The organism is Pseudomonas sp. SJZ078 (assembly GCF_007828255.1).
GTDB lineage: Bacteria > Pseudomonadota > Gammaproteobacteria > Pseudomonadales > Pseudomonadaceae > Aquipseudomonas.
Genome location: NZ_VIUG01000039.1, coordinates 1 through 44,850, shown reverse-complemented (window position 1 = coordinate 44,850; position 44,850 = coordinate 1). Strand labels below are relative to the sequence as shown.

The following is a 44,850-nucleotide window of genomic DNA, read 5'->3' as shown; positions in this document are numbered from 1 at the left end:
ATCTAACTCATTGAAACTCAAAGAGTTTTCCGTTTCGACTGCGCCGGAAGTGGGGCGAATTATAGAGACTCAGAATCTGCCGTCAACACCTATTTTCATGTTTCTGTCATATCGGTCAAAAAACCCATAAACAAGAAGGCCGACGCTTGAGCGCCGGCCTTCTTGTTTATCCATTACAGACTGGGAAACGCGAACTGCGAAGCTTCATGGCTGGCGCGTTGTGGCCAGCGTTGGGTAATGGCCTTGCGACGGGTATAGAAACGCACGCCATCCGGACCATAGGCATGCAGGTCGCCAAACAACGAACGCTTCCAACCGCCGAAGCTGTGATACGCCACAGGCACAGGCAGCGGTACGTTGACGCCCACCATCCCCACTTCAATCTCATCGCAGAACAAGCGCGCCGCTTCGCCATCGCGGGTGAAGATGCAGGTGCCGTTGCCATATTCGTGATCGTTGATCAGCTGCATGGCCTCTTCCAGGCTGTTGACCCGGACAATGCACAGCACCGGACCAAAGATTTCTTCTTTATAGATGCGCATCTCTGGCGTTACGCGATCGAACAGGCAACCACCCAGGAAGAAGCCGTCTTCGTGGCCTGTCACGCTCAGGCCGCGGCCGTCGACTACCAGCGAAGCACCGGCCGAAACGCCGTCCTCTATATAGCCGCTGACCTTGTCGCGATGCTGGCCGGTTACCAACGGCCCCATGTCCAGGCCACAGGAAGTACCGGCACCGATTTTCAGCGCCTGGATCTGCGGCACCAGCTTGGCCACCAGCGCATCCGCCACCTGGTCGCCCACACAGACAGCCACCGAAATCGCCATACAACGTTCGCCGCACGAACCATAGGCCGCCCCCATCAACGCATTGACTGCGTTGTCCAGGTCGGCATCCGGCATCAGCACCGCATGGTTCTTCGCCCCGCCCAATGCCTGGACGCGTTTGCCGCGACGAGTCCCCTCGGCGTAGATGTATTCGGCAATCGGCGTCGAGCCGACAAAACTCAACGCCTTCACTTCCGGCGCCTCGATCAGCGCATCCACGGCAACCTTGTCGCCATGTACGACACTCAGTACGCCCTCAGGCAATCCGGCTTCCAGCAGCAATTGTGCAATCAGCAGTGTCGAGCTCGGGTCACGCTCGGATGGCTTGAGAATGAAGCAGTTACCGCAAACGATCGCCAGCGGATACATCCACAGTGGAACCATCGCCGGGAAGTTGAACGGGGTGATACCCGCCACGACGCCCAACGGCTGAAAATCCGACCAGGCATCGATGTTCGGCCCTACGTTGCGGCTGTATTCGCCCTTCAGGACTTCTGGAGCCGCACAGGCGAACTCGACGTTCTCGATACCCCGCTTGAGCTCTCCGGCGGCATCTTCCAGGGTCTTGCCGTGTTCTTCGCTGATCATTTGCGCGATACGCGACTCGTTCTGTTCCAGCAATTGCTTGAAACGAAACATTACCTGGGCGCGCTTGGCCGCCGGTGTCTTGCGCCAGGCCGGGAATGCTGCGGTGGCGGCATCAATGGCTTGTTGAACGGTCGCGCGATCGGCCAGCGACACCTTGTGGATAGCCTGGCCAGTGGATGGATTGAAAACGTCCGCTGTACGCGTGTTGTCGCTTATCAGCTCGCCATTGATCAGATGCGGGATGAGGCTCATGGGGACTCCAGAATTTTTTTATCCACAGACGCCCGCGACCGGACGCCTGTCATTGAAGTTGATAGAGAAGACGTCAGTCGAGCTTGTTCAGCACTTCACCGACCGCGTCGAACAGGCGATCCAGATCCTGTGGCTTGCTGTTGAAGGTTGGCCCGAACTGCAAGGTGTCGCCACCGAAGCGCACATAGAATCCGGCCTTCCACAACGCCATGCCGGCCTCGAACGGACGCACGATCGCATCGCCGTCCCGCGGAGCGATCTGGATGGCGCCGGCCAGGCCGAAGTTGCGGATGTCGATCACATTCTTCGCACCTTTGATCCCATGCAAGGCGTTCTCGAAATGTGGCGCGATTTCGGCCACGCTCTGCACCAGGTTTTCCTTCTGCAGCAGATCCAACGCCGCCAGGCCCGCCGCACACGCCACCGGGTGCGCCGAATAGGTGTAGCCGTGGGGAAACTCCACCGCGTACTCAGGCGTCGGCTGGCTCATGAAGGTCTGGTAGATCTCACTGCTGGCAATGACCGCCCCCATGGGAATCGCACCGTTGGTGACTTGCTTGGCGATGCACATCAGATCAGGCGTCACACCGAAACTCTCTGCACCAAACATCGAACCGGTGCGACCGAAACCGGTGATTACTTCATCGAAGACCAGCAGGATATTGTGCTGGTCGCAGATCTGCCGCAGGCGCTTGAGGTAGCCCTCCGGCGGAACCAGCACACCGGCTGAGCCGGCCAACGGCTCGACGAAGACGGCCGCGATATTGGAAGCGTCGTGCAGCTCGATCAGCTTCAGCAGCTCATCGGCCAGGGCAATGCCGCCCTCTTTCGGCATACCACGAGAATAGGCATTGCTCGCCAACAAGGTGTGGGGCAGGTGATCGACGTCCGCCATCGCCTGGCCGAACAGTTTGCGGTTGCCACTGACACCGCCCAGGCTGGTACCCGCGATGTTCACGCCGTGGTAGCCGCGGGCACGGCCGATCATTTTGGTCTTGGTGGCCTGGCCCTTGAGACGCCAGTAGGCGCGAACCATCTTCACCGCCGTATCGGCGCACTCGGAACCGGAGTCAGTAAAGAACACATGATTGAGACTGCCCGGCGTCAGGCTGGTGATTTTTTCCGCCAGTTGGAACGACAGCGGATGACCATATTGGAATCCTGGAGAGTAATCGAGGGTACCCAATTGTTTGGCGACCGCCTCCTGGATTTCCTTGCGGGTGTGCCCAGCGCCGCAGGTCCAAAGACCCGACAGCGAGTCATAGACCTTGCGCCCGTGTTCATCGATCAGCCAGCTGCCCTCGGCACCGACGATCAGCCGCGGGTCGCGCTGAAAATTACGGTTGGCGGTGTAAGGCATCCAGTGGGCATCGAGTTTGAGCTGACTGGCCAGAGAACTGGTCGCGTGTTCGGGCATGTTCATCGACAAAACCTCGCAAGATTTGAACGGTATCGGGGCAAAAGCCTGGTTGCGACTAAGTTGCCACGACGATAAAGTCGGTGAAATCCAACTTTTCTAACCTTCAGAAAGTAGATTACTAAACTATGAGCGTTCGCCGCCCCGATCCGCTGGCGCAGGTCAGCGACTTTGATATTCGTCTGCTGCGCATCTTCCGTAGCGTAGTGGAATGCGGGGGATTTTCCGCGGCGGAAACGGTGCTGGGTATCGGCCGTTCGGCCATCAGCCAACAGATGAGCGATCTTGAACAGCGCCTGGGCCTGCGTCTGTGTCAGCGTGGGCGTGCGGGATTCTCGCTGACCGAAGAAGGTCGCGAGGTCTATCAGTCGGCCCTGCAACTACTAAGCGCCCTGGAAAGCTTTCGCACCGAGGTCAACGGACTGCATCAACACTTGCGCGGCGAACTGAACATCGGCCTGACCGACAACCTCGTTACCCTTCCCCACATGCGCATCACTCATGCCCTGGCCCAATTGAAGGAGCGCGGGCCCGATGTGCAAATCCAGATTCGCATGATCGCCCCCAACGAAGTCGAGCAAGGGGTTCTCGACGGGCGCCTGCACGTCGGTGTGGTCCCTCAGGCCAGCGCCCTTTCCGGGCTGGAATACCAGCCGCTCTACAGCGAACGTTCATTGTTGTATTGCGCAGTCGGGCATCCACTGTTTTATGTGGACGACCTGCAGCTCGATGAAGCCCGCCTCAACAGCCAGGATGCCATTGCCCCCACCTTTCGCCTGCCGGCCGACATCCAGGCCCACTACCAAGCGCTCAATTGCACCGCCAGCGCATCGGACCGCGAAGGCATGGCGTTCCTGATTCTCACCGGTCGCTATATCGGTTACCTGCCGGATCACTACGCCAACGTCTGGGTCCAGCAAGGCCGGTTACGAGCCTTGAAACCCTCGACGCGATTCTATGACCTGAGCCTGGCCTCGGTAACACGCAAGGGCCGCCGTCCTCATCTGGTGCTGGAGAGTTTTCTCGAGAGCCTGGCGGCAACCCGCTGACACGTTCGCCTTTTGTGGCAACAATACTTGTCGGATCGGTGCCGGTGCGCTATCAACGCATTTGCTTGCCCACAGACCCAGCCCGGAAACGCCCATGACCTTTGAAGTCCCAGCCCACGGTGGCAAGACCACCGGCCGCATTCGTCAGAAGAACGAAGAGACCATCCTCAAGGCTGCCGAAGATGAATTCGCCCGGCACGGATTCAAAGGCACCAGCATGAATACCATCGCGCTGAACGCCGGACTGCCCAAGGCGAACCTGCACTATTACTTCACCAACAAGCTCGGGCTATACGTGGCGGTGCTGAGCAACATCATCGAGCTGTGGGACAGCACCTTCAATACCCTCACCGCCGAGGATGACCCGGCCGAGGCGTTGACCCGCTATATTCGCGCAAAGATGGAGTTTTCCCGTCGCCAACCCCAGGCGTCACGGATCTTCGCCATGGAAGTGATCAGCGGCGGCGAGTGCCTGACCGAATACTTCAACCAGGACTACCGCGCCTGGTTCAACGGCCGCGCGGCGGTGTTCCAGGCGTGGATCGACGCCGGCAAGATGGACCCGATCGACCCGGTGCATCTGATCTTCCTGTTATGGGGCAGCACCCAGCACTACGCCGATTTCGCCACCCAGATCTGCCGCGTGACCGGCCGCAGCAAGCTGAGCAAGCAAGACATGACCGACGCCGGTGACAACCTTATCCGCATCATTCTCAAAGGCTGCGGCCTGACACCCACCCTCTAAGACGCTCATGCCCTTTACTCTCGTCGGCTTTTGCGAATACCGCGAAGAAATTCGCAAAAGCCGCTTCATCACCTTCGCAGCCCCCGTTACCAGCCCCGCCGATGCCCAAGCCTTTATCGAACAACACAGCGACCTGAACGCCACGCACAATTGCTGGGCCTGGAAGCTGGGCGATCAATATCGCAGCAACGACGATGGTGAACCAGGGGGCACCGCCGGGCGCCCGATCCTGGCGGCTATCGAAGCTCAGGCTTGTGATCAGGTCGTGGTGCTGGTGATCCGCTGGTATGGTGGGATTCAGTTGGGTACCGGTGGACTGGCCCGTGCCTATGGCGGTGGTGCGAACAAGTGCCTGCAAAATGCCGAAAAGCTTGAACTGATCAGCCGTGTGCCCCTGCACTGCACCTGCGGGTTCGCGGAACTGGCCCTGGTAAAACTGCGGGTGGCCGAATGCGGCGGCCTGATCCATACGGAAGGGTTTACCGCCAACGGCGTTGAACTGCAATTGGCGGTGGGGGAAGGCCAGATCGATACGCTGCAAAAGAAACTGGCCGATTTGAGCCGCGGACGGATTCTACTGGAGCGTTCAGCTTGATTTGCCCACATCTGCTGTGCGCCTGCTTGTGGATAACCTGAGCACATTCGCCTGTAACCCTTCTGTCATGCGGGTTTGCGAGGGTTGCTCATTTTTTATCCAAATCTTTGTCCAAGCCTGAAATAAACTAGCAAAACAAACGCTTGCAGCGAGTTATCACCTTTAGACAAAAGCCGCCCGGTGCTTATGCCCAAGTTTCCAGTTTGCGCACAATAATTGTGGAGCAAGCTGTGGATAACCCGTTCATGGCTCACTCGACCCCAAGAAGAACATGGCTCCCAGGCGCTTGTTCACTTTTTAACCATTCGTTAACGAGTGATCATGCCTCCAATTTGAACTCGTGTTCTCGCCACGCACGGGTAACAGTTGGACAACACCCCACACTAATTCGAGGAACAGAAAAATCCACACCAGCGCGCTGGCGCCGTGCAGCAGCGCGTAAAACATCCAGGACGCAAACAGGAACCGCCCCGCCGCGTCATACCGTCCGTACAGCGGTCGCGGATCGCGAATCCGCAGCACCGACCATACGCAAACGATCGAGCCCAGCAGATTGGCCATCAACAGGTGCATAGGCGCAAACGGCGGCAGCGCGCCAGGCAGGTCGAGCATCTGGGTCATGCCCAGCAACCAGCCGTGCAGGGCGGCAAAGGTCCATGGCGTGGCAAATGCTGCGGTTACGATCAGGTCGTACCAGGCGCTACCGAGCACCACGCGACGATATTGCGGTGAAGTCCACATAGGCATTGCTCCATATAATCAAGGAGCGAAAAGCCTAAAGCCTGGGGTATGCTCCAAGGTCAAGCTTTCTGGAGATTGCCATGCGAATCGGTGAACTGGCCCAAGCCTGTGCCGTCAGCCGCGACACGCTGCGCTTCTACGAGCAGCTCGGGTTGATTGCGGCGGGACGCAGCGCCAATGGGTATCGCGACTACCCCGAAGACATGGTGCAACTGGTGCTCTATATCAAGACAGCCCAACGCCTGGGCTTTACCCTCGGTGAGATTGGCAGCAGCGTTGCCACCGTGCGGCAGGCCCCCGACCCGGACCTCGCCGTGGCTCATCTGCTGCAAAACAAACTGAACCTGATCGAAACCCGCATGACCGAACTCGACGCGTTGCGTCATGAGCTGAAACAACGGCTCGGACAACGTTGTCCATTAAATCCGTGACCATTTCTTTCAAGGATGCCTTCCATGAATTCGGCAAGAAACGCATTGATCATCGGCGCCTCCCGGGGCTTGGGCCTTGGCCTGGTGAAGACATTGCTGAGCGATGGCTGGAACGTGATCGCCACCGTGCGCAACCTACAGAATGCAGAGGCGTTGAAGGCGCTGGGCCCGGTGCGGATCGAAAAACTCGACATGGACGACCAGCAAGCCGTGATCGCCTTGAGTCAACAGCTCAAGGACGAAACCTTCGACCTGCTGTTCGTCAACGCCGGCGTCAAAGGCCCCGATAACCAGGGTCCCAACGGCGCGACCCTGGCCGAGGTCGGCCAGTTGTTCTTCACCAACGCGGTGGCCCCGATCAACCTGGCCCAGCGTTTCGTCGGGCAGATCCGCGACGGCAGCGGCGTGCTGGCGTTCATGAGCTCGGTGCTGGGCAGCGTGACCATGCCCGACGCCCCGGAACTGGCGCTGTACAAAGCAAGCAAAGCGGCCCTCAACTCCATGACCAACAGTTTCGTCAGCCAACTGGGCGATCAGGCATTGACCGTCCTGTCGCTGCACCCGGGTTGGGTGAAAACAGACATGGGCGGTGAGGGGGCAGACATCGACGTCGAAACCAGTACCCGTGGCCTGATCGATCAGGTCAACGCCTTTGCCGGCCGGGGTGGGCATCACTTCGTCAACTACAAGGGCGAGACGATTCCCTGGTAAAAACCGAACCTTCCCTGTGGGAGCGGGCTTGCTCGCGAAGGCGGTGTTTCAGTCGACATTGATGGTGAATGTCATTCCGCTTTCGCGAGCAAGCCCGCTCCCACAGCTGGTCGATGCTGGGCACTGGATATGTACACCGCGACCTGAGTAAACTCCGCACCTCGCCCCTTGCGGCGACCCTGGATCAGCAGACAGGGCATCACTGAGCTGGCTAACCTGAACCCACTTTCAGAGGAGCCGGCCACCATGCCTGCGACCCGTACCTGGTTAAAGAACCCCCTCGCCATTTTCACTGCCAACGGCCTCGACGCCCGTGGCGGCCTGGTCCTGCAGGACGGCGTAATCGTCGAACTGCTGAGTATCGGCCAATCCCCCACCCAACCCTGTGACCATGTCTTCGATGCCCGTGAGCATGTGATGCTTCCGGGATTGATCAACACCCATCACCACTTCTACCAGACCCTGACCCGTGCCTGGGCACCGGTGGTGAACCAGCCGCTGTTCCCATGGCTGAAAACCCTCTACCCGGTGTGGGCGCGGTTGACGCCGGAAAAACTCGCCCTGGCGACCAAGGTGGCCTTGGCCGAATTGCTCTTGTCGGGCTGCACCACGGCGGCCGATCACCATTACCTGTTTCCCGAAGGTCTGGAAAATGCCATCGATGTGCAGGTGCAAAGTGTGCGCGAACTGGGCATGCGAGCGATGTTGACCCGAGGTTCCATGAGCCTGGGCGAAGCCGACGGCGGCCTGCCGCCGCAGCAGACCGTGCAACAAGGCCAAGTGATTCTCGACGACAGTCAGCGGCTGATCGACCGCTACCACGAACGGGGCGATGGGGCGCGGATCCAGATTGCCCTGGCGCCCTGCTCGCCGTTCTCGGTCACTCCCGAAATCATGCAAGCCAGCGCCGCCCTGGCGGATCAACGGGACGTCCGCCTGCACACACACCTGGCCGAAACCCTCGACGAAGAAGACTTCTGCCTGCAACGCTTCGGCCTGCGCACCGTGGATTACCTGGACAGCGTCGGCTGGCTCGGTCCGCGTACCTGGCTGGCCCACGGCATTCACTTCAATCCCGAGGAGATCGCCCGGCTCGGCGCCGCCGGCACCGGTATCTGCCACTGCCCAAGCTCCAACATGCGCCTGGCCTCGGGTATTTGCCCCACCCTCGAACTGACCGCCGCCGGCGCTCCGCTCGGTCTCGGCGTGGACGGTTCGGCCTCCAACGATGCCTCGAACATGATCCTCGAAACCCGCCAGGCGCTGTACATCCAACGCCTGCGTTATGGCGCGCAAGCGATCACACCGGAGCAGGTACTCGGTTGGGCAACCCGGGGGTCGGCAAAGCTGCTTGGGCGTAGCGACATCGGCGAACTGGCCGTCGGCAAGCAGGCAGATCTGGCGTTGTTCAAGCTCGACGAACTGCGCTTCTGCGGCAGTCACGATCCGGTCTCGGCGCTGCTGCTGTGCGGCGCGGATCGAGCGGATCGGGTGATGGTCGGCGGGCAATGGCGGGTGATCGACGGTCAGGTCGAAGGCCTGGATTTGAAAGGCTTGATCGCCGATCACAGCCAGGCGGCGCGGGAGCTGATCGCCGGAAACTGACCACATAGAAAATTAATGTGGGAGCGGGCTTGCTCGCGAAGACAGTGTTTCAGTCGACATCAAAGGTGAATGACACTCCGCTTTCGCGAGCAAGCCCGCTCCCACATCTGGCTCTGCGCAGCACCTAAAGGCCGAGCAGCGACAACATGATAAACGTCGCAAACAGCACGAAGTGGGTCATGCCTTCAATGGCATTGGTTTCGCCGTCGTTGAGATTGATCGCGCTGACAATCAGGGTGATGAAGATCATCACCGTCTGCACCGGGGTCATGGCCATCTGGAAAGGTTGGCCGGTGTAAAGCGCCATGGCTTCCATCACCGGCACCGTCAGGATCACTGTCGACAGCGAGGCCCCGAGCGCGATGTTCACCACCGACTGCATGCGGTTGGCGAGGGCAGCGCGCAGGGCGGTGAGAATCTCCGGAGCCGCGGAAATGGCCGCCACCAGAATGGCCGTGACCACCGGCGGCGCTCCCGATCCTTCCAGTCCCAGGTCGATAGCCTTGGACATGACCTCGGCCAACGCACCGATCACCACCACCCCAAACACCAGCGCCCCAATGGAAAACGCCAGGCTGATGGGCGGCGGCTCGTTTTCCACCGGCTCCTTGCGACGGCGTTTTTCCGGGTAGCTATAGCTGAAGAAGTAGCTGTGTGGTCCCACCTGCATGCGCAGGAACAGTGTATACAGCACGAGCATTGCGCCAATGGTGAACGCCGAATATTGCTTCCAGTTCTCCTGGGGAATGAACTCCGGCACCACCATCGACACGCCCATGGCGGTAAGGATCATCACGCTGTAGCTGCGCGCCGAGTCATCGTTGTAGACCTGTTCGCCATGCTTGAGCCCGCCCATCAGCGCCGCAAGCCCGAGAATGCCATTGATGTCGAGCATCACCGCCGAATAGATCGTATCGCGCACCAGGGTCGGTGACGCTTCGTTGCTCATCATGATCGCCAGGATCACCACTTCCACCAGCACTGCCGACAGGGTCAGGATCATGGTGCCGTAAGGATCGCCAACCTTTTCCGCCAGCAACTCGGCGTGGTGGGCCACACGCATCGAGGCCGCGACGATGAAGCCGATCAGTATCAGACCGCCAACCAGTGCCACGGCCTGCCCGCTGCCCAACAGCCAGTGCTCCAGCGGGTAGGCGACGGCGGCGGCGAGCAGGGCCAGCACCAGCAGCTTTTCTTGCTTGATCAACGTGAGCATCACAGGCCTATCACCGTACACGAGGTATGACCTACTAGACTGTAGGGGGCCGTGAACGTTTCGTCGGCAGTGACACTCACTTTCAGGTCAGCGCAGGGCTCTTCGCGGGCGAGTCCTGCCTTCACAGTGGATCGGCCGGTCAGGTTTTTTCCAGACATTGCGGCAAGCCCCTGTAGAATGCCCGCCATCGATTCACTGATGAGAACAGAGCATGTACGACTGGTTGAACGCCCTGCCCAAGGCTGAACTGCACCTGCACCTGGAGGGTTCGCTGGAGCCCGAGCTACTGTTTGCCCTGGCCGAGCGCAACAAGATCGCCCTGCCTTGGAGCGACGTCGACACCTTGCGCAAGGCCTACGCCTTCAACAACCTGCAGGAATTCCTCGACCTGTATTACCAGGGCGCCGACGTGTTGCGCACCTCCCAGGACTTCTACGACCTGACCTGGGCCTACCTGTTGCGTTGCAAGGCGCAGAACGTGATCCACACCGAGCCGTTCTTCGACCCGCAGACCCACACCGATCGTGGTATTCCCTTCGAAGTGGTCCTCAACGGCATCGCCGCCGCCCTCAAGGACGGTGAACAGCAACTGGGTATCACCAGCGGTCTGATCCTGAGTTTCCTGCGCCACCTGAGCGAAGAACAGGCCGAGAAAACCCTCGACCAGGCGCTGCCGTTCCGCGATGCCTTCGTCGCAGTCGGCCTGGACAGTTCGGAAATGGGCCATCCGCCCAGCAAGTTCCAGCGGGTGTTCGACCGGGCCCGCAACGAAGGTTTCCTGACCGTCGCCCACGCGGGCGAAGAAGGTCCACCCGAATACATCTGGGAAGCCCTGGACCTGCTGAAGATCCAACGCATCGACCACGGTGTCCGGGCCATCGAAGACGAGCGGTTGATGCAGCGGATCATCGACGAGCAGATTCCGTTGACGGTATGCCCGTTGTCCAACACCAAGCTGTGCGTGTTCGACGACATGTCGCAGCACAACATCCTCGACATGCTCGAACGTGGCGTGAAGGTGACAGTGAACTCCGATGACCCGGCGTACTTCGGCGGCTACGTCACCGAAAACTTCCACGCCCTGCACACCCATCTGGGCATGACCCAGGACCAGGCCAGACGCCTGGCGCAGAACAGTCTGGACGCGCGGTTGGTGAAGCCTTAAGCCCTACCCCTGCTCTCCTGTGGGAGCGGGCTTGCTCGCGAATGCCCAACGTCAGTGGCATAAATATCGGCTGACACACCGCTTTCGCGAGCAAGCCCGCTCCCACAAGGGGCCATGCTCAATTGGTTACCGTCCCCTCCCCTCGCTCAACTCCTCCAGCGTCTTGCCCCGCGTCTCCATTCCGAACAACCAGACCACAGCCGCCGCCACCACGAAGCACAGCGCGCCCAGGCCGAACACGCCGCCCTGCCCGGTAATCGGAAAGACCAGCCCGGTCACCAGTGGCCCCAGCAGCGAACCGATACGACCAATCGCCGAGGCGAAACCCGAGCCCGTTGCCCGTGCCGAGGTGGGATACAGCTCCGGTGTGTAGGTATAGAGCACCGCCCACATGCCGAACAGGAAAAACTGCATCAGCAATCCGCTGCCGATCAGCAGCCCGACATTGCCACCGAATACCGCACTCTGCCCGTAAAGAAAGGCCATCGCCCCGCCGCCCAACAGGGTGATGACACATACCGGTTTACGCCCCCAGCGCTCCACCAGCCAGGCAGCCATCAGGAAACCGGGAATCCCGCCCAGGGAAATCAGCACGGTGTAATACACCGACTGGGTCACGGCGAACCCCGACTGCTGCAACAACGCGCTGAGCCAGGACGTCAGCCCGTAGAAGCCGAGCAAGGCAAAGAACCAGACGCTCCAGATCATCATCGTGCGTTGGCGATACAGCGGCGACCAGATCTGCGCCAGCGCCGAGAAGAAAGTACCCGGCGTACTCGCCAGCCTCGGCAGGCGAACCGGCTCCGGCAAGTCCTGGCGGCCCAGCGAAGCCCGGACCTTGTCTTCGATTCGGCGCAGCACGGCATCCGCCTCGTCATCCCGCCCGGCCTGTTCCAGCCAACGGGGCGACTCGGGAATAAAGAAACGAATCGCCAGGACAAACACCGCCGGCACCGCCAGGACCAGGAAGATATCGCGCCAGCCGACTACCGGCAGAAGGAAATACGACAGCACCCCCGCCGCGACGAAGCCCAGCGGCCAGAAGCCGTCCATCAAGGCGATGTAGCGGCCCCGGCGCTTGGCCGGGATCAGTTCCGAGAGCATCGACTGGGCAATCGGAAACTCCATACCCATGCCAATGCCCAGCAGGACACGAAACAGCGTCAGGGTCTCGACATCCTGGGCCGTGGAGCAGAGATAACTGGCGATGCCCCACAGTACGATACTCCATTGGAACACCGGTTTGCGACCGAACCGATCCGCCAGCATGCCCGACAGCGAAGCGCCCACCACCATGCCAAAAAAGCTGGAGCTGGCGAGCAAACCTGCCTGGGCCGTGCTCAGGCCAAACTCGGTTTTGATCGAGCCGAGCAGGAACGTCATCATCGCCAGGTCCATGGAGTCGAAGAAGAACGCCAAGGCAATAATGATGAAGATGATTCGGTGATAGCCACTGATGGGCAGTCGCTCCAGGCGTTCCGCCGCGCTGTACCCGTGATTGTCCATGGTGCATCCCCCAGTCCGATAGATTCCCGGGCGAGTGTGCGCGAACCTCGCGGGTGGCTATTGCTGAATGCGACCTGTTGACAGGCCTAGAGCGCCATTTCCAACGTATCCTGCCGGGCGAATCGATGGATTTCCTGCTGGCCGAGCACGGTCACCTGCAAGGCTCGCGAGTCATTGGGCAGGCTCAGCCAGCCGGATTGCATGAACAGTTGCAGCAACGCAGCCCCCAGCGCGCCCCCCAGGTGCGGCCGGCGTTCGCTCCAGTCCGGGCAGGCGCAGGCGATGCGGGCATTGCGATGGGCCAGGGCCTGGATGAACAGGCCATGCCCGGCCAGCTGGCTCGCCCCCTTGTGAGTGACGATCACCCGCTGCTCGCATTGCTCGATCCATGCTGCGTCCAGCAGGCGCTGGTACAAATCGGCCGCCAGAGTGCCACCAAGATGATCGTCGCAGAGCCGGGCTCGCAACAACGAGGCGGGGGCCGACGGCGCCTTGTTCGAGATGACGCCGCGCTTGAAGACATCCGGAATCTGCCGTGGCGCGCTGGCCAGGGTCGCGCTGGCCAGGGCTTCGACCGCCGCACCGATCTCCGGCGCGGCCAGGCGGAAAAACCGCTTGCGTCCCCTGGCTTCCACCTTCAACAGGCCACCGGCGGATAGGCGTCCCAGATGGGCGCTGGCCGAGGACGGCGACAACCCGGCCAACAAGGCCAGTTCTTCGGCCTGCCGGGCCGTACCGTCCATCAAGGCCCACATCATTGCGCTGCGCTTGGGGTCGGCCAGCAGCGTGGCGATCTGGCTGATGCAAGGTGCATGTTCCATGTATTCACTCCCTGTTGAATCATTCGTCTACTGCTCTTGATGCGCGATGCCGCGCCGATTCAGGCGGCCGCTAGTATAAGCGTGCAGATCAAGCTTTCCTGTCCTCCGGAAACCTTTGGAGGCGATTGTTCGTGAGGGAAAATTCTCTATTTGCCCGCGACTATTGGCCGATTGCCGTCGAGAGCGGAAATTGCGCCGTCAATTCACCACACCGGGCCTGGAGCATCTCCCGCAAAAGCTTGACGGGCTTGCTCAGCTGCGCCCGGTGAGCGCACAGCAGATTGAGCGGCGCGCGCTCGCAATGCAGGTGCGGCAGAAGGATCTTCAGACGCCCGGCCAGCACATCGGTCGACACGTCCATCCATGATTTGTAGGCAACGCCCGCACCGGCCACTGCCCAGCGCCGCACCACATCGGCATCGTCACTGAAGCGGTCGCCGCTGACGGTGAGGCTCACTTCCCGCTTGCCGTCGTGAAAGCACCAACGGTCATGAACCCGGGTACCGAGCATGTACAACAGGCAATTGTGTTGTGCCAGTTGTTCGAGCTGGTGGGGTTCGCCATGACGGGCCAGATAGTCCGGCGCGGCACACAACACCCGCCGGTTGTCCGCCGCGACAGGCAAGGCCACCAGGCTGGAATCCTCCGGCTCCCCGTAACGCAACGCGATATCCACCGGTTGCTTGAACAGGTCGGCAATACGGTCACCCAACAGCAGCCGTACCGTGAGCCTGGGATGTTCGCGCTGGAAGTCATCCAGCCAGGGCAGCAGCAGATTGCGTCCCAGGTCCGACGGCGCGGATAGCTGCAGGACACCGCTGACTTGGTCCTGGCCGCTGGTCAACAGCCGTCGCCCCTCATCCAGGCTGCCCAACGCCGCCCGGGCATATTCGAGAAAACTTTCCCCTTCGGCAGTCAGGCGCAGGCTACGAGTGGAGCGCGCCAGCAGACGGGCACCGAGGTGCTGCTCGATGCGTTTCAACGCGGCGCTGGCCACCGCGGCCGACAGATCCATGACCCTGGCAGCGGCAGAAAGACTGCCCAGATCCGCCGCCCGGACAAACAGCTGCAGGTCATCGAATCGAAGCATGGCGACTCCATTATCAAAAAAATTTTGAAAGAGCCTGTTCTTTTAGCCGGTTTTATCGCGTCGATAAATAGCTAAACATGGGTGCCATCGAACTCACCTCACGGAGCCCGCTTCATGAAAGCCATCGCCTACTACCATTCGTTGCCGATCACCGACCCGCAATCGCTGCAGGATATCGTGTTGCCCGACCCGGTCGCTGGCCCCCGGGATCTGCTGGTCGAAGTCAGAGCCATTTCGGTGAATCCGGTGGACACCAAGGTCCGTCAGAACGTCCAGCCCGAAGAAGGCGCCGCCAAGGTGTTGGGTTGGGACGTGGCTGGGGTGGTCAAGGCCGTGGGCAACGAAGTCTCCTTGTTCAAGGCCGGTGACAAGGTGTTCTATGCCGGCTCCATTGCTCGCGCGGGCGGCAACAGCGAACTGCATGTCGTGGATGAACGCATTGTCGGCCACATGCCCAGGACCCTCGGTTTCGCCGAAGCGGCGGCGCTGCCACTGACCGCCATTACCGCCTGGGAACTGTTGTTCGAGCGGCTGCAGATCCAGGAAGGCCAAGGCGCTTCGGACCAAAGCCTGTTGATTGTCGGCGCAGCGGGAGGCGTGGGCTCGATCCTGACGCAACTGGCCAGCCAGCTCACCGCACTGAAGGTCATCGGTACCGCCTCCCGTCCGCAGACGCAGGATTGGGTGCGAAGCCTGGGCGCCGATCTGGTGCTCGATCACAGCCAACCACTGAGCGTGGTCATGAAGGAAGCAGGTCAGCCACAGGTTACCCATGTCGCCAGCCTGACCCAGACCGACCAGCACCTGGAGCAGTTGGTCGAGGCCCTGGCGCCCCAAGGCAAACTGGCATTGATCGATGATCCCAAGTCCCTGGACGTGACCAAACTCAAGCGCAAGAGCCTGTCCTTGCATTGGGAGTTCATGTACACCCGTTCGCTGTTCGAGACGGCCGACATGATCGAACAACACAACCTGCTCAACCGTGTTGCCGAGCTGATCGACGCCGACACCTTGAAGACCACCGTCGGCGAGCACTTCGGCACCATCAATGCCGAAAACCTGCGCCGGGCCCACGCGCTGCTGGAAAGCGGGAAAGCCAAGGGCAAGATCGTGCTCGAAGGTTTCTGATCGCCCATACTGGCCCTCAAATCCCCTCGCCACAAATAAATTCCTAACCACAATGATTGCTCGTCAAAAAAGATCGAACCGTCAGTCCGAGAATTGACCGTTGTCACAATTGCGATTGCATTCCGGTCTACACTCGAGGCCTTTGCAACGCAATCTTTTACGTGAGGAGGTCAGCAATGAAGATCCTGATAAAAGAAGTGGCAAAATCCCAATGGCAAGTGCGTCTTGACCAGCACGCCGTCACCTTCCGCACCGAGGCCGAAGCCAAGGCCTTCGCCACCACCCTGCAAGCGCGCATTCACGCGCCGCATCACTTCCCCGAACGGCAACAACGCACGGCCTGCTGAATCAGCCCTGGCGGCTGGCGTGTGCCAGCGCCTGGGCATTTTGCAGGCGGCGGGTCAGCATGGCCGCGCTCACCACCAATAGCCCGCACAGGCTGATGACCATCGCCATGGGCACCGCGCTGCCGTCGTGCAGGGCCGCCACCAGCGCGGCGGCCCCGGCGGCCACAGAAAACTGCAGGGATCCCAGCATCGCCGAGGCACTGCCGGCCCGGGCTCCCTGACCATTCATGGCGCAGGCAGAAGCGTTGGGAAGGATGCACCCCAGGCTGGCGATACAGATGAACAATGGAATCAGCAATGGCCATAGATGCTCAGGGTGCAAGGCGCTGACGGCCAGCAGGCTCAACCCCGCGGTGAAGTAGACCCACACCGCACGGCTCAGCAGAAAAGCCGGGCCACGCTTGGATAGCAACCGGGCATTGACCTGCGCCACCAGGATGAAGCCTGCCGCGTTAGTACCGAACAGCCAACCGAAGTGTTCGGCCGGTACGCCATAAAGCTTGATGAACACGAAAGGCGAACCGGCGATGTACGCGAACATCCCGGCGATGGCGATCCCGCCCGTCAAGGCATGCCCCAGGAACACCGAGTCGGTCAACAGCCTGCCGTACTGGCGCAACGCCCCCGACAGTGGTTGTCGAGGCACATGGGCCGGCAGGCTCTCGGGCAGCCACAGGGCCACGGCCGTCGCCGCCACAGCGCTGAACAGGGTCAGGCCGATGAAAATCGATTGCCAGCCATGCAGGTTCACCAGCAACCCGCCAAGCATCGGCGCGAGAATCGGCGCCAGGCCCATCACCAGCATCAGTTGCGAGAACACCTTGGCCGACCCCACCGCATCGCATTTGTCGCTGACCACGGCCCGGGAAATCACCATCCCGGCACATCCACCCAGGGCCTGGACGAAGCGCGCGCCGATCAGCCATTCGAGGCTTGGCGCATAGGCGCAGGCCAGGGAGGCCAGGGTGAACAGACCGACCCCGACCAGCAGTGGAGTCCGCCGCCCGAAGCGATCCGCCACCGGCCCGTAGGCCAACTGTCCGATGGACAGGCCGAGGAAATAGGCGGCCAGGGTCAGTTGGATGTGTTTTTCATCCGTGCCGAAGGCGCTTGCCATGGCCGGGAACGCTGGCAGATAGAAGTCGATCGCTAAAGGACCGAAAGCGCTCAAGGCGCCAAGAATCAGAATGGTACGAAGGTTCATTGGGCGTCCGTCAGGCATCAGTCAGCAGCCCGACAGTCTAGCCCTGCCGGGCGCTCTTGAACATTCTGATAGGTCGCTAACGATTAAAAAATATTCAGGCGAAGCTGACCTCATAGCCTTCTTCCCGGATGACCTCGATCAGGGTGTTGGCCGGCAACGAACTCTGGACCTGGACGGTCCTGGCGCCCAGGTCGATTTGCACATCGGCCGCCGGATCCCTGGCCTGTACAGCCTGGGTGATGGCCTTGACGCAATGACCGCAGGACATGCCCTGGACATTGAAAGTTTGCATCGGGTGACTCCTTGGCGATGGAAGTTGCCGGCAGTTTCAAGCTTGCCATCGTGGCAAGGTCAAGTTCTGATGAAAACTGCCGGGCTGGCAATTGCCGTCGCGCTCGGCCAAGCTGCCACTATCAAGGATTCCACACCGGAGGTTCGGCCATGCGCTGGTCAGCGTTCAGCCTGTTTTGCATGTTAGGTTTTTCAGCGATGGCCCCCCAGGCCTCAGCCGCCGGGGAAGATTACGGTGTGCTGATCATTTCCCGGGAACGACTGGAAGTGTCGACGTCCTGCGAGATCGGCATCTACATCCAGGATCAGCTCACCGCCCGGCTCTTCCAGGAAGACAGCACCTCCTTCAACTTGCCCGCGGGCCGGTTCTCCCTGCGCCTGAAGCTGTTGCCTGGGCAGGCACCGGGTTGCAATCCGGGTATGCTCGCACCGGGTTCCCAAGAGATTACGATCAGGGCCGGTGACATCCTGAAGTACCGTATCGCCATGAATGAACAAGGGATGTACCTCAAGCAGGCCGGGCTCGGTTACTGACCTCTCCCCAAAGGCTGGAAGAGGTTTTTGGATTGGCGCTTGACCTTGCCAGCATGGCAAGGTTGATCCTGTAGTCATTCACTACAGGGAGCCTGCCCCATGTCCGAATCCACCACTTTCGACCTGCCGATTGCCGGCATGACCTGCGCCAGCTGCGCCGGGCGGGTCGAGCGGGCCTTGAACAAAGTCGCTGGAACCCGTGCCGTCAGTGTGAACCTGGCGACTGAGCAGGCGCGGGTCCAGGCCTCCGAGCAGAGCTTGCCGGCCTTGATAGAGGCCGTTGAACAAGCGGGCTACCATGTGCCTGTCCAAACCCTGGAACTGAATATCGGGGGGATGACCTGCGCCTCGTGCGTGGGGCGCGTCGAACGTGTTCTGGGCAAAATCCCCGGCGTTAGCGGTGTCAGCGTCAACCTTGCCAACGAACGGGCCCACCTCGAACTGCTCGGACAGGTCGATCCGCAAATCCTGATCGATGCAGTGAAGCGCGCCGGTTACGAAGCCAGTGTCTGGCAAGCCCAGCAGCCCCATGACACTCAGCCCCGTCAGCTGAATCGTGAGCGCCTGATCCTGGTGTTGGCGATCCTGTTGTCTGTGCCGTTGGTGCTGCCGATGCTGCTGCAGCCGCTGGGTGTGCACTGGATGCTCCCGGCCTGGGCGCAGTTCGCCCTCGCCACGCCGGTGCAATTCATCTTCGGTGCGCGCTTCTACGTCGCGGCCTTTAAAGCCGTGCGGGCCGGGGCCGGTAACATGGACCTGCTGGTGGCCCTGGGCACCAGCGCCGGCTACGGCTTGAGCCTGTATGAATGGGCCATTGCCCGCCCCGGCAGCATGCCGCACCTGTATTTCGAAGCGTCGGCGGTGGTGATTGCCCTGGTCTTGCTGGGCAAATACCTGGAAAGCCGCGCCAAGCGCCAGACCGCCAGCGCCATTCGCGCCCTCGAAGCCTTGCGGCCGGAGCGAGCGATCCAGGTGATCGATGGCCAGGAGCGGGATGTCGCCATCAGCGCCCTGCGCGTAAATGACCTGGTACTGGTCAAGCCCGGCGAACGCTTTCCGGTGGACGGTGAAGTGTTGGAGGGCCAGAGCCACGCCGACGAAGCGCTGATCAGTGGCGAAAGCCTGCCGGTGCCCAAACAACCCGGCGACAAGGTCACCGGTGGCGCCATCAACGGCGAAGGTCGCCTGCTGGTGCGCACCCAGGCTCTCGGTACCGAGACGGTCCTGGCGCGCATCATCCGCCTGGTGGAAGACGCCCAGGCGGCCAAGGCTCCGATCCAGAAGCTGGTAGATAAAGTCAGCCAGGTCTTCGTGCCGGTGGTCCTGCTGCTGGCCCTGGCGACACTGGTCGGCTGGTGGTTTTATGGCGCACCACTGGAGACCGCGCTGATCAACGCCGTCGCCGTGCTGGTGATCGCCTGTCCCTGTGCCCTGGGCCTGGCGACACCCACAGCGATCATGGCCGGCACGGGCGTGGCAGCGCGCCACGGAATCCTGATCAAGGACGCCGAGGCGTTGGAGCGTGCCCATGAAGTCGATACGGTGGTGTTCGACAAGACCGGAACCTTGACCTCCGGTACTCCGCGCATTGCTCATTCAAAGGCCCTGGACGGTGACGAAGCCAGCCTGTTGCAACTGGCCGGCGCCCTGCAACGCGGCAGCGAACACCCCCTCGCCAAAGCCGTGCTGGACGCCTGCGCCGAGCGTGGCCTGAGCGTGCCGGCTGTCAGCGACAGCCAGGCCCTGCCCGGACGCGGCATTGCCGGCAGCCTCGATGGGCGCCGGCTGGCCCTGGGCAACCGGCGCCTGCTGGACGAGTCGGGCCTGAACGCCGGCTCGCTGGCCGACTCGGCTCAGGCCTGGGAAACCGAAGGCCGAACCTTGTCCTGGTTGATCGAACAAGGCGCGACGTCAAGGGTGCTGGGGCTGTTTGCCTTCGGCGACACCCTCAAGCCTGGCGCGCTCGCGACCGTGCAAGCCTTGGACGAGCGGCGCATCACCAGCCATTTGCTCACGGGCGACAACCGTGGCAGCGCCCAGGTGGTATCCCAGTCACTGGGGATCGTCAACGTGCATGCCGAAGTGCTGCCCGCAGACAAATCCGCCATTGTCCTTGAGCTGAAGAAAAACGCCGTGGTGGCAATGGTCGGGGACGGCATCAACGACGCCCCGGCCCTGGCCGCCGCAGACATCGGCATTGCCATGGGCGGCGGCACCGACGTGGCGATGCACGCCGCCGGCATCACCCTTATGCGCGGCGACCCGCGACTGGTGCCGGCGGCATTGGAGATCAGCCGCAAAACCTACGCCAAGATCCGCCAGAACCTGTTCTGGGCGTTCGTCTATAACCTGATCGGCATCCCATTGGCGGCCTTCGGCCTGCTCAACCCGGTGCTGGCCGGCGCGGCCATGGCGCTGTCGAGCGTCAGCGTGGTGAGCAATGCGTTATTGTTGAAATTCTGGACCCCCGAGCACCTGGAGGACAAACGATGAACATCGGCCAAGCGGCGCGCCAGAGCGGCCTGAGTGCGAAGATGATCCGCTACTATGAGTCCATCGGATTGCTCAGGGCGGCCCATCGCACCGACAGCGGCTACCGGGTCTACGGCACCGATGACTTGCACACCCTGGCCTTTATCAAACGCTCCCGGGACCTGGGCTTTTCCCTGGAAGAGGTCGGCAAGCTGCTGACCCTCTGGCAGGACCGGCAACGGGCCAGCGCTGATGTCAAGGCCCTGGCCCGGCAACACATCGACGAACTGAACCAGAAAATCCGCGAACTGGCCGAACTGCGCGACACCCTGCAGGACCTGGTGGAACACTGCCACGGCGACCACCGCCCGGACTGCCCGATTCTCAAGGAACTGGCGTCGGGATGCTGCAAGGAGACGGCCAATGCCTGACACCCAGCCCCACAGGGATTGGCGGTGAGCACGGATGTTCTGCTCACCCGAGATCAGGGTGGGAGCGAGCCTGCTCGCGAAGACGGCGGCACAGTCAACATCCATCCAAGCTGACCCACCGCTATCGCGAGCAGGCTCGCTCCCACAAGGGATTGGTGGCGAGCGTCGAGGGTGTGTTCACCGAGATCCGCTCACAAAAAACCCGGCCTTGGCCGGGTTTCGGGTCATTGCATCCAGGGCGGAGGCGGTTCTTCGGTTTTGCCGGGGGGAGCGTCGTCCGCCGCGCGTACGGCCTGGCGACGTTCTTCGTCGAGGCGAGCGGCTTCGATCTCGCGCATGATCCCGCCGACATCCGCCAGTTCTTCCGGCTCGTCGAACTCGCCGGTCAACACGCTGCCCGGGTGCAAGGTGCCAGACTCATACAGCGCCCACATCTCCTTCGCATACCGGGTGCGCTTGAGCTCCGGTGCAAAACGGCCGAAGTAGGAGGCCATGTTGCCGACGTCCCGCTCCAGCATGCTGAAGGCATGGTTGTTACCCGCAGCATCCACGGCCTGTGGCAGATCGATGATCACCGGACCGGTCGGCGTGAGCAGTACGTTGAACTCCGACAGGTCTCCGTGCACCAGACCGGTACACAGCATCAGCACGATCTGGGAGATCAGGAACGCGTGGTATTCACGGGCCTGATCCGGTTCCAGCACCACATCGTTCAGACGCGGTGCCGCATCGCCATATTCGTCGGCCACCAGTTCCATCAGCAGCACGCCTTCGAGGAAGTCGTACGGCTTGGGTACTCGCACACCCGCATTGGCCAGGCGGAACAGCGCCGCCACTTCGGCGTTCTGCCAGGCATCCTCGGCTTCCTTGCGCCCGAATTTCGAACCTTTCGCCATGGCACGGGCCTGGCGACTGTTGCGGACCTTGCGGCCTTCCTGATACTCGGCCGCCTGACGAAAACTTCGCTTGTTCGCCTCCTTGTAGACCTTGGCGCAACGCAGCTCATTGCCGCTGCGCACCACATAAACAGCTGCTTCTTTACCACTCATGAGAGGGCGCAGCACTTCGTCGACCAGACCGTCTTCGATCAGGGGTTCAATGCGTTTTGGAGTCTTCATCAGCTTTTATTCTGGGTCCTTTATGACCAAACACGCGAATGACAGCCGTTATACGGCAATCCTTCCTCCACGGGGAGGGGTTACCGACCTATGAACCTTCGATGCACACACTGTGCCGATAATCGACCAGGCCGAATCATAGCTGACAGTCGAAGCGCCGTTGGCGTTCGGATGCCTTTGCATTTGCGACAAAATTTTCGCCGGACTGAAATCCGGTGAACGGATTCAGGGCTTGAACAACTCCCCCGGCGTAACCCCGAACATCCCCTTGAACGCCGCAATGAAGGCAGACGTGGAATCGTACCCACACGACAACGCCGCACCGGTCACGCTATCGCCCTCCTCCAGCAATCTCAGGGACGACAGCAGCCGCATGCGCTGGCGCCAGGCACGAAAGCTCAGGCCGGTTTCACGCTGGAACAGGCGCATCAGGGTTTTCTCCGAGGTGCCCAGACGTTCCGCCCACACGTGCAGGGTCACGTTGCGCTCAGGTTGTTCGATCAGTTCGTTACACAACCCCAGCAGCCGGTCATGGCGTGGCAACGGCAGGGAGAAGCCCACTTCCGGCAACAACGCCAACTGATCCAGCAGCACCTGCACCAGCCGTGCCTCCTGCGTATCGCCCTGTGGATAATCGGCCGGCCACTGACAAAATACCTTGATCAACTCCCGGGCCAGCGGCGTGACTTCCAACACCCGGCAGCGATCATCGGCCCATGGGCAGCTGTCGCGGTGGATATACAGGCTGCGCATCTCCGCTCGCATCGATGTCACGACCTGATGCTCCAGGTCGGCCGGGATCCAGATCCCCCACTGCGGCGGCGCGAAGAAACTGCCGGCGGCGGTGTGCACGCCGAGAACGCCGCTGATGGCGTAGGAAAACTGCACCCAGTCATGCCGATGGGCCTGGGTCCACGAACCGGCGCTCAAGCTCTCGACACGGGCATACAGCGGCCTGGGCAATTGCGTCAGGTCGGGAATGCGACGTTCGAGCTGTTGTTGTCCGTTAGTCGGCATTGATTGGCCTTATGTCGCAAGACGACTGTCAGGACCGACGTTAGGCTAACTCATCTCCCCTGACAACCTGCGGTGCCCTATGGCTATTTTCAGACACCTCAAGCGCATGGTGACCGACTGGTTCCTGTGCGGCATGTTGCTCGCCACGTTGCTGGCGTATTTCTTTCCGGGCTTTGGCGCCACCGGCGGCGCGATGCATGCCGAGTGGGTCGTCAATATCGGCATCTTCGTGGTGTTTTTCCTGCACGGGGTCAACCTGTCGGGCGAGCAGATCCGACACGGCCTGAAAAACACCCGGCTGCACTTGATGGTGCAGGTGTTTACCTTCGGCGTTTTCCCCTTGATCTGGCTCGCCAGCAACAAGCTGTTGGGCAGTCATGTGCCGTCTCTGCTGATGCTGGGGTTCTTTTACCTGTGCGCCCTGCCCTCGACCATTTCTTCCTCGGTGGCCCTCACCGGCAGTGCGGGGGGTAACGTGCCGGCGGCGATTCTCAACGCGAGCCTGTCCAGCGTGCTGGGGGTTTTCCTGACACCGCTGCTGGTCAGTCTGGTGGTCGGTCGCGGCGATGGCGGTATCGACCTGGGTTCGACCCTGCTCGACCTGTGCATGATGTTGCTACTGCCGCTGGTACTCGGGCAGTTCCTGCGGCGCTGGCTGGCCGGTTTTTTCGGCCGCTACAAGCGCTACACCAGCATCATCGACAAGCTGGTGATCCTGCTGCTCGTCTATGCAGCGTTCTGCAATTCCATGGTGTCCGGGATCTGGCAACAGCAAGGCAACGGCGTGCTGCTCAGCGCGGTATCCGGCAGTGCAGTGCTGCTGGCAATCATCCTCTGGATGACCACCCGCACCGCCCGAACCCTGCGCTTCAACAATGCCGATGAAATCGCCGCGGTGTTCTGCGCCAGTAAGAAATCCCTGGCCGCCGGGGTGCCGATGGCAGCGCTGATCTTCGGCAACAACCCAGGCCTGGGACTGATCCTGCTGCCGATCATGATCTACCACCCGATGCAGTTGATCGTCTGCTCGATCCTGGCCGAGCGTTACGCCAGCCGTCAAAGAGCGTTGGTCAACCGGCAGAGCGAGACGCTGCTCAACGCTCGATAATCGCCGTCACCCCCTGGCCGGCGGCGGCGCAGATGGAGATCAGTCCACGGCCCCGTCCTGCGGCATCGAGCAACTTGGCAAGATTGGCAACAATGCGCCCGCCAGTGGCGGCAAACGGGTGACCGGCGGCCAGGGAGCTGCCCTTCACGTTCAATCGACTGCGATCTATGGCCCCCAAAGGCGCGTCGAGGCCCAGGCGGGTCTTGCAATAGTCCGCATCCTCCCAGGCCTTGAGCGTGCATAGCACTTGGGCGGCGAATGCCTCGTGGATCTCGTAGTAATCGAAGTCCTGCAGCGTCAGCCCGTTGCGCGCCAGCAGCCGGGGCACGGCATAGACCGGCGCCATCAACAGTCCTTCGGCACCATTGACGAAATCCACCGCGGCGGTCTGGCCGTCCCGCAGGTACGCCAGGATCGGCAAACCCCGCGCCTTGGCCCATTCCTCGCTGCCCAGCAACACCAACGAAGCGCCGTCGGTCAACGGCGTGGAGTTGCCGGCGGTCATCGTGCCCTTGGCGCTCTTTTCGAAGGCCGGTTTGAGCGAGGCGAGCTTTTCCAGGGTCAGGTCCGGGCGCAGGTTGTTGTCCCGGGTCAGGCCGAGAAACGGCGTCATCAGATCGTTCTGCCAGCCTTCGGCGTAGGACGCTGCCATTTTCTGGTGGCTTTCCAGGGCCAGTTGATCCTGTTCCTCCCGGGGAATCTGCCAGGTCTGGGCCATCAGCTCGCAGTGCTGGCCCATGTTCAGGCCGGTGCGCGGCTCGTTGATACGCGGCAGTTCGGGGACGAGGTGCTGGGGGCGCAGTTGCAGGAATACTTTGATTTTCTCGGCGGTGGTCTTGGCGCGATTGGCTTGCAGCAGGATCCGGCGCAGCCCTTCATTGACGGCGATGGGCGCATCCGAGGTGGTGTCCACGCCGCCAGCAATCGCGCTGTCGATCTGGCCCAGGGCAATCTTGTTGGCCACCAGCAGCACCGTCTCCAGCCCGGTGCCGCAGGCCTGTTGCACGTCATAGGCGGGGGTGGTGGGTGACAGCCGCGAGCCGAGCACGCACTCCCGGCTCAGGTTCATCTCCCGGGAATGCTTGAGCACCGCGCCGGCGGCCACCTCACCGATGTGCAGGCCATGCAGGTTGTAGCGCTCGATCAGGCCCTCGAGGGCGGCCGTCAGCAGTGCCTGGTTACTGGCGGTGGCATAAGCCCCGTTGGAACGGGCAAAAGGAATGCGATTACCACCGATGATCGCGACGCGGCGTGGCTGTGTCATGAAGAACTCCCCGAGTAGGTTCCAATGCGCTGATGGTCACGAAAACCAATTTTGTCTGCGCACAAGCTTAGGCTTTATCTCGCCAATCGAACGACTGATTGCCGATCATGGTCCACACTTGGGAGCTCATCAGCCGGAGTACGTTCCATGTCTGACCGTTATATCGACTTCGCCAATTCGCCCATTGGCCTGCGCCTGGTCGGTGCCCTTGGCCTGCCCTCGCCGGTTCGTCTGGAACGCTGGCAGGCCGGGCGGCTGCGGCCTATCGAGGGCGCCCTGCTGCTGGGCGGCGGGCCGCTGATCGAGCCGATCGGTACGTTCGCCAAGCGCCTGACCGATGGGATTTTCGTCTATGGCGCCGAACCGACCCTCGCCACCGAGTGGATCCCTGGCCACGGCCCGAAAATCAAGGCCGTGGTGTATGACGCCAGCCATCTGGCCCAAGCCGATCAGCTCAAGCAACTGCGGGAATTTTTCCAACCGCTGATGAAAAATCTCGACCGCAGCGCCCATGTGGTCATCCTCGGTCGCGCCCCGGAAAATCTCACGGACCCCTTCGCCGCCAGTACCCAGCGAGCGCTGGAGGGGTTCAGTCGCTCGCTGGCCAAGGAACTGCGCCATGGCGGCACGCTGCAACTGTTGTATGTCGGTGACGGCGCCGAAACCCAGTTGGAAGGCCCGCTGCGGTTCTTCCTGTCGCCCAAGAGCGCGTTCATTTCCGGGCAGGTTATTCGCCTGAACGCTTGCCAGGCCCAGGTCCAGGACTGGACGCGACCGCTCACCGGGCTCAAGGCACTGGTCACCGGCGCAGCCCGCGGAATTGGTGCATCCATCGCCGAAACCCTGGCCCGTGACGGCGCCGACGTGATCCTGCTGGACGTGCCCCAGGCCAAGGCCGATCTCGACGCCCTCGCCGCGCGCCTGGGCGGGCGCGCCGTGACCCTGGACATCTGCGCCGAAGACGCTGCGAGCCAGTTGATCGAACACCTGCCAGACGGCGTGGATATCGTCGTGCATAACGCCGGCATCACCCGGGACAAGACCCTCGCCAACATGACGCCAGAGTTCTGGGACGCAGTGCTGGCGGTCAACCTCAACGCACCGCAGGTACTGACCAAGGCCCTGCTCGACAGCGGCACCTTGCGGGACAATGGCCGGGTCGTTTTGCTGGCCTCCATCAGCGGCATTGCCGGCAATCGCGGCCAGACCAACTATGCCGCGAGCAAGGCCGGGTTGATCGGCCTGGCCCAGGCCTGGGCGCCGCTGTTGCAGGCGCGAGGCATCAGCATCAACGCCGTGGCCCCCGGCTTCATCGAAACCCGGATGACCGCCGAAATCCCCTTCGCCCTGCGCGAAGCCGGGCGACGCATGAGCTCCCTGGGCCAGGGTGGCTTGCCTCAGGACGTCGCCGAAGCCGTGGCCTGGCTCGCGCAGCCGGGCACGGGGGCGGTCACCGGGCAGGCGCTGCGGGTCTGCGGACAAAGCCTTTTGGGAGCCTGAACATGACGATCCAATGGCATGAGGTCAGTAGCGCGCCGGGCATGTCCGGGCTCTATGCGAAGGCCGCGACTCGTCGCAAGATCACCGGCAAGACCTTGCCGGAGACCGGGTTGCGCCAGGTGCTCCAGGTGGATCAGCAGCGCCTGGTGGCCTATCGCAAGGTCTGTGGCTTTGTCGACAATGGACTGCTACCGCCGACTTATCCCCACGTACTGGCGTTCGCCCTGCAGATGCAATTGCTCACCGCCCGGGACTTCCCGTTCCCGCTGTTGGGGTTGATCCATCTGAGCAACCGCATCCGCGTGCTCCGTCCCATGGGCGGCGTCAGCCAGGTAAGGGCCAGCGTCAATGTCGAACAGCTGCAGCCCCACCCCAAGGGCGCGGTGTTCAACCTCGTGACCCGCATCGAGGATCAATTGGGACCGCTGTGGGAAGCCGAGAGCGAGATGCTCTGTAAGGGCGTACAGCTTGACGGTGCGCTGGTAGAGCCGCCACCGCAGATGACTCCGGCGCTGACCGAAGTGACGCGCTGGACAGCCCCTGCCGACATCGGCCGGCAATACGCCAAGGTGTCCGGCGACTACAACCCGATCCACCTGAGTGCCATCAGTGCGCGAATGTTCGGCTTCCCCACCGCCATCGCCCATGGTCTGTGGAACAAAGCACGGACCCTGGCCGCACTGGATGATCACCTGCCCGAAGCCAACCTCGAAATCGAGGTGACCTTCAAGAAACCGGTACGCCTGCCCAGCGAAGTGACGCTGCTGGCGAGCTCAGCGGGGTCCAGTGGGGATTTGCAGTTGGTGGGGTCGGGGAATCTGGAGCACATGACAGGGAGCTGGCAGCCGATTGCCTGAGCCAGGCGGTGGGTCAGCCTGCATCCATGTTTAATGGACTGCCGTCATCGTCGGATCGCCGCCCGGAGCAGGCTCGCTCCCACATTGGATCTGCAGCGACCAAACATCTGCTTTCGACACAAATCCCCTGCTCGCGATAGCGGTGATCACCGCGGCGGATAGTTGGCCAGGATACGCCCGACCGTCTCGCGCACCGCGTTGTCGCGGTCAGCGGGGTTGGGTGAGCTGCTGAGCAGTTGCTCATCGCTGCCACGCCAGACCAGCTTGCCGTCCTTGCCATCGAGCAAGTCGATCTGCACGGTCGCGACCTTGTAGCTGACGTTGCGGGTTTCGTTGTACATCGGCCCGCCCCAGTAGCCGTTCCAGGGCCCGCCCCAACCGCCGCCATAGTGGGTGGTCACTTGTTGCTGGCGGTCCTCGACGATCAGATAGGCCTGGACCAGGACATCGCCACGCCCACCGGTGGCAGGGCGCAGGCCGCGCTGGTCCAGTTGATCGGTCACGGCCTGACGGATCCGCTGCTCGGTCAGGTCACTCTTGATCCGCGGATCATCGGGACGGTACTGCAACGCCGGTTCTTTCCAGCTCCAGCTGCGATAGGCCGCGAAGTCGCGGCTGGTATCGAAATCATGGTTGACCTGGTTGGTCGCACAGGCGCCGAGCAGCAGGGCAAGGCCCAGTAGAGCAAGACGATGGAACATCACGCTTCTCCTGTTGCGTAATCAACTGGGCGGATAGGCCGACATGGCTTTTTCCACCGCCTCGCGAATAGCATCGGTGTTATCGCCCGGCCTGCCACGCTGAGGGGTTTCGGCACTGGCACTCCACACCGGTTGGCCGTTGCGGGCGTCGAACAGGTCGACGCGAACCACCACAACCTGTTCCTGATACGTGCGCACGACCGGCACGGTGTTGTACATGCCGTAGCCAGGACCGTAGCGGTTGTAGCCTCCGTAGTAGCCCGAATCATAATCTTCCCGAACCTGGCGCAGGCGGGTCTCCAGCCGCAGGTCGGCACTGACGAACAGGTCGGCCGGCCGGTTGTCATGCAGCGGACGCAGGCCGCGCTGGTCCAGAGCGTTGCTCACCGCCTCGGCCACCTGGGCCGAATCTGCCCACGCGGTACCCGCCGGCAGGCGTCCGTTGAGCCAGGCCCAACTGCGATAGCGCCCATAGTCACGGGGTGCCGCCGGGTATGCGCTGCGGTCGAACACCGTAGCAGCCTCGGGCGGGGCCGGCGGCAGCGGCCTGGAGGTGGCGACATAGGGGTTGGTGCCCTGGCAGGCCGCCAGCCCCAGACATAACATCAGTAACGCTGTACGGCCTTGCATTTCACTCTCCGATCAGAGGGGACGGCAGATCCAGTGCAGATAACGTCCCAGCCCGGCAAACGCAGGATGGCGACGGTGGGCCAGCTCCATGTCCAGCAACTGTGACAGCTCTACACGACCTTGAAACTCCACCGGCATGTAGTCGTGAAAAACCCGCACGCCACTCTGGCTTTCGACCTGCCACACACCCTCAAGTTGCGCCGCCAACACTCGCGGATCAAGAGGTTGTTGCGGCGTCAGGCTCTGTTTTTCACCGGCCATGTCGTTGTTGCGCAGCTTGCGGAAATGCCCCTTGAGCAAGTTCCGATAAACCAGCGCGTCACGGTTGTAGAACGCCAGCGACAGCCAGCCGCCGGGTGCCGTGAGTTGATGCAACACCGGCAGAATCGTGTGAGGCTCGGCCAGCCACTCCAGCACCGCGTGACACAGCACCAGGTCGTACGGCTCGCTGAGCTGGCCCGGCAGTTCCTGCCAAGGCGCCTGGATAAAGGTTGCCTCCTGGCCGGCATCGGCAAACCGCTGGCGGGCGCCTTCGAGCATGGGTGCGGCCGGTTCCGCCAGGGTGACATGATGACCGCGCTCGGCCAGCCACAAGGACATATGGCCCAGGCCGGCGCCGATGTCGAGCACACGCAACGGGCGCTCCGGCAACACTTCGAGCAGATCGGCCTGGAGCACCGCCAGGCGAATCGCGCCCTTGGCCCCGCCATAGATTTTTTCGGCAAACCGCGTGGCGAGCTGATCGAAATGACGGTCGCTCATTGGCCGAACCGCCGCTCGCTGTCGGCCAGTTTGCTGCGCACCACGGCGTCCATGTCCAAGCCCAATTCGCTGCACAGCAGCAACAGGTACAGGATGATGTCACCGACCTCCTGCCCGGCGTGGGCCAGTTTGTCAGCCGGCAGCTGGCGCGACTGGTCCTCGGTCAGCCACTGGAAAATCTCCACCAGTTCGGCCATCTCTACACTGGCGGCCATGGCCAGGTTTTTCGGGCTGTGGAATGGACGCCATTCGTTGCGATCACGAATGGCGTGCAGGCGTTCAGTCAGTTCAACAAGGTTCATCGGGCTCTCCTGGATGCCCATAGCTTCCGGGGGATGACGGGGGAAGGCAAGCGTCTCGATACGAAGCGGCAATTTGCCCCATAATCGAACGATCGCGGCGCCAATGGCTCCTACAATCAGGAGCCCGAGGCTCGACTCGATTCCCTTCCATCAGGATGCAAACATGCAGGTAGAAAGCTTTTTCGAATGGCTCGGCCAGGCACTTGGTTCGATAATCCGTTTCATCGTCGACCTGCTCAGCGGCCTGTTCAACACCCTGGCCAATGCCGGCGGCAACTTCGTCGACGGCCTGTCGCGGGCGTTGGGCATGGACACCTCGATCATCAGCATCATTGCGCTGATCCTCGGGCTGATGCTGCTGTACTCGGCGATCCGCGCCTTCATGCGCGCCTCGATTGTGCTGGGGATTATCTGGCTGGTGTTGGGGCTGTGGTTGTTGAGTTGGATCATTCACTGACTCAAGGATCACCACCTGCCCCGGGACAGTGTGATTCCCTGTGGCGAGGGGATTCATCCCCTCGCCACAAAAACCCTCTGTTTACTCCACCCCTTCAGGTGTAGGCCCTGGCTACACCGCCTTGCGCCGTTGCCTACAACTACGCCAGAATCCGCCGGCTTGTGCGCCTTGGGGCCGGGTCTTATTGTTTTCCCGTCGCTGACAAATCAGCGATCGGGTTTAGCGATCCGGCTTCATATACAGACGCAACAATGCCCAGTCTCGATTGCAGACGCTCTATTCCTGCAATCTCGTCATGGTGGCTGTGCGTGGGAGACCTTCTGGTCTACCCGGGGTTTCTGTGACCCGGATCGCTAACCCGCGTACAGCCGCCACCTTTACTTGTTTAGCGATAGGTCGTGGTGGCTCAACCAATCACGGAGATTCACCATGTTCAAGGTAACCCCCAACCCACCGATCACCGATTCAACATCCCCCGGCGATCCCACCGACTCAACGACTTTCGACAAAGCCGCCAAACGCGCCCTCGACTTCTACCTCAAGCCCGAACAGCCTGAAACCAAGCCAGACCAACTGTTCACCGTTGTGAACGGCATCGACACCGAATGCCTGCTCGCCAACCTCAGCGAAACCCTGTCCTCCGCCAACGTCATGGCCGCTGACCTGGCCTTCGATCTCGATGGTTCGCGCCGCCACGTGGCCCTGGGCATCCAGCAGTTGATCGAACTGGGCGGCTTGCTGGCCAACCGTGCGCTGGACAACGTCGACCCAGGCTAACCGAAGCAACACATCACCCTGTGGCGAGGGAGCTCGCTCCCGCTCGGCGGCGCAGCCGTCGTAAAACCAGCTGATACGGTGTGCCTGGACGCCCGCGCCAGTTCTGTTTGGGGCGGCTGCGCCACCCAGCGGGAGCAAGCTCCCTCGCCACAAAAGCCCTCTGTTTATTCCACTCCCTCAGGTGTAGGCCCCGGCTACATCGCCTTGCGCCGCTGCCTACAACTACGCCAGAATCCGCCGGCTTGTGCGCCTTGGGGCCGGGTTTTATTGTTTCCCCGTCGCTGACAACTCAGCGATCGGGTTTAGCAGCTCGGATAACATCAAGGCACGCCAGTGTCGCTATCTGAACAATCAATCAGTATTGGTTTTTCAGCATTATGGCGGCTATGCGTGGGGCACTTCGGTGCGCCGGGTTCCTTGATGCCTGGTCTGCTAACCCGCGTACAGCCGCCACCCACCTCGTTTAGCAGCGATGGATGACGGCTCCACTCATCAAGGAGCTTCATCATGTTCAAGGTAACTCCCAACCCACCGAGCACCGATCCGACATCCCCCTGCGATCCCCTCGACCCAACAGCCTTCGACAAAGCCAGCAAACGCGCCCTCGATTACTACCTCAAACCCGAACCGACCGAAGCCAAAACCGCCCCAGGCCAGCTCTTCACCGTGGTCAACGGTATCGACACCGAATGCCTGCTCGCCAACCTCAGCGAAACCCTGGCCTCGGCCAATGCCATGGCCTGTGACCTGGCCTTCGAGCTGGACGGCTCCAGACGCCACATCGCCCTGGGCATCCAACAGTTGATCGAACTGGGCGGTTTACTGGCCAACCGTGCGCTGGACAACGTCGACCCTCGCTAACGAAAAACACATCACCTCTTGTAGCGAGGGGATAAATCCCCTCGCTACAAACCCGCTACAATTGCGCTCCACCAAGGAGCCCCCATGTCCAACCTGCTCGCCGACTGGCGCGACCATCTCACCCATCGTCGGGTCTGGGCGTTGGCCGCGCCGATGATTCTTTCGAACATTTCCGTGCCGCTGGTGGCGCTGGTGGACAGCACCGTCATTGGCCATTTGCCCCATGCCCATCAGTTGGGCGCGGTGGCGGTCGGGGCGAGTTTGTATACGGTACTGGCCTGGGCCGTGGGTTTCCTGCGCATGGGCACGACCGGGTTCGCCGCCCAGGCGGCAGGGCGTGGCGATGGCGCAACGTTGCGGCAAGTGTTGTTGCAAGGCCTGTTGCTGGCGATGGGGTTGGCGGTGACGCTCGGAATCGTCGGGGTGCCGTTGAGCAACGTGGCGTTGCACTTCATGCAGCCGTCCGCCGAACTCAATCAGTTGACCCGGGACTTCTTCTACACACGGCTCTTCGGCCTTCCGGCGGCGCTGGCCAGTTATGCGCTGGTGGGTTGGTTTCTCGGGGCCCAGAACGCCCGGGCACCGCTGGCGATTCTGCTGAGCACCAATCTGGTGAACATCGCCTTGAACCTGTGGTTCGTGCTTGGTCTGGACTGGGGCGTGGCCGGTTCAGCCCGGGCCTCGGTGATCGCTGAGTGGACCGGGGCACTGGTCGGCCTGGCCCTGGCCCACAAGACTCTGCGGGCCTGGCCCGGGCAGATTGTCTGGGCTGCCATGGGGGTATGGCAGAACTGGCGACCGCTGCTGGCGGTGAACCGGGACATTTTCATTCGCAGCCTGGCCCTGCAATCGGTGTTTTTCCTGATTACCGTACAAGGCGCGCGCCTGGGGGATGCAACCGTTGCGGCCAACGCGCTGCTGCTCAACGGGCTGTTGCTGACGGCCCATGCCCTGGACGGCCTCGCCCATGCCGTCGAGGCGCTGTGCGGCCACGCCATTGGCGCCCGCGACCGCCTGGCGCTACGCCGCTCATTGGTGGTGGCGTGCGGTTGGTCATTGATTGCAAGCATCGGGTTCGCGCTGCTGTTCCTGCTCGCCGGGCATCTGTTCGTCGATATGCAGACCGACATCCCCGACGTGCGTGACACCGCCTACCGCTACCTGCCTTATCTTGCCGCCCTGCCGCTGATCGCTGTCTGGAGCTATGTGCTCGACGGCTTGTTCATCGGCGCCACCCGCGCCCGGGAAATGCGCAACGGCATGCTGCTGACCCTGTTGCTGGTGCTGCCCTTTGCCTGGGCCCTGCAAGCGCTGGGCAACCATGGCCTATGGATCACCTTCCTGTTATTCATGGCGTTGCGCAGCCTGACCCTCGGTGGTTTCGCCTGGCAATTGCACCGCCAGGGTCGCTGGCTCGCAGCCCAGGCCCAATAGCGCCTCACCCCTCATTGCCTTGCCACAATCGTCGCAGATGTTCGAGACGCTCGCGCTGGGAGCCGCCGACCAGCGCTGGCGGCGGCCGGACGTCGGGGTGTTGCAGACGCAGCCACAGCCAGCCGTCGAGTACTTCCCGTTCGGTAAACCCCAGTTTCAAGCCCTGCTCCAGGCAATCCCAGAGCGCTCGGTACTCTCGTCCGGTGGCACGAGACCAGTGCCAGGCATGACGCTCCAGCAGGCATTGCTGCAATTTGTGCTGTTGTCGATCGCTGAGGCTGTGCTCATTCTCCAGCGGCGCCACGGGCAGCCCCGGGTTGGACAGTTGCTGCCAGCCCTGACTGCCGATGGCCCGGTCGGCCCAGGTACCGCCGAACCAGCGCAGCAGGCGGATCGGCCCGAGCCAGCAACTGAGCTCCCCGGGGTCGCAGCCGTCGAAGAAATAGCTGGCGGTGTGGGGGTTGTAATAGCTCAACAGCGCCTTGTGGTGAGGACCCAAGGTCACGGTCAGCATGCGTCGCAGATGCGCCAGCAACTGCGACGCCGGCGATTCGCTCACCAACAACAGCCCCGGCCAGGCATCCGCATCGACATGGCACAGGCTCGCCAGCGCCGGCGCTTGCTGCAAGTCCACCAGCAGCGGACCGTGCTCCTTGAGCCCATGCCATTCGGTGTCCTCGAACAAGGCAAAGCACCGCGCTTGCGCGAACTGCTCTTGTAGACGCCGCGCCGCCCCGGGGACGCCGGGAATGTCGAGCAGCAACCATTGAGGCGTTGTTCCGGCCAGGCTTGCAGCGCTCATGGTGCGGCACCCGTGTCGCGCCGTGTCACCAGTCGGCAGGTGCATATCGGTTGATTACAGGCACTGAAGCTGCCGCCCCCGGGCAACAGGCAGAGCAACACCAGCGGCTCGGCCGCCTGGATCGCAGATAGCAACGCCGGATCGGCTCCGGATGGCCACGGTGCTTCATGGGGCGTCGAGTCAGGGGGCGCTGCATCGGCTATTTCTGCAGCAGCCGGCGCATCAAGAAGCGCGCTGATCATGGGCCGATCCGGGTCGCCCTCGCAGAAACTGACCAACACCTCGGTGCCCGCCCGCAAAGTGCCCATTCCGCGGACGGCCAGCGCGGGTGCCAATGGCAGCCAGCAATGACTGGGACTGGCCCCCTCCCCCTGATAGACCCAATCGAACTGCACCGCCACCCGCCCGGCCATCTGCGGCACCGGCTCGTCCACTTCCACCACCCACCCGCGCTGCCGGCCCAGCATGCGCGGCCTGGCGGGAAGGCCGGTCGCCACAAACGGCAATTCCCAGGGAACGGCCTGGAAGTGGTTACCATACCCCCACGCCCCAGCTCGGTGCTCCACCTTCGTCAGCAGCCAGCGTTGGTTCCAGTCGCTGAAAGGATGGGCCGTGAGCAACAGCACCTGCCCGCTGTACAGTCCCATCAGATCACTGCTGCCTTGGGCGACCTGTTCCCCCGACGCGCTGGTTTGCACGTTGAAAACCTGAACTCCAGGAGTCGTCCCGTAGGCTGCCTCGTCGACAGGAGTAAAGCCGCCCGCGTTGTCGGAGAACACCAGGCAATGTCCGTCCCGAGCCTGTTCGAAATGGAAGTGGATGCCTGCCTGGGCACACACCCGCTGGAGAAACTGCAGGTCCGACTCGCGGTATTGGGTACAGAAATCCTGCGGCGGGTATTCTCCCGTCAAGTCCAGGCACAGCTGGCGACCGCCGATGCCATGGCCCTTGAGCACCTGGCGGATGATCTGCGGCACCGTGCAGTCGCTCAGTACCCGCTGGTTGAAGCGCTGCGCCAGGCAGGCCAGCTTCGGCCCGATACGCAGGCGACAGCCGGCGTCGGGACGCTGCTGCACAAGCTCGTGAAGCTGACCGTGGATGCCCCCGCCCGCCTCCCCGAAACTCAACCAGACGCTGCGGTATAACAAGCCCGCCAGGTCCGGCGGCGTGTCGCCGGGCGACAACTCCACCTCATAGGCAAAAGGTTCGCTGATGGCTTCGCTACCCATGAAGGCCGACACGACAAAGGGTTCGGGCAGACCGGCTATCTCCAGACGAAGTGACGGCTCGTTGGCTGGATCGGACATCGGCGTATCTCTACAGGAGGGGCGGCCGGGGATTCTCGCTGAGAGCCATGGCGGAGTAGAGAGCCCAAGTACAAGTTAGGAAAGGGACTACATGAAATGAGGACAGTATTGAGTAAATGACCCGGCGCTCGGAATTAACAGCCGCACAAATAAAAACGCCCTCCGAAACTATCCGAAAAAACACACAATATATGGTGAGTTTTCTGACAGCCCGAAGGGGCGGCGCTGATCAATCAAGTAGAAACCTGAAGAGGCTTTGTGGCGAGGGGATTTATCCCCGTTGGGCGGCAGAGCTCGGTCTTGGGGGCGCTACGCGATCCAGCGGGGATAAATCCCCTCGCCACAGGTGTTAATCATGTCCCCGGACAAACAGGTCCGTGTTCGCATCAGGACGACAGGTACGACGAACGCGTCAACCCCAGGCGCAAGGCATCGAGGAACTGGGTGCGCTCGGCGGCGCTGATACGGGCGCTGGCACATTTGTCGCGGTAGTGGGTCATCAATTCTTCCGGCGACAGGTGCACGTAGCGCAGCATGTCTTCGATGGTGTCGTGGGTTTCGATACCGGCGTGGTACACACTGCCGTCGGCGTTCTGGTAGATGTTCACCGAATCGGTGTCGCCGAACAGGTTGTGCATATCGCCGAGGATTTCCTGGTAGGCACCCACCAGGAAGATTCCCAGCAGGTAATCCTCGCCTGGATTGAGGGCATGGACCGGCAGGCTGGTCTCGATGCTCTGCTCGTCGACGTACTGCTTGATCTTGCCGTCGGAGTCGCAGGTCAGGTCTTGCAACACGGCACGGCGCATCGGCTCCTCGTCGAGACGATGCAGCGGCAGGATCGGCAGCACCTGGCCGATGGCCCAGGTGTCCGGCAGGCTCTGGAATACCGAGAAGTTGCAGATGTATTTGTCAGCGAGCTTGTCGTTGAGTTCATCCAGCACCTGGCGGTGGGAGCGCTGGCGCGCCTTCAACGAGTTGTGCAGGCGGCGGCACACGGCGAAATAGCATTGCTCGGCCAGGGCTTTTTCCGCCAGGGTCAGCTTGCCATCGGCGTACTGGGTGGCCACGTCGCTCATGTAGTGGGTGGCGCGCCAGTAGGTTTCGGTGACCATCTCGATATCGGTCGGGCCCAGCAGGTCAACCAGCCACTGCACGGTTTCCGGCAGTTCCTGCTTGTTGTCGATCACCGGCATGTCGTCGACGTGCTTCTCCACGTCGGTCACCTGCACCACCAGCATCGCGTGGTGCGCAGTCAGGGAGCGACCGCTTTCCGAAAAGATATGCGGATGCGGCAGGCTCTGGGCATCGCAGAACTCCTTGAGCATGCCGACTACGACACCGGCGTAATCGTCCATGTCGTAGTTGATCGAACTGGCATTGCGCGAATGCGTACCATCGTAGTCCACGCCCAGGCCACCGCCGACGTCGATGTGATCCACCGGCAAGCCAAGGTTGCGCAGTTCGCCGTAGTAACGGATCGCTTCCTTGAAGCCGTGCTGGTAGTCCGCCAGGTTGGCGATCTGCGAGCCCATGTGGAAGTGCAGCAGGCGAATGCCCTGGTCCAGGCCAGCCGCGCGGAAACGTTCGACCACTGACAGCAGCTGTGCGGCGGACAAGCCGAACTTGGACTTCTCGCCACCGGTGTCGGCCCATTTGCTCGACGCCAGGGACGACAGGCGCACCCGCAGGCCAACCTGTGGCTTGACCTTGAGCGAAGCGGCCTCTTCGATCACCAGGCCGACTTCGGACTCTTTCTCGATCACGATGAACACGTTGTGGCCCAGCTTCTGGCCCATCAGCGCCAGGCGGATGAACTCACGGTCCTTGTAACCGTTGCAGACGATGGTCCCGCCCTTCGGCGCCAGGGCCAGCACCGCCAGCAACTCCGGCTTGGAGCCGGCTTCCAGGCCGATGGAGACATTCTGGGTGGCGATGATGTTCTCGATCACCGCTTCCTGCTGGTTGACCTTGATCGGATAGAGCGCGGTGTACTGGCTCTGGTATTCCAGGCGCGCGATGTTGCTGTCGAAGGCACCGGTGAGCTGGCGCACACGGTCTTGCAAGATGTCGGGGAAGCGCACCAGCAAGGGCAACGACAGGCCGCTCTGGCGCAGTTGATCGACCTGCTCGAACAGATCGATGGGCGAACTGTCGGGACCGTTCGGACGAACTTCGACGCGACCGGCGTCATTGATCGCGAAATACCCGGCCCCCCAATGGCGAATCCCATAAACACTGCGGCTGTCCGCAACTGTCCATTGGCTGCCATCGTCTTTGCGTGTGCGTCGTACGGACATCGAAGTCCCCTATAAAGAAGTCAAAATGCACCATCCGGTCGGAGGCTGGCGCAGTCTAGAGAATGGAAATGACGATTTGCCTGCAAGCAGGGTAGACCCTGCTGGCAGCGCTGAGTTTAGAAACCCGTTCAGAACAGGCTCTGTGAAAACCCTATGGGCGACCTCGGACATCGGGTTCGGATCAAGCCGGAGCGGTTTTCACAGAGGCTGCTAGCCGCCGGATTTCTTTGCCTTGAAACCGTGCTTGACCAGTTCCGCCAGCAAGAGCTCGACGTGGTCGCCCTGGATCTCGATGACGCCGTCTTTCAACGCGCCACCGGTGCCACAGCGTTTCTTCAACGTGGTGGCCAGTTCCTTGAGCGCATCTTCGGCCAATGGCACACCGGTGATCGTGGTCACCGTCTTGCCGCCACGGCCCTTGCTTTCACGGCGCACACGGGCAATACCGTCACCTGCGGGGATGACGGTCTGTTTACAGATGCAGGCATCCACCGGCTGACGGCAATCGGGGCAATGACGACCGGCGTCGGTAGAAAATACCAGGCCGCCCAGGGCGGCGAAGGATGCGGCTTTTTTGGCCACCGGCAATCCTCTTGGGAGGACAAAGACTGGTCGGGGAAAGTGCCTCGACCGCGAAGCCCCACTCAGGCAGGGGCAGCGCTACTGGACCGCAAGACGTCGGTTCAGCTTGAAAAGTCGCGCAGTGTAACGGCAAAAAGCCGACTTGCTAAGGGCCAATCCGCGCCAATTTACAGCTTCTTTGCGACACCGCGCAGATAGCGCTCAAGCGCCGCCAATGAGTCCGGGCAATAAGGCTTGTGCCGGATTTCATCCAGTACCTATTCGATCGGCATGAAGCGCGCTTCAAGCACCTCTTCAGGCTGCAATACCAAGGGGCCGTCCCACACCGCAGAAAACGCCGAGCACCACAGACGACTGCCCGGGTCTTCAAAGTAGAAATGATCATGGGCGGTAAGCGGCACCCCGCTCACGCCCAGCTCCTCTTCCAGTTCACGGGCCGCCGACTCGGCATAGGTTTCGTGGGCCTGCACCATCCCGCCCGCCGCCACGTCCCAGAAGCCCGGATAGATCGCCTTGCTCAGGGTTCGCCGGTGGACGCACAGCTCACCCGCCGAGTTGAACAGCATGATGTAGGTACCACGCCCGATCAGGCCACGCTCGCGCAAGTCCGAACGCACCAGGCTGCCAAGCAGGTTGTCGTGTTCATCGACCCAAGCGATCAGCTCGGCATCCGAGGCCACTCGGTGAGCGGCCTCCCGGGGACTTTCGCTCATGGGTCAGCCCTGGTTCAGCAATTGCCGCAAGTCGATCACCGCCGCGTTGGCCCGGGAGATGTAGTTGGCCATGACCAGAGAGTGGTTCGCCAAGACACCGAAACCGCTGCCGTTGAGGATCATCGGACTCCAGACCGGCTCCTGGGAGGCCTCCAGCTCACGAATGATCTGCCGCACGCTGACCGTGGCGTTCTTCTTCGCCAACACATCGGCGAAGTCGACTTCGATGGCGCGTAGCAGATGGGACAAGGCCCAGGCCTGGCCGCGTGCTTCGTAGAACACGTTATCAATCTGCAGCCATGGGGTCTCGACCACTTCTTCATCCACCTGCGGTACCTGGCCCGGGGCCGGGACTTCGGTTTTCAGCGAAGTGTTGAGCTTGACCCGGCCGACACTGGCCGACAGGCGCTGGGACAGCGACCCCAGGCGAGTACCGACATCCCCCAGCCAGTTGTTCAGGTTGTCGGCACGGGCATAGAACAACGCGCTTTTCTGGGCTGGATCGGACAGGCGCGCCTGATAGCGGCTCAGGGAATTGATGCCTTCCTGGTACTCCGACTCGCTGGAGGGCAGCACCCAACTGCGGTTATCGAAGTTGAAACGCGGCTCGGCCTTGGCCAGGTCGGCGTCCTCGGCGGACTGGGACTGGGAACGGGCGAAGTCCTTGCGCAAGGCGCGACTCAGGTCACGGACCTGCACCAGCACGCCGTACTCCCAGCTCGGCATGTTGTCCATCCACAGGCCGGGTGGAAAACGGTCGTTGGAAATGTAGCCGCCCGGCTTGGTCAGCAAGGTACCGGCCACCGTCTTGAGAGTCTCGACGGTGGTGTAGCCGACCACCATTTGCCGGCCATCCCTCTCGGCTGCCGCCTGGGCATTCTGCTGCACGGGAAACAGCGCAGGCTCCTGGCTCCAATACCAGCCGATGGCAATGGTCACCAGCAGATACAGGCCGATCAGCGTGGCCAGCGCGCGGCTGAAAAACAGCCCACCCAGGTAGCTGCGGGCGGCCGATTTCGGCTCGGCGGCACGTTCAGGTGCGCTGCCCGCGCGGTTTTTCCAGTCCAGCATGGCGATGTCCCTTCAATCACTTGAGTTCACGGTTCGACCACAACCCTACGCCATCGTGCCTGATTTGAAACGCGATAAATCCCGCGTAAATCATGCTGGCCCAGGCAAGGCAGTCGGATGGCAACTATAAAGGAAGCGCGGCCATCGGCCTACGAAACCGACCGGTCATAAACTGAATGTCGCTGCCGGGTAGATTATTGACGTACGACACTCATGCGTATGAAAAGAGATGCTAGCATAGAGCCACCAGTCGACCTCAGCATGTATCTAACTAAGTAGTCAGGATAATGACCGAGCCAGAAGACCCCAGCCGTGAGCGCCTCAAGCACCACTTTGCCCAGCGGGTAATTCATCAGGCTCGTCAGATCCTGGAGATCTGGCAGCGCCTGCAACGCAGCGAGTGGTCCAGCACCGACCTGTTGGAGCTCAGCGAGGCCAATCTGCGCCTGCTGCGTTTTGCCGAGCGTTTCGAACAGCCGGAGCACTCCCAACTGGCCCACGGCATCAGCCAGTCACTGCAAGCGGTGGATGCCAATCGCGGGCGGTTGAGCAGTCAACTGATCACCGAGATCAATCGTCTGATGCAGCGCCTGTCCCGTACCGGCCTGCGTCATGGGGACCAGCTCGAACAGACCTTTCTGCCACCGTTGCGCAAACCCATCTATGTGTTGCTGCAAGACCATGACCGTGCCGAGCGCCTGGCCAAGCAACTGGAGTTCTTCGGCCTCAGCGCCCAGGCGCTGGACAGTGTCGCGGCATTTCGTGCCTCGATGGTCGAGCGGCTGCCGGCGGCGATTGTCATGGACGTGGACTTCAGTGGCCCCGGCATCGGTCTGAAACTGGCGGCCGAAGCCCAGCAAGGCCTGGAACAGCCGTTGCCCCTGTTGTTCTTCAGCCTGCTGGAAACCGATACCCCGACCCGTCTGGCGGCCGTGCGCGCCGGCGGGCAGGAATTCCTCACCGGCACCCTCGAGGCCTCGAGCCTGCTGGAAAAGATCGAGGTGCTGACCTGCGTCGCCCAGTACGAACCCTATAAAGTGCTGATCATCGATGACTCCCGCGCCCAGGCCCTGCACACCGAGCGCCTGCTCAACAGTGCCGGCATCGTGACCCGCACGTTGATCGAACCGATCCAGGCCATGGCCGAACTGGCTGATTTCCAGCCCGACCTGATCATTCTCGACATGTACATGCCCGCCTGCACCGGTACGGAACTGGCGAAGGTGATCCGTCACAATGACCGCTATGTCAGCGTACCGATCATCTACCTGTCCGCCGAAGACGACCTGGACAAGCAGCTCGATGCCATGAGCGAAGGCGGCGACGACTTCCTGACCAAACCGATCAAGCCCCGCCACCTGATCACCACCGTGCGCAATCGCGCGGCCCGGGCCCGCAACCTCAAGGCGCGGATGGTGCGTGACAGCCTCACCGGCCTGTACAACCACACCCACATCCTGCAACTGCTCGAAGACTGCTGCTTCCGAGCCCGCCGCGAAGGCAAGCCGCTGAGCTTCGCCATGCTGGACATCGACCATTTCAAACGGGTCAACGACAGCCATGGCCATCCCATGGGGGACCGGGTGATCAAGAGCCTGGCGTTGTTTCTCAAGCAGCGTCTGCGCAAGACCGATTTCATCGGCCGTTATGGTGGCGAAGAGTTCGCCATTGTCATGCCGGACACCAACATCAACGACGCTTGCTCGGTGCTGGATGAAATCCGCCAACGCTTTGCTGAAATCCACTACCCGGCCCAGCCCCAGGACCTGTGGTGCACGTTCAGTGCCGGTGTAGTAGAGATGAGCCAGGAGTCCGACAGCCTGATGATGGCCAGTGAGGCGGATGAAGCCCTGTATCGCGCCAAGCACGCCGGTCGCAACCGGGTACAAAACGCAAGGCAAAGTGCCACCTTTTCATCGGAATCAACCGATTCAGTCATAAACCTGTAACCCAAGCGCAATAAATTCAGGCACTTACGATTCTGCCCCCGGTAGACCTTGAATGCGCCTGAAACTGCTGACCAACCTCAATACCCTGCTCTTATTGGCCGTCTGCCTGGGCCTCGGCGCCACGCTATGGTGGTCCCAAGTCGCCCTGGAACGTCCTTACCTGTTGATGGAGCGCTACCTGGGCCTGTCCCGGCAATTCCAGGGTGAGGTGACGCGCAACATCGAGGATTATCTGGCCAGTGGCGACGCCTTGCGCCTCAGCGCCGCCAGCCAGTCCCTCGACACCCTGCAAAAAGAACTGGATCAATTTCCCCCGGAGTTGGCCCGAACCCTCAGGCCGAGCCTGTCGAGCCTGGAAGACTTCAGCAAGACCGACCTGCTGGCCGCCGGCAAGCTGGCCGGCGATCCCCAAGCCCTGCTGTTGCAGGCCGAGCGTGAACTGGGCGCCAACCTGGAGCAGCTCGCCCGGTACGCCAACGGTGCCCCGAGCTACCTGCCTTTGCTGTTCAGCGCATCGCAGCACCTGGGGCGGCTGTCCCTGGCACGGGACAAGCTGGTCAGCAGCGGGCGCAGCGAACTAGCCACTGATGTCGAGCGGGAAGTGGCCAGTATCCGTGCGCAGGCCGGTCAACTGGACAGCCTGCCATTGCTGGGGGTGACAAGCAGCAGTGATTCCGCCGGCGATGATTTCGCCGCGCTGATGGGCCTGGAAAACCAGGAAAAAGCCGTCGCCGAAGACGCCGGCATCGCTCTCAAGCGCGAACTCAACAGCCTGCTCGGTCGCTACCCCACGGAACTGGCGCGCACCCGCGAGTTGATCCAGAAGCGCACCGAACTGAGCAATGCAACCCATGTGAAAACCGCCGACGTGCAACAGGCGATCAACGCCCTGGAACCAGTGGTGCGTACCCAACACGGGCAGATCCAAGGCGAGGTCCGATTGATCCAGGGACTGATGATTGGCTTGATTCTGTTGATCGCACTGCTTATCGACACCTTGCAACGACGCCTGGCGCGGACCCTGACGCACCTCGCGCCAGCCCTGTCGACCTGGGCCGAAGGCGACTTCAGCCGCGACATCCATGTGGGCGCCAGCAACCGTGAGCTGCAAGACATCCAAGCGTCACTCAATCGGCTGCGGGCCTATCTGGCGGATCTGGTGGGTACCATTCACCTGAACGCCGAGCAGGTCGCCGGCAGCAGCCGGGCCCTGGCCGATCTCAGCGCCGACATGCACAGCGGCGCGGAATATCAGGCCGACGATACGGCGCTGATCCGCGACTCCCTCAGCGAACTCGAAGCGACGATTCAGCAAGTGGCCGGCGATGCCAGCCAGGCCGCCGACGCCAGCCGCCGCGCCGGGCATGCGGTGGAGCAAGGGCAGAAAGTCATAGGTTTGAGCCTTACCGGACTGCATGCACTGGTGGGCGAAGTACAAGGCAACGCGCAGATGATCGAACAGTTGGCGGAAGAATCGGCCACCATCGGCGGTGTGCTGACGGTTATTCGCTCGATTGCCGACCAGACCAACCTGCTGGCCCTCAATGCCGCCATCGAAGCCGCCCGCGCCGGCGAGATGGGCCGGGGCTTTGCGGTGGTGGCCGAGGAAGTCCGCTCCCTGGCCCAACGCACGGCGGGAGCCACGGCCGAAATCCAGGCGTTGATCGCCCGCCTGCAACAGGCCGCGCGTCAATCAGTCGATGGCATGCGCGCCCAAGTCGAACACGCCGAAGCCACCGCCAACCAGGCACAAGCGGCCGACGGCGCACTGGATAAAATCGTCGACGCCATCCAGACCATCGCCGACACCGCCGTGCGCATCGCCGAAGTCACCGCCCAACAGAGCGGCGCCGTCAGCGAAATCCGCGATCACAGCGAGCGCATTCACCAGTTGGGCGGGGAGAACCTGCTGCGTATCGGCCAGGGACGGGAACAGGGCGAAAACCTACTGATGCTGGGTGGGCGCCTGCACACGGCGGTGCAGGCGTTTCGTGTTTGACTCAACGGCCACCACCAATCTCCTGTGGGAGCGGGCTTGCTCGCGATTGCGGTGGGTCAGCTTGCATAGGCGTCGAATTGTTCTGGTCAAGTTTTTCCGGACACCGATTACGGTGATCAAGCTGCCTGCTGCTCCATGGCTATTGGCGGCAGGTAGTTGTTATGGCTGTGGAG

General features: G+C 61.9%; 42 protein-coding genes and 1 pseudogene. 21 read left to right on the top strand and 22 right to left on the bottom strand.

All coding sequences use genetic code 11. The annotated features are described in order from the left end of the window. Nucleotides 1–173: 173 nt before the first annotated feature. Together FBY02_RS24865 and FBY02_RS24860 are read right to left on the bottom strand one after the other, a co-directional pair. The gene (locus FBY02_RS24865) at nucleotides 174–1,667 is read right to left on the bottom strand and encodes a CoA-acylating methylmalonate-semialdehyde dehydrogenase (RefSeq protein WP_144930829.1); all 1,494 of its coding nucleotides are present in this window, start codon (nucleotides 1,665–1,667) and stop codon (nucleotides 174–176) included. 73 nt (nucleotides 1,668–1,740) lie between these two features. Beyond that, entirely contained in the window at nucleotides 1,741–3,090 is a 1,350-nt protein-coding gene (locus FBY02_RS24860) for an aspartate aminotransferase family protein (RefSeq protein WP_144930827.1), read from the bottom strand. Between the two features lie 122 nt (nucleotides 3,091–3,212). On the opposite strand from FBY02_RS24860, the gene FBY02_RS24855 reads away from it, so the two are divergent. The 3 genes from FBY02_RS24855 to FBY02_RS24845 all read left to right on the top strand — a co-directional run bounded on the left by FBY02_RS24855 (nucleotide 3,213) and on the right by FBY02_RS24845 (nucleotide 5,473). Then, a complete protein-coding gene (locus tag FBY02_RS24855) occupies nucleotides 3,213–4,133 on the top strand; it encodes a LysR family transcriptional regulator (protein WP_144930825.1) in 921 nt (306 codons plus the stop codon). A 94-nt stretch (nucleotides 4,134–4,227) separates the two neighbouring features. Continuing rightward, entirely contained in the window at nucleotides 4,228–4,878 is a 651-nt protein-coding gene (locus FBY02_RS24850) for a TetR/AcrR family transcriptional regulator (protein ID WP_144930823.1), read from the top strand. A 7-nt stretch (nucleotides 4,879–4,885) separates the two neighbouring features. Continuing rightward, entirely contained in the window at nucleotides 4,886–5,473 is a 588-nt protein-coding gene (locus FBY02_RS24845) for a YigZ family protein (RefSeq protein WP_144930821.1), read from the top strand. Between the two features lie 297 nt (nucleotides 5,474–5,770). On the opposite strand, the gene FBY02_RS24840 is transcribed toward FBY02_RS24845, so the two are convergent. Further along, entirely contained in the window at nucleotides 5,771–6,214 is a 444-nt protein-coding gene (locus tag FBY02_RS24840; protein WP_144930819.1) for a hypothetical protein, read from the bottom strand. A gap of 80 nt (nucleotides 6,215–6,294) precedes the next feature. On the opposite strand from FBY02_RS24840, the gene FBY02_RS24835 reads away from it, so the two are divergent. From FBY02_RS24835 to FBY02_RS24825, 3 genes are all read left to right on the top strand, one after another. Continuing rightward, a complete protein-coding gene (locus FBY02_RS24835) occupies nucleotides 6,295–6,645 on the top strand; it encodes a MerR family transcriptional regulator (protein ID WP_055128415.1) in 351 nt (116 codons plus the stop codon). Between the two features lie 24 nt (nucleotides 6,646–6,669). Further along, a complete protein-coding gene (locus FBY02_RS24830; RefSeq protein WP_144930817.1) occupies nucleotides 6,670–7,356 on the top strand; it encodes an SDR family oxidoreductase in 687 nt (228 codons plus the stop codon). 246 nt (nucleotides 7,357–7,602) lie between these two features. Beyond that, on the top strand, nucleotides 7,603–8,961 hold the full coding sequence (locus tag FBY02_RS24825) for an 8-oxoguanine deaminase (RefSeq protein WP_144930815.1): 1,359 nt from the start codon (nucleotides 7,603–7,605) through the stop codon (nucleotides 8,959–8,961). Nucleotides 8,962–9,085: 124 nt separating this feature from the next. On the opposite strand, the gene FBY02_RS24820 is transcribed toward FBY02_RS24825, so the two are convergent. Beyond that, nucleotides 9,086–10,177, bottom strand: coding sequence for a calcium:proton antiporter (locus FBY02_RS24820; protein ID WP_144930814.1), 1,092 nt, complete (start codon nucleotides 10,175–10,177; stop codon nucleotides 9,086–9,088). 211 nt (nucleotides 10,178–10,388) lie between these two features. Between FBY02_RS24820 and FBY02_RS24815 the strand changes: the two genes are divergently transcribed. Continuing rightward, nucleotides 10,389–11,342 carry an adenosine deaminase gene (locus tag FBY02_RS24815; protein ID WP_144930812.1) on the top strand — a complete coding sequence of 318 codons (954 nt, stop codon included), beginning with the start codon at nucleotides 10,389–10,391 and terminating at the stop codon, nucleotides 11,340–11,342. A gap of 126 nt (nucleotides 11,343–11,468) precedes the next feature. Here the strand turns inward: FBY02_RS24815 and FBY02_RS24810 are convergent, their stop codons facing one another. The 3 genes from FBY02_RS24810 to FBY02_RS24800 all read right to left on the bottom strand — a co-directional run bounded on the left by FBY02_RS24810 (nucleotide 11,469) and on the right by FBY02_RS24800 (nucleotide 14,759). Continuing rightward, on the bottom strand, nucleotides 11,469–12,848 hold the full coding sequence (locus FBY02_RS24810; protein ID WP_144930810.1) for an MFS transporter: 1,380 nt from the start codon (nucleotides 12,846–12,848) through the stop codon (nucleotides 11,469–11,471). Between the two features lie 86 nt (nucleotides 12,849–12,934). After that, nucleotides 12,935–13,669, bottom strand: coding sequence for a helix-turn-helix transcriptional regulator (locus FBY02_RS24805; protein ID WP_144930808.1), 735 nt, complete (start codon nucleotides 13,667–13,669; stop codon nucleotides 12,935–12,937). Nucleotides 13,670–13,829: 160 nt separating this feature from the next. After that, nucleotides 13,830–14,759 (bottom strand): LysR family transcriptional regulator, encoded by a 930-nt coding sequence (locus FBY02_RS24800; protein ID WP_144930806.1) that lies wholly within the window; start codon nucleotides 14,757–14,759, stop codon nucleotides 13,830–13,832. 114 nt (nucleotides 14,760–14,873) lie between these two features. Here FBY02_RS24800 and FBY02_RS24795 point away from each other — a divergent pair, with 114 nt between their 5' ends. Together FBY02_RS24795 and FBY02_RS28170 are read left to right on the top strand one after the other, a co-directional pair. After that, the gene (locus tag FBY02_RS24795) at nucleotides 14,874–15,887 is read left to right on the top strand and encodes a zinc-binding alcohol dehydrogenase family protein (RefSeq protein WP_144930804.1); all 1,014 of its coding nucleotides are present in this window, start codon (nucleotides 14,874–14,876) and stop codon (nucleotides 15,885–15,887) included. 176 nt (nucleotides 15,888–16,063) lie between these two features. After that, entirely contained in the window at nucleotides 16,064–16,234 is a 171-nt protein-coding gene (locus FBY02_RS28170) for a hypothetical protein (protein WP_162843622.1), read from the top strand. Between the two features lies 1 nt (nucleotide 16,235). Here the strand turns inward: FBY02_RS28170 and FBY02_RS24790 are convergent, their stop codons facing one another. Next, a complete protein-coding gene (locus tag FBY02_RS24790; RefSeq protein ID WP_144930802.1) occupies nucleotides 16,236–17,438 on the bottom strand; it encodes a multidrug effflux MFS transporter in 1,203 nt (400 codons plus the stop codon). A gap of 94 nt (nucleotides 17,439–17,532) precedes the next feature. Then, nucleotides 17,533–17,730, bottom strand: coding sequence for a heavy-metal-associated domain-containing protein (locus FBY02_RS24785; protein ID WP_144930800.1), 198 nt, complete (start codon nucleotides 17,728–17,730; stop codon nucleotides 17,533–17,535). A gap of 149 nt (nucleotides 17,731–17,879) precedes the next feature. Here FBY02_RS24785 and FBY02_RS24780 point away from each other — a divergent pair, with 149 nt between their 5' ends. The 3 genes from FBY02_RS24780 (at nucleotide 17,880) to cueR (ending at nucleotide 21,166) form a co-directional block, all read left to right on the top strand. After that, nucleotides 17,880–18,263 (top strand): hypothetical protein, encoded by a 384-nt coding sequence (locus FBY02_RS24780; RefSeq protein ID WP_144930798.1) that lies wholly within the window; start codon nucleotides 17,880–17,882, stop codon nucleotides 18,261–18,263. A 99-nt stretch (nucleotides 18,264–18,362) separates the two neighbouring features. Then, nucleotides 18,363–20,756, top strand: a complete 2,394-nt coding sequence (locus FBY02_RS24775; protein ID WP_144930796.1) for a heavy metal translocating P-type ATPase — start codon at nucleotides 18,363–18,365, stop codon at nucleotides 20,754–20,756. Next, complete coding sequence (cueR, locus tag FBY02_RS24770; RefSeq protein ID WP_144930794.1) at nucleotides 20,753–21,166, top strand: Cu(I)-responsive transcriptional regulator; 414 nt, start codon at nucleotides 20,753–20,755, stop codon at nucleotides 21,164–21,166. The genes FBY02_RS24775 and cueR overlap by 4 nt, the downstream gene beginning before the upstream one ends. A gap of 224 nt (nucleotides 21,167–21,390) precedes the next feature. On the opposite strand, the gene FBY02_RS24760 is transcribed toward cueR, so the two are convergent. After that, the gene (locus FBY02_RS24760) at nucleotides 21,391–22,284 is read right to left on the bottom strand and encodes a PA4780 family RIO1-like protein kinase (RefSeq protein WP_047702207.1); all 894 of its coding nucleotides are present in this window, start codon (nucleotides 22,282–22,284) and stop codon (nucleotides 21,391–21,393) included. Nucleotides 22,285–22,509: 225 nt separating this feature from the next. Beyond that, nucleotides 22,510–23,301, bottom strand: coding sequence for a helix-turn-helix domain-containing protein (locus FBY02_RS24755; protein WP_144930792.1), 792 nt, complete (start codon nucleotides 23,299–23,301; stop codon nucleotides 22,510–22,512). 79 nt (nucleotides 23,302–23,380) lie between these two features. Here FBY02_RS24755 and FBY02_RS24750 point away from each other — a divergent pair, with 79 nt between their 5' ends. Next, nucleotides 23,381–24,409 carry a bile acid:sodium symporter family protein gene (locus FBY02_RS24750; RefSeq protein ID WP_144930790.1) on the top strand — a complete coding sequence of 343 codons (1,029 nt, stop codon included), beginning with the start codon at nucleotides 23,381–23,383 and terminating at the stop codon, nucleotides 24,407–24,409. Here the strand turns inward: FBY02_RS24750 and FBY02_RS24745 are convergent. Beyond that, nucleotides 24,396–25,673 (bottom strand): acetyl-CoA C-acetyltransferase, encoded by a 1,278-nt coding sequence (locus FBY02_RS24745; protein WP_144930788.1) that lies wholly within the window; start codon nucleotides 25,671–25,673, stop codon nucleotides 24,396–24,398. The genes FBY02_RS24750 and FBY02_RS24745 overlap by 14 nt on opposite strands. A 147-nt stretch (nucleotides 25,674–25,820) precedes the next feature. On the opposite strand from FBY02_RS24745, the gene FBY02_RS24740 reads away from it, so the two are divergent. Further along, nucleotides 25,821–27,173 (top strand): 3-oxoacyl-ACP reductase, encoded by a 1,353-nt coding sequence (locus FBY02_RS24740; RefSeq protein ID WP_144930787.1) that lies wholly within the window; start codon nucleotides 25,821–25,823, stop codon nucleotides 27,171–27,173. 2 nt (nucleotides 27,174–27,175) lie between these two features. Further along, on the top strand, nucleotides 27,176–28,030 hold the full coding sequence (locus FBY02_RS24735) for a MaoC/PaaZ C-terminal domain-containing protein (RefSeq protein ID WP_144930785.1): 855 nt from the start codon (nucleotides 27,176–27,178) through the stop codon (nucleotides 28,028–28,030). A gap of 146 nt (nucleotides 28,031–28,176) precedes the next feature. On the opposite strand, the gene FBY02_RS24730 is transcribed toward FBY02_RS24735, so the two are convergent. From FBY02_RS24730 to FBY02_RS24715, 4 genes are read right to left on the bottom strand one after another with little or no spacing between them, the layout of a single operon-like run. Further along, a complete protein-coding gene (locus tag FBY02_RS24730; RefSeq protein WP_144930783.1) occupies nucleotides 28,177–28,731 on the bottom strand; it encodes a DUF4136 domain-containing protein in 555 nt (184 codons plus the stop codon). A gap of 21 nt (nucleotides 28,732–28,752) precedes the next feature. Continuing rightward, nucleotides 28,753–29,361, bottom strand: a complete 609-nt coding sequence (locus FBY02_RS24725; RefSeq protein ID WP_144930781.1) for a DUF4136 domain-containing protein — start codon at nucleotides 29,359–29,361, stop codon at nucleotides 28,753–28,755. A 12-nt stretch (nucleotides 29,362–29,373) separates the two neighbouring features. Further along, nucleotides 29,374–30,123, bottom strand: coding sequence for a methyltransferase domain-containing protein (locus FBY02_RS24720; RefSeq protein WP_144930779.1), 750 nt, complete (start codon nucleotides 30,121–30,123; stop codon nucleotides 29,374–29,376). Continuing rightward, nucleotides 30,120–30,425 carry a MazG-like family protein gene (locus tag FBY02_RS24715; protein ID WP_144930777.1) on the bottom strand — a complete coding sequence of 102 codons (306 nt, stop codon included), beginning with the start codon at nucleotides 30,423–30,425 and terminating at the stop codon, nucleotides 30,120–30,122. The genes FBY02_RS24720 and FBY02_RS24715 overlap by 4 nt, the downstream gene beginning before the upstream one ends. Nucleotides 30,426–30,588: 163 nt before the next feature. Here FBY02_RS24715 and FBY02_RS24710 point away from each other — a divergent pair, with 163 nt between their 5' ends. The 4 genes from FBY02_RS24710 (at nucleotide 30,589) to FBY02_RS24690 (ending at nucleotide 33,954) form a co-directional block, all read left to right on the top strand. Then, the gene (locus FBY02_RS24710; protein ID WP_024780721.1) at nucleotides 30,589–30,882 is read left to right on the top strand and encodes a hypothetical protein; all 294 of its coding nucleotides are present in this window, start codon (nucleotides 30,589–30,591) and stop codon (nucleotides 30,880–30,882) included. A 429-nt stretch (nucleotides 30,883–31,311) separates the two neighbouring features. Further along, nucleotides 31,312–31,659, top strand: a complete 348-nt coding sequence (locus FBY02_RS24700) for a DUF6124 family protein (protein WP_144930773.1) — start codon at nucleotides 31,312–31,314, stop codon at nucleotides 31,657–31,659. Between the two features lie 507 nt (nucleotides 31,660–32,166). Then, complete coding sequence (locus FBY02_RS24695) at nucleotides 32,167–32,520, top strand: DUF6124 family protein (RefSeq protein WP_144930771.1); 354 nt, start codon at nucleotides 32,167–32,169, stop codon at nucleotides 32,518–32,520. Nucleotides 32,521–32,604: 84 nt separating this feature from the next. Then, nucleotides 32,605–33,954, top strand: a complete 1,350-nt coding sequence (locus tag FBY02_RS24690; RefSeq protein ID WP_144930769.1) for an MATE family efflux transporter — start codon at nucleotides 32,605–32,607, stop codon at nucleotides 33,952–33,954. Nucleotides 33,955–33,958: 4 nt separating this feature from the next. On the opposite strand, the gene FBY02_RS24685 is transcribed toward FBY02_RS24690, so the two are convergent. The 6 genes and pseudogenes from FBY02_RS24685 to FBY02_RS24660 all read right to left on the bottom strand — a co-directional run bounded on the left by FBY02_RS24685 (nucleotide 33,959) and on the right by FBY02_RS24660 (nucleotide 40,729). After that, nucleotides 33,959–34,756: a DUF4123 domain-containing protein gene (locus FBY02_RS24685; RefSeq protein WP_144930768.1), complete on the bottom strand. Its 798-nt coding sequence runs from the start codon at nucleotides 34,754–34,756 to the stop codon at nucleotides 33,959–33,961. Continuing rightward, nucleotides 34,753–36,063, bottom strand: a complete 1,311-nt coding sequence (locus FBY02_RS24680) for a type VI secretion system Vgr family protein (protein ID WP_144930766.1) — start codon at nucleotides 36,061–36,063, stop codon at nucleotides 34,753–34,755. The genes FBY02_RS24685 and FBY02_RS24680 overlap by 4 nt, the downstream gene beginning before the upstream one ends. A 386-nt stretch (nucleotides 36,064–36,449) precedes the next feature. Next, entirely contained in the window at nucleotides 36,450–38,363 is a 1,914-nt protein-coding gene (gene speA, locus FBY02_RS24675) for an arginine decarboxylase (protein ID WP_144930764.1), read from the bottom strand. 210 nt (nucleotides 38,364–38,573) lie between these two features. Beyond that, a complete protein-coding gene (locus FBY02_RS24670; protein ID WP_024781395.1) occupies nucleotides 38,574–38,945 on the bottom strand; it encodes a translation initiation factor Sui1 in 372 nt (123 codons plus the stop codon). 167 nt (nucleotides 38,946–39,112) lie between these two features. Beyond that, nucleotides 39,113–39,658, bottom strand: a pseudogene (locus FBY02_RS24665) (NUDIX hydrolase). A gap of 3 nt (nucleotides 39,659–39,661) precedes the next feature. Then, nucleotides 39,662–40,729 carry a DUF2333 family protein gene (locus tag FBY02_RS24660; RefSeq protein WP_144930762.1) on the bottom strand — a complete coding sequence of 356 codons (1,068 nt, stop codon included), beginning with the start codon at nucleotides 40,727–40,729 and terminating at the stop codon, nucleotides 39,662–39,664. Between the two features lie 287 nt (nucleotides 40,730–41,016). Here FBY02_RS24660 and FBY02_RS24655 point away from each other — a divergent pair, with 287 nt between their 5' ends. Next, nucleotides 41,017–42,678: a diguanylate cyclase gene (locus FBY02_RS24655; RefSeq protein WP_144930760.1), complete on the top strand. Its 1,662-nt coding sequence runs from the start codon at nucleotides 41,017–41,019 to the stop codon at nucleotides 42,676–42,678. A gap of 52 nt (nucleotides 42,679–42,730) precedes the next feature. After that, nucleotides 42,731–44,677 carry a methyl-accepting chemotaxis protein gene (locus FBY02_RS24650; protein ID WP_144930758.1) on the top strand — a complete coding sequence of 649 codons (1,947 nt, stop codon included), beginning with the start codon at nucleotides 42,731–42,733 and terminating at the stop codon, nucleotides 44,675–44,677. Nucleotides 44,678–44,850: the final 173 nt, after the last annotated feature.

What these genes read in the sequence shown, in the direction of transcription:
- FBY02_RS24780 (WP_144930798.1), top strand. Translation starts at nt 17,880, where the DNA reads ATGCGCTGGTCAGCGTTCAGCCTGTTTTGCATGTTAGGTTTTTCAGCG.
- FBY02_RS24700 (WP_144930773.1), top strand. Translation starts at nt 31,312, where the DNA reads ATGTTCAAGGTAACCCCCAACCCACCGATCACCGATTCAACATCCCCC.
- FBY02_RS24850 (WP_144930823.1), top strand. Translation starts at nt 4,228, where the DNA reads ATGACCTTTGAAGTCCCAGCCCACGGTGGCAAGACCACCGGCCGCATT.
- FBY02_RS24785 (WP_144930800.1), bottom strand. Translation starts at nt 17,730, where the DNA reads ATGCAAACTTTCAATGTCCAGGGCATGTCCTGCGGTCATTGCGTCAAG.
- FBY02_RS24840 (WP_144930819.1), bottom strand. Translation starts at nt 6,214, where the DNA reads ATGTGGACTTCACCGCAATATCGTCGCGTGGTGCTCGGTAGCGCCTGG.
- FBY02_RS24715 (WP_144930777.1), bottom strand. Translation starts at nt 30,425, where the DNA reads ATGAACCTTGTTGAACTGACTGAACGCCTGCACGCCATTCGTGATCGC.
- FBY02_RS24735 (WP_144930785.1), top strand. Translation starts at nt 27,176, where the DNA reads ATGACGATCCAATGGCATGAGGTCAGTAGCGCGCCGGGCATGTCCGGG.
- FBY02_RS24845 (WP_144930821.1), top strand. Translation starts at nt 4,886, where the DNA reads ATGCCCTTTACTCTCGTCGGCTTTTGCGAATACCGCGAAGAAATTCGC.
- FBY02_RS24795 (WP_144930804.1), top strand. Translation starts at nt 14,874, where the DNA reads ATGAAAGCCATCGCCTACTACCATTCGTTGCCGATCACCGACCCGCAA.
- FBY02_RS28170 (WP_162843622.1), top strand. Translation starts at nt 16,064, where the DNA reads ATGAAGATCCTGATAAAAGAAGTGGCAAAATCCCAATGGCAAGTGCGT.
- FBY02_RS24835 (WP_055128415.1), top strand. Translation starts at nt 6,295, where the DNA reads ATGCGAATCGGTGAACTGGCCCAAGCCTGTGCCGTCAGCCGCGACACG.
- FBY02_RS24810 (WP_144930810.1), bottom strand. Translation starts at nt 12,848, where the DNA reads ATGGACAATCACGGGTACAGCGCGGCGGAACGCCTGGAGCGACTGCCC.
- cueR (WP_144930794.1), top strand. Translation starts at nt 20,753, where the DNA reads ATGAACATCGGCCAAGCGGCGCGCCAGAGCGGCCTGAGTGCGAAGATG.
- FBY02_RS24820 (WP_144930814.1), bottom strand. Translation starts at nt 10,177, where the DNA reads ATGCTCACGTTGATCAAGCAAGAAAAGCTGCTGGTGCTGGCCCTGCTC.
- FBY02_RS24695 (WP_144930771.1), top strand. Translation starts at nt 32,167, where the DNA reads ATGTTCAAGGTAACTCCCAACCCACCGAGCACCGATCCGACATCCCCC.
- FBY02_RS24860 (WP_144930827.1), bottom strand. Translation starts at nt 3,090, where the DNA reads ATGAACATGCCCGAACACGCGACCAGTTCTCTGGCCAGTCAGCTCAAA.
- FBY02_RS24685 (WP_144930768.1), bottom strand. Translation starts at nt 34,756, where the DNA reads ATGAGCGCTGCAAGCCTGGCCGGAACAACGCCTCAATGGTTGCTGCTC.
- FBY02_RS24855 (WP_144930825.1), top strand. Translation starts at nt 3,213, where the DNA reads ATGAGCGTTCGCCGCCCCGATCCGCTGGCGCAGGTCAGCGACTTTGAT.
- FBY02_RS24745 (WP_144930788.1), bottom strand. Translation starts at nt 25,673, where the DNA reads ATGACACAGCCACGCCGCGTCGCGATCATCGGTGGTAATCGCATTCCT.
- FBY02_RS24750 (WP_144930790.1), top strand. Translation starts at nt 23,381, where the DNA reads ATGGCTATTTTCAGACACCTCAAGCGCATGGTGACCGACTGGTTCCTG.
- FBY02_RS24775 (WP_144930796.1), top strand. Translation starts at nt 18,363, where the DNA reads ATGTCCGAATCCACCACTTTCGACCTGCCGATTGCCGGCATGACCTGC.
- FBY02_RS24680 (WP_144930766.1), bottom strand. Translation starts at nt 36,063, where the DNA reads ATGTCCGATCCAGCCAACGAGCCGTCACTTCGTCTGGAGATAGCCGGT.
- FBY02_RS24790 (WP_144930802.1), bottom strand. Translation starts at nt 17,438, where the DNA reads ATGAACCTTCGTACCATTCTGATTCTTGGCGCCTTGAGCGCTTTCGGT.
- FBY02_RS24725 (WP_144930781.1), bottom strand. Translation starts at nt 29,361, where the DNA reads ATGCAAGGCCGTACAGCGTTACTGATGTTATGTCTGGGGCTGGCGGCC.
- FBY02_RS24830 (WP_144930817.1), top strand. Translation starts at nt 6,670, where the DNA reads ATGAATTCGGCAAGAAACGCATTGATCATCGGCGCCTCCCGGGGCTTG.
- FBY02_RS24660 (WP_144930762.1), bottom strand. Translation starts at nt 40,729, where the DNA reads ATGCTGGACTGGAAAAACCGCGCGGGCAGCGCACCTGAACGTGCCGCC.
- FBY02_RS24865 (WP_144930829.1), bottom strand. Translation starts at nt 1,667, where the DNA reads ATGAGCCTCATCCCGCATCTGATCAATGGCGAGCTGATAAGCGACAAC.
- FBY02_RS24720 (WP_144930779.1), bottom strand. Translation starts at nt 30,123, where the DNA reads ATGAGCGACCGTCATTTCGATCAGCTCGCCACGCGGTTTGCCGAAAAA.
- FBY02_RS24755 (WP_144930792.1), bottom strand. Translation starts at nt 23,301, where the DNA reads ATGCCGACTAACGGACAACAACAGCTCGAACGTCGCATTCCCGACCTG.
- FBY02_RS24805 (WP_144930808.1), bottom strand. Translation starts at nt 13,669, where the DNA reads ATGGAACATGCACCTTGCATCAGCCAGATCGCCACGCTGCTGGCCGAC.
- FBY02_RS24730 (WP_144930783.1), bottom strand. Translation starts at nt 28,731, where the DNA reads ATGTTCCATCGTCTTGCTCTACTGGGCCTTGCCCTGCTGCTCGGCGCC.
- FBY02_RS24650 (WP_144930758.1), top strand. Translation starts at nt 42,731, where the DNA reads ATGCGCCTGAAACTGCTGACCAACCTCAATACCCTGCTCTTATTGGCC.
- FBY02_RS24815 (WP_144930812.1), top strand. Translation starts at nt 10,389, where the DNA reads ATGTACGACTGGTTGAACGCCCTGCCCAAGGCTGAACTGCACCTGCAC.
- FBY02_RS24690 (WP_144930769.1), top strand. Translation starts at nt 32,605, where the DNA reads ATGTCCAACCTGCTCGCCGACTGGCGCGACCATCTCACCCATCGTCGG.
- FBY02_RS24740 (WP_144930787.1), top strand. Translation starts at nt 25,821, where the DNA reads ATGTCTGACCGTTATATCGACTTCGCCAATTCGCCCATTGGCCTGCGC.
- FBY02_RS24655 (WP_144930760.1), top strand. Translation starts at nt 41,017, where the DNA reads ATGACCGAGCCAGAAGACCCCAGCCGTGAGCGCCTCAAGCACCACTTT.
- FBY02_RS24710 (WP_024780721.1), top strand. Translation starts at nt 30,589, where the DNA reads ATGCAGGTAGAAAGCTTTTTCGAATGGCTCGGCCAGGCACTTGGTTCG.
- speA (WP_144930764.1), bottom strand. Translation starts at nt 38,363, where the DNA reads ATGTCCGTACGACGCACACGCAAAGACGATGGCAGCCAATGGACAGTT.
- FBY02_RS24800 (WP_144930806.1), bottom strand. Translation starts at nt 14,759, where the DNA reads ATGCTTCGATTCGATGACCTGCAGCTGTTTGTCCGGGCGGCGGATCTG.
- FBY02_RS24760 (WP_047702207.1), bottom strand. Translation starts at nt 22,284, where the DNA reads ATGAAGACTCCAAAACGCATTGAACCCCTGATCGAAGACGGTCTGGTC.
- FBY02_RS24825 (WP_144930815.1), top strand. Translation starts at nt 7,603, where the DNA reads ATGCCTGCGACCCGTACCTGGTTAAAGAACCCCCTCGCCATTTTCACT.